The organism is Hyphomonas atlantica corrig. (assembly GCF_000682715.1).
In the GTDB taxonomy this organism is placed as follows: domain Bacteria; phylum Pseudomonadota; class Alphaproteobacteria; order Caulobacterales; family Hyphomonadaceae; genus Hyphomonas; species Hyphomonas atlantica.
The window spans coordinates 55,319-112,989 of record NZ_AWFH01000012.1 but is presented as its reverse complement, the minus strand read 5'-3'; the positions used below and the strand labels follow the sequence as shown (position 1 = coordinate 112,989).

47 protein-coding genes and 1 tRNA gene (2 of these 48 running past the window's edge) are annotated in these 57,671 nt (G+C 59.2%); 20 read left to right on the top strand and 28 right to left on the bottom strand.

Annotation, left to right across the window (positions count from 1 at the left end):
* From HY36_RS07880 to HY36_RS07865, 4 genes are all read left to right on the top strand, one after another.
* Nucleotides 1-1,063: the 3' portion of a M56 family metallopeptidase gene (locus HY36_RS07880; RefSeq protein WP_035550862.1), read on the top strand. It extends 968 nt beyond the left edge of the window; the window shows 1,063 of its 2,031 coding nt (coding positions 969-2,031); its start codon lies off the left edge, out of view; it ends in the stop codon at nucleotides 1,061-1,063.
* Between the two features lie 153 nt (nucleotides 1,064-1,216).
* Entirely contained in the window at nucleotides 1,217-1,663 is a 447-nt protein-coding gene (locus HY36_RS07875; protein ID WP_035550859.1) for a hypothetical protein, read from the top strand.
* 9 nt (nucleotides 1,664-1,672) lie between these two features.
* Nucleotides 1,673-2,482 (top strand): 3-deoxy-manno-octulosonate cytidylyltransferase, encoded by an 810-nt coding sequence (gene kdsB, locus HY36_RS07870; protein WP_035550856.1) that lies wholly within the window; start codon nucleotides 1,673-1,675, stop codon nucleotides 2,480-2,482.
* Nucleotides 2,483-2,488: 6 nt separating this feature from the next.
* Entirely contained in the window at nucleotides 2,489-3,091 is a 603-nt protein-coding gene (locus HY36_RS07865) for a histidine phosphatase family protein (protein WP_035550853.1), read from the top strand.
* On the opposite strand, the gene HY36_RS17780 is transcribed toward HY36_RS07865, so the two are convergent.
* Together HY36_RS17780 and pepN are read right to left on the bottom strand one after the other, a co-directional pair.
* Entirely contained in the window at nucleotides 3,088-5,472 is a 2,385-nt protein-coding gene (locus tag HY36_RS17780) for a sensor histidine kinase (protein ID WP_206741167.1), read from the bottom strand. The genes HY36_RS07865 and HY36_RS17780 overlap by 4 nt on opposite strands.
* 124 nt (nucleotides 5,473-5,596) lie before the next feature.
* Entirely contained in the window at nucleotides 5,597-8,173 is a 2,577-nt protein-coding gene (gene pepN, locus HY36_RS07855; RefSeq protein WP_035550851.1) for an aminopeptidase N, read from the bottom strand.
* A gap of 100 nt (nucleotides 8,174-8,273) precedes the next feature.
* Between pepN and HY36_RS07850 the strand changes: the two genes are divergently transcribed.
* Nucleotides 8,274-8,666 carry a VanZ family protein gene (locus HY36_RS07850; RefSeq protein WP_051602620.1) on the top strand — a complete coding sequence of 131 codons (393 nt, stop codon included), beginning with the start codon at nucleotides 8,274-8,276 and terminating at the stop codon, nucleotides 8,664-8,666.
* Here HY36_RS07850 and HY36_RS07845 read toward each other — a convergent pair.
* Nucleotides 8,643-9,236, bottom strand: coding sequence for a hypothetical protein (locus HY36_RS07845; protein WP_035550848.1), 594 nt, complete (start codon nucleotides 9,234-9,236; stop codon nucleotides 8,643-8,645). The genes HY36_RS07850 and HY36_RS07845 overlap by 24 nt on opposite strands.
* Before the next feature lie 219 nt (nucleotides 9,237-9,455).
* Here HY36_RS07845 and HY36_RS07840 point away from each other — a divergent pair, with 219 nt between their 5' ends.
* Complete coding sequence (locus HY36_RS07840; protein ID WP_035550845.1) at nucleotides 9,456-10,571, top strand: acyl-CoA dehydrogenase family protein; 1,116 nt, start codon at nucleotides 9,456-9,458, stop codon at nucleotides 10,569-10,571.
* A 13-nt stretch (nucleotides 10,572-10,584) separates the two neighbouring features.
* Nucleotides 10,585-11,790, top strand: a complete 1,206-nt coding sequence (locus tag HY36_RS07835; RefSeq protein ID WP_035550842.1) for an acyl-CoA dehydrogenase family protein — start codon at nucleotides 10,585-10,587, stop codon at nucleotides 11,788-11,790.
* Nucleotide 11,791: 1 nt separating this feature from the next.
* Here the strand turns inward: HY36_RS07835 and HY36_RS07830 are convergent, their stop codons facing one another.
* From HY36_RS07830 to HY36_RS07815, 4 genes are read right to left on the bottom strand one after another with little or no spacing between them, the layout of a single operon-like run.
* Entirely contained in the window at nucleotides 11,792-12,400 is a 609-nt protein-coding gene (locus tag HY36_RS07830; RefSeq protein ID WP_035550838.1) for an ABC-type transport auxiliary lipoprotein family protein, read from the bottom strand.
* Nucleotides 12,401-13,360, bottom strand: coding sequence for an MlaD family protein (locus HY36_RS07825; RefSeq protein WP_035550836.1), 960 nt, complete (start codon nucleotides 13,358-13,360; stop codon nucleotides 12,401-12,403). It abuts the gene before it with no gap.
* A gap of 18 nt (nucleotides 13,361-13,378) precedes the next feature.
* Complete coding sequence (locus HY36_RS07820; RefSeq protein WP_035550833.1) at nucleotides 13,379-14,143, bottom strand: ABC transporter ATP-binding protein; 765 nt, start codon at nucleotides 14,141-14,143, stop codon at nucleotides 13,379-13,381.
* Complete coding sequence (locus tag HY36_RS07815) at nucleotides 14,140-15,264, bottom strand: ABC transporter permease (RefSeq protein ID WP_035550831.1); 1,125 nt, start codon at nucleotides 15,262-15,264, stop codon at nucleotides 14,140-14,142. Before HY36_RS07815 ends, HY36_RS07820 begins: the two co-directional genes overlap by 4 nt.
* Nucleotides 15,265-15,352: 88 nt before the next feature.
* Between HY36_RS07815 and dgcA the strand changes: the two genes are divergently transcribed.
* A complete protein-coding gene (gene dgcA, locus HY36_RS07810; RefSeq protein ID WP_035550829.1) occupies nucleotides 15,353-16,336 on the top strand; it encodes an N-acetyl-D-Glu racemase DgcA in 984 nt (327 codons plus the stop codon).
* Here the strand turns inward: dgcA and HY36_RS07805 are convergent.
* Entirely contained in the window at nucleotides 16,333-17,445 is a 1,113-nt protein-coding gene (locus HY36_RS07805; protein WP_035550826.1) for a hypothetical protein, read from the bottom strand. The genes dgcA and HY36_RS07805 overlap by 4 nt on opposite strands.
* Before the next feature lie 107 nt (nucleotides 17,446-17,552).
* Between HY36_RS07805 and HY36_RS07800 the strand changes: the two genes are divergently transcribed.
* Entirely contained in the window at nucleotides 17,553-17,981 is a 429-nt protein-coding gene (locus tag HY36_RS07800; protein ID WP_035550823.1) for a PaaI family thioesterase, read from the top strand.
* A complete protein-coding gene (locus HY36_RS07795) occupies nucleotides 17,978-18,337 on the top strand; it encodes a DUF423 domain-containing protein (RefSeq protein ID WP_051602619.1) in 360 nt (119 codons plus the stop codon). The genes HY36_RS07800 and HY36_RS07795 overlap by 4 nt, the downstream gene beginning before the upstream one ends.
* Nucleotides 18,338-18,346: 9 nt before the next feature.
* Here HY36_RS07795 and HY36_RS07790 read toward each other — a convergent pair whose 3' ends face one another.
* Nucleotides 18,347-18,961 (bottom strand): hypothetical protein, encoded by a 615-nt coding sequence (locus tag HY36_RS07790; protein WP_155841794.1) that lies wholly within the window; start codon nucleotides 18,959-18,961, stop codon nucleotides 18,347-18,349.
* A 113-nt stretch (nucleotides 18,962-19,074) separates the two neighbouring features.
* On the opposite strand from HY36_RS07790, the gene pip reads away from it, so the two are divergent.
* A complete protein-coding gene (pip, locus tag HY36_RS07785) occupies nucleotides 19,075-20,064 on the top strand; it encodes a prolyl aminopeptidase (protein WP_035550816.1) in 990 nt (329 codons plus the stop codon).
* Nucleotides 20,065-20,369: 305 nt separating this feature from the next.
* Here the strand turns inward: pip and HY36_RS07780 are convergent, their stop codons facing one another.
* The 7 genes from HY36_RS07780 to HY36_RS07750 form a co-directional block, all read right to left on the bottom strand.
* Nucleotides 20,370-21,755: a sodium-dependent transporter gene (locus HY36_RS07780; protein WP_035550813.1), complete on the bottom strand. Its 1,386-nt coding sequence runs from the start codon at nucleotides 21,753-21,755 to the stop codon at nucleotides 20,370-20,372.
* Between the two features lie 78 nt (nucleotides 21,756-21,833).
* Nucleotides 21,834-23,042 (bottom strand): rod shape-determining protein RodA, encoded by a 1,209-nt coding sequence (rodA, locus tag HY36_RS07775; protein ID WP_164473913.1) that lies wholly within the window; start codon nucleotides 23,040-23,042, stop codon nucleotides 21,834-21,836.
* On the bottom strand, nucleotides 23,039-24,979 hold the full coding sequence (mrdA, locus tag HY36_RS07770; protein WP_035550811.1) for a penicillin-binding protein 2: 1,941 nt from the start codon (nucleotides 24,977-24,979) through the stop codon (nucleotides 23,039-23,041). The genes rodA and mrdA overlap by 4 nt, the downstream gene beginning before the upstream one ends.
* Nucleotides 24,976-25,524, bottom strand: coding sequence for a hypothetical protein (locus HY36_RS07765; protein ID WP_035550808.1), 549 nt, complete (start codon nucleotides 25,522-25,524; stop codon nucleotides 24,976-24,978). The genes mrdA and HY36_RS07765 overlap by 4 nt, the downstream gene beginning before the upstream one ends.
* Before the next feature lies 1 nt (nucleotide 25,525).
* Nucleotides 25,526-26,395: a rod shape-determining protein MreC gene (mreC, locus tag HY36_RS17775; protein WP_051602618.1), complete on the bottom strand. Its 870-nt coding sequence runs from the start codon at nucleotides 26,393-26,395 to the stop codon at nucleotides 25,526-25,528.
* Between the two features lie 41 nt (nucleotides 26,396-26,436).
* Nucleotides 26,437-27,477 carry a rod shape-determining protein gene (locus tag HY36_RS07755; RefSeq protein ID WP_035550806.1) on the bottom strand — a complete coding sequence of 347 codons (1,041 nt, stop codon included), beginning with the start codon at nucleotides 27,475-27,477 and terminating at the stop codon, nucleotides 26,437-26,439.
* Between the two features lie 255 nt (nucleotides 27,478-27,732).
* The gene (locus HY36_RS07750) at nucleotides 27,733-29,508 is read right to left on the bottom strand and encodes a hypothetical protein (RefSeq protein ID WP_035550803.1); all 1,776 of its coding nucleotides are present in this window, start codon (nucleotides 29,506-29,508) and stop codon (nucleotides 27,733-27,735) included.
* Nucleotides 29,509-29,594: 86 nt separating this feature from the next.
* On the opposite strand from HY36_RS07750, the gene HY36_RS07745 reads away from it, so the two are divergent.
* On the top strand, nucleotides 29,595-30,620 hold the full coding sequence (locus HY36_RS07745; RefSeq protein WP_051602617.1) for a glycosyltransferase: 1,026 nt from the start codon (nucleotides 29,595-29,597) through the stop codon (nucleotides 30,618-30,620).
* A 96-nt stretch (nucleotides 30,621-30,716) separates the two neighbouring features.
* Here the strand turns inward: HY36_RS07745 and HY36_RS07740 are convergent, their stop codons facing one another.
* Nucleotides 30,717-32,462, bottom strand: a complete 1,746-nt coding sequence (locus HY36_RS07740; RefSeq protein WP_162175967.1) for a sensor histidine kinase — start codon at nucleotides 32,460-32,462, stop codon at nucleotides 30,717-30,719.
* 145 nt (nucleotides 32,463-32,607) lie between these two features.
* Between HY36_RS07740 and HY36_RS07735 the strand changes: the two genes are divergently transcribed.
* Entirely contained in the window at nucleotides 32,608-33,927 is a 1,320-nt protein-coding gene (locus tag HY36_RS07735; RefSeq protein WP_276325156.1) for a flavin monoamine oxidase family protein, read from the top strand.
* Here the strand turns inward: HY36_RS07735 and HY36_RS07730 are convergent.
* The 7 genes from HY36_RS07730 to HY36_RS07700 all read right to left on the bottom strand — a co-directional run bounded on the left by HY36_RS07730 (nucleotide 33,924) and on the right by HY36_RS07700 (nucleotide 45,062).
* The gene (locus tag HY36_RS07730; protein ID WP_035550796.1) at nucleotides 33,924-35,423 is read right to left on the bottom strand and encodes a tryptophan halogenase family protein; all 1,500 of its coding nucleotides are present in this window, start codon (nucleotides 35,421-35,423) and stop codon (nucleotides 33,924-33,926) included. The two genes, HY36_RS07735 and HY36_RS07730, sit on opposite strands and share 4 nt — an antisense overlap.
* Before the next feature lie 25 nt (nucleotides 35,424-35,448).
* Nucleotides 35,449-36,450 (bottom strand): cupin-like domain-containing protein, encoded by a 1,002-nt coding sequence (locus HY36_RS07725; RefSeq protein ID WP_035550792.1) that lies wholly within the window; start codon nucleotides 36,448-36,450, stop codon nucleotides 35,449-35,451.
* Between the two features lie 54 nt (nucleotides 36,451-36,504).
* Nucleotides 36,505-37,236: a SapC family protein gene (locus HY36_RS07720; RefSeq protein WP_035551296.1), complete on the bottom strand. Its 732-nt coding sequence runs from the start codon at nucleotides 37,234-37,236 to the stop codon at nucleotides 36,505-36,507.
* A gap of 166 nt (nucleotides 37,237-37,402) precedes the next feature.
* Complete coding sequence (locus HY36_RS07715; protein ID WP_081806094.1) at nucleotides 37,403-40,495, bottom strand: TonB-dependent receptor; 3,093 nt, start codon at nucleotides 40,493-40,495, stop codon at nucleotides 37,403-37,405.
* A gap of 511 nt (nucleotides 40,496-41,006) precedes the next feature.
* A tRNA-Val gene (locus HY36_RS07710) sits at nucleotides 41,007-41,082 on the bottom strand.
* 90 nt (nucleotides 41,083-41,172) lie between these two features.
* A complete protein-coding gene (gene lon / locus HY36_RS07705) occupies nucleotides 41,173-43,590 on the bottom strand; it encodes an endopeptidase La (protein ID WP_035550789.1) in 2,418 nt (805 codons plus the stop codon).
* A gap of 170 nt (nucleotides 43,591-43,760) precedes the next feature.
* Nucleotides 43,761-45,062, bottom strand: a complete 1,302-nt coding sequence (locus HY36_RS07700) for an NADH:flavin oxidoreductase/NADH oxidase family protein (RefSeq protein WP_035550787.1) — start codon at nucleotides 45,060-45,062, stop codon at nucleotides 43,761-43,763.
* 53 nt (nucleotides 45,063-45,115) lie between these two features.
* Between HY36_RS07700 and parE the strand changes: the two genes are divergently transcribed.
* Both parE and HY36_RS07690 read left to right on the top strand, forming a co-directional pair.
* On the top strand, nucleotides 45,116-47,113 hold the full coding sequence (gene parE, locus HY36_RS07695) for a DNA topoisomerase IV subunit B (protein ID WP_035550785.1): 1,998 nt from the start codon (nucleotides 45,116-45,118) through the stop codon (nucleotides 47,111-47,113).
* A 108-nt stretch (nucleotides 47,114-47,221) separates the two neighbouring features.
* Entirely contained in the window at nucleotides 47,222-48,820 is a 1,599-nt protein-coding gene (locus HY36_RS07690; protein ID WP_035550783.1) for a diguanylate cyclase, read from the top strand.
* Between the two features lie 82 nt (nucleotides 48,821-48,902).
* Here HY36_RS07690 and HY36_RS07685 read toward each other — a convergent pair whose 3' ends face one another.
* The gene (locus tag HY36_RS07685) at nucleotides 48,903-49,532 is read right to left on the bottom strand and encodes a hypothetical protein (RefSeq protein WP_035550780.1); all 630 of its coding nucleotides are present in this window, start codon (nucleotides 49,530-49,532) and stop codon (nucleotides 48,903-48,905) included.
* Nucleotides 49,533-49,604: 72 nt separating this feature from the next.
* Entirely contained in the window at nucleotides 49,605-50,933 is a 1,329-nt protein-coding gene (locus HY36_RS07680; RefSeq protein ID WP_155841792.1) for a hypothetical protein, read from the bottom strand.
* Between the two features lie 219 nt (nucleotides 50,934-51,152).
* On the opposite strand from HY36_RS07680, the gene HY36_RS18350 reads away from it, so the two are divergent.
* Nucleotides 51,153-51,311, top strand: coding sequence for a hypothetical protein (locus HY36_RS18350; protein ID WP_155841790.1), 159 nt, complete (start codon nucleotides 51,153-51,155; stop codon nucleotides 51,309-51,311).
* A 35-nt stretch (nucleotides 51,312-51,346) separates the two neighbouring features.
* Here HY36_RS18350 and HY36_RS07675 read toward each other — a convergent pair whose 3' ends face one another.
* Nucleotides 51,347-51,823 (bottom strand): REP-associated tyrosine transposase, encoded by a 477-nt coding sequence (locus tag HY36_RS07675; protein ID WP_035550776.1) that lies wholly within the window; start codon nucleotides 51,821-51,823, stop codon nucleotides 51,347-51,349.
* Nucleotides 51,824-51,979: 156 nt separating this feature from the next.
* Here HY36_RS07675 and HY36_RS07670 point away from each other — a divergent pair, with 156 nt between their 5' ends.
* Both HY36_RS07670 and HY36_RS07665 read left to right on the top strand, forming a co-directional pair.
* A complete protein-coding gene (locus HY36_RS07670) occupies nucleotides 51,980-53,629 on the top strand; it encodes an NAD+ synthase (protein WP_051602616.1) in 1,650 nt (549 codons plus the stop codon).
* On the top strand, nucleotides 53,622-54,884 hold the full coding sequence (locus HY36_RS07665; RefSeq protein WP_035550771.1) for an MFS transporter: 1,263 nt from the start codon (nucleotides 53,622-53,624) through the stop codon (nucleotides 54,882-54,884). Before HY36_RS07670 ends, HY36_RS07665 begins: the two co-directional genes overlap by 8 nt.
* Here the strand turns inward: HY36_RS07665 and HY36_RS07660 are convergent.
* Complete coding sequence (locus HY36_RS07660; RefSeq protein WP_051602615.1) at nucleotides 54,851-55,678, bottom strand: hypothetical protein; 828 nt, start codon at nucleotides 55,676-55,678, stop codon at nucleotides 54,851-54,853. The genes HY36_RS07665 and HY36_RS07660 overlap by 34 nt on opposite strands.
* A 130-nt stretch (nucleotides 55,679-55,808) precedes the next feature.
* Between HY36_RS07660 and gltX the strand changes: the two genes are divergently transcribed.
* Nucleotides 55,809-57,149, top strand: coding sequence for a glutamate--tRNA ligase (gltX, locus tag HY36_RS07655; RefSeq protein ID WP_035550769.1), 1,341 nt, complete (start codon nucleotides 55,809-55,811; stop codon nucleotides 57,147-57,149).
* A gap of 204 nt (nucleotides 57,150-57,353) precedes the next feature.
* Nucleotides 57,354-57,671: the 5' portion of a hypothetical protein gene (locus HY36_RS07650; RefSeq protein ID WP_035550765.1), read on the top strand. 12 nt of this gene lie beyond the right edge of the window; only the first 318 of its 330 coding nucleotides appear in the window; its start codon is at nucleotides 57,354-57,356; the stop codon falls past the right edge of the window.

Here is a 57,671-nt window from a genome sequence, read left to right as displayed (position 1 = left end):
CCACGCCCTCAAGGAAAGAATGATCCGCATGACCACGCCCAGCCCATCCCGCTCCCGCCGCCTCATGGGCGCTGGAATCTCCGGACTGCTGGGAAGCGCGGCCCTGCTCAGCTCGGGTTTCGTAACCTCCGCCTGCGCGTCTGCGGAAGTCGACAACACGGTCGACATGGCAGAACTCGCTGGCGCACCGATGCCGGACCAACCGCGCGCTGCGCCCACTCCCCCGAAGACTCCGACGCCTGGAGATTTCCGTGAGCTGAAATCTTCCAGCAGCCTTCGCGTGGACAGCGGCACAGTCTATGTCGATGGCGAGCAGGTCGAGGATCGTCAGATCGTGATCATTGGCGAGCCCTTCAATGTGAATGTGAAGAACCCCAACATCGAGCGTGAGATCGAAGTCCTCACAGCAAAAATCGAAGCCGAGACGGCTCAGATCAACAAGCTCGTGGAGTCCATGCCGGTGATCGAACTCGCCTTCGACGGCCTCAACGAACAGTTCAATCGCGAGATGGAACTGGCCGTCAGCTTCACCGAAGAAACCATGCCGAAGACGGAAGAAGAATGGGAAGCGTGGGCCGAGAATGTCGAGAGACAGGCCGAGAAATGGGAGATGCATGCCGAAGCGATGGCGGATCGGGCCGAGGCGCAGGCCGATGCCTGGGAACGCAATCTGGAGCCAAAGATCGCCATGCTCGAAGCCCGCATCGAAATGCATGCTGACGAGCTCGAACGCAAGATCGACCTCGCCTATGGCGATGATTTCGAGGACCAGATCGAAAACACCCATATCGCCCTGACAGATCTGGTGGAGGAATGCCGCACGGCTGATCTCGCAACCGGTGAAACCCGCATCCTTGAGAAAAAGACTGATGATGGCGCGGCGAAGAAGGTGAAGATCGCCTGCGTCAAAGGCGGCAAGGGTGCCCTGACTGCCAAGGCCACGATCAAAACGGTGCTCGACAGCGACAAGCTCGATACCGCGGAGAAAAAGGCCTTCAAGAAGCAGGTTCACTCCAAATCGACCCACACGATCACGATCGAAACCGACCAATCCGACGAATAAGAGATTCCGCATGCGCATTGCACGGAATGCATAGGCGGAAGCCCCCGGCGCAGGTCCCATTGCGCCGGGGTTTTTTCTTGCCGCTGAGCAGGCCGTCTTGCGCCGACAGGCTCCGGGATTAGGGTGCCTGTGGGAACACATCGGAGGACGCCCATGAACCGCCTGATCGCCGCGTTTGCACTTGCCACCTGCCCGCTCGCCGCCTGCGTCACCGCACCAGAACCCTGCACGCAGGAATGGGTGGAATACAAGACAGACCACATCCTGGGCGAATTTGCCTCCGACAATCGCGGTCTGATCAATGATCTGAAGCGTATCACCAATGATGAAGGCGATTTGAACACGTTTGCCACGATGCGCCTGATGTCACGTACTGACGACCTGCAGAATTTTGCTGACAGTTTTCAGAATGTCGTGCTGCCGGAACTGGAACTTGCCCTCGTAGAGTGCGGGCAAAGCGAACAGTTCGCCCCTGCGCTGACAGGCTTCCTGCGCGATGAAGGCGTCGACGAGGAGGCGTTGCAATGGGTCGCGCCAATTATCGGCCTGATGCAACAATTGCGTGAAGATGAGGTGGGCAATTCTTCGCAGGTCATGTAAAGCGCGGCCATGAAAACGCTGATTGTTGTTCCCGCCCGCTATGGCTCCACCCGCTTTCCCGGCAAACCGCTGGTTGAGATTGCCGGTCGCACAATGGTCAGCCGTGTCGCTGCGATGGCATCCCGTGCTGCTGCGAAGCTGGATGACGCAGCCAGCATAGTCGCGACCGATGATACTCGCATCTCCGAACACTGCCGAGAGCTCGGCATTGATGTGGTGATGACAGATCCCAACGTGCCCTCCGGCACTGACCGGGCGTTGGCCGCAGTGGAAGCAATGGGCGTGTCTCCGGAAGTCGTCGTGAATCTACAAGGCGATTCCCCGTTCACGCCGCCCTCCCATGTTGTGGCCGTGGCAAAGGCGGCGGCGCAATCCGGCGCTGATGCGGCAACGCCCTATGTCCGCCTCACCTGGCAGGCCCTTGACGATTTCCGCGCGCACAAGAAGACCACGCCCTTCTCTGGGACAACTCTGGCACACGACACATCCGGCCGCGCCCTCTGGTTTTCAAAGAATTTGATTCCAGCGATCCGCAAGGAAGCCGCGCTACGGGAAGCTGGCCCCATGTCTCCCGTATGTCGTCATATTGGTCTTTATGCGTACCGTCTGGATGCGCTGCGGAGATATGTGAAACTGCCGGAGGGTCACTATGAAACTCTGGAGGGTCTTGAGCAGTTGCGGTTTTTGGAAAACGGCATGAGCATTCAATGTGTCGAAGTGGAGCCGGATGCCATCGCCATACCGGGCATTGATGCGCCAGAAGACGTTGCACTGGCAGAACGCCTGATCGCGCAGCATGGCGATCCGCTAGAGGATTAATCGTTTATGGCCCGGCTTATCATCGTTCGGCATGGCAACACATTCGACAAGGGCGATACTGTCACCCGTGTTGGTGGGCGGACGGATCTCCCGCTGTCCTCCTCCGGATTGGCACAGGCGGACGCGCTGGCCGCGCAGTTCAACGCCACTCACTTTGTCGCGGCGTTCTGCTCCCCCCTTGCCCGTACACGCCAGACGGCACGCGCGATAATTGGCATGCGCACCAATTCCCCTGCCCTGATCGTCCTGCCTTTCCTGACAGAAGTTGACTACGGCCCGGACGAAAACCAGCCAGAAGACAAAGTGCTCGCCCGCATTGGTGAGACCGCGCTTGAAGCCTGGGAACGCGATGCGACGCCGCCTGATGGCTGGCTCGTCGGTGGTGATGCGCTGCGCGATGGATGGCGCGGACTGCTCGCGCGCGCAGCAGAACTCGGCGCAGACGACACCGCCCTGATTGTCACATCCAACGGCATTGCGCGTTTTCTGCCGGATGTCGTAGACGCCCAGCCGGAGCAGCTGGACCGAAAACTGAAAACCGGCGCGTGGGGCAGTGTCGAAATCACGCCCGCCGGATCACGCATCACAGAATGGAATTGCCGCCCCTAGGCGACGTCGCGCGCCTTGGCCTCGTCAACCAATTCTCGCGCGCCGGTAATCGGCAGGGTGAAGGCAACTGTCGTGCCCTCGCCTTCGATGGATGACATGATCATCCGTCCACCATGCATTTCAGCAAAAGACTTGGTCAGCGCCAGGCCGAGCCCGGTGCCTTCATAGTTCCGGTCCTTGGTGCCGGAAACTTGTTCAAACGGCGTTGCCAGACGGGGCAGGTCTTCCGCTGGGATGCCGATGCCGGTATCCGTGACGCCGACATAGATTTCCGGCCCCCGCTGTTCGACAGTTACGGTGATCTTGCCGCCCGCATCCGTAAACTTGATGGCATTGGAAACAAGGTTCAGCACCATCTGGCGAATGGCGCGGTGGTCTGCATCGATCTCCGGCAGGTTCGGCTGTGAGTCGAGCTTCATCTCTATTTGCTTGTCCTCGGCCTTGCGGCGGATCATGCGCACCGCGGCATCGACCGGGTCCACCGGGTCGATCGGCTGCGGATCAATCGTCATCTTGCCCGCTTCAATCTTGGCCATGTCGAGGATGTCATTGATCATGTCCAGGAGATGCTGTCCGGATGTCAGGATATCCTGCGCATACCCCTTGTAGCGCTCATCCCCCATCGGGCCATACAGCTCGTTCGAGAGGATCTCGGAGAAGCCGTTGATCGCATTCAAGGGCGTGCGCAGCTCGTGACTCATATTGGCCAGGAAGGCTGATTTTGTGTGTGCGGCATGCTCGGCCTTGGCCTTTTCCTCGGAATACTTCCGGGAAAGCTCCCGCTCGCGCCCCTCTGAGCGTTTCAGCTCCAGCGCAGTCTTCTGCATCTGCGCCTTCTGCTTTTTCAATTCGGCTTCGTTGCGCACATTTTCCGTCACGTCCACGCCGACAGACAGCAGGCCACCATCCAGCGTAGGGCGCTCGACCAGTTTGATCCACCGGTCCGAATTCAGCTCCAGCACGACGGCGCGCTCATCTTCTTTAGACGGATGCTCAGCCCGCAAGGCCCCCGCCCGCGCGATGGCGACCGTATGGTGCGCCATGCCGGGCCGCAATGTTTCTTCCAGTTGGAAATCCGAGGCAAACGCCCGGTTCCAGTACAACAACCGCTTGCGATTGTCCCACAGTGCGAACGGCCCGTTGAAGCCCTCAATCGCCGTGCGCAACCGGCGTTCGGCAGCCTTGACGCGATCTTCTGCCTGTTTGCGCTCAGTGATATCCAGCAGCACGCCGCCATAGACATTGGCACCGGTCTGCGCATTGGTGGTGACGCTTCCGCGCAACTCCATCCAGCGAGGCGGCTGGAAACTGGTCACGAAGCTAGTCTGCACCCAGCCATCCTTGTAGCCAACGCGGAAGGCCTCCTGTACGCGCGCCTGGTGCTCCGGATGTACCTGTTGAAGCAATTCGTCGACGGTGATCACGCCATCCCCGAACATGCCCATCAGTTCAGACGCCGCGTCGCTGAGATAGACCGCGCTGGAATCGTCTGACCATTCCCAATACCCTGCGCGCACGCCCAGCATGACCGGACTCATGAACCGGTCGGCTTCCGCTTCATTTGCGCGCTCGACCAGCGATGCATCTGCCGAGTCCGAGAGACGATTCATCAGGCCCAGAATGACCAGCATCGGCGCGGCAAGCAACAGGCCAAAGATCAGTAACTGGATCAAATCATCCAGCGTAAACAAGGGCATCGTCCGACTGGAACATACCATCAATCCGCTATTGGAGACCGGGGCACATCCTGTCGCGGCGCGGTCCAGCATCGTCAGCGCGCGAAACCCGGTCGCTGGGCGCATGCCGGACAAGCCGGGCACCATCGTACCGGCGCTGAACTGGCCATCCGTTACAAATATCCCATCGCGCCCACTGCTGGCAGGCAGCCATGTGCCCACCGGCGCCATTGCCAGAATGATCTCCCCGTCGGGAGAGTTCGTGGCCACAATCAGGTCTCCCTGACGCGACAGGCCGATCCCGTGGCCGTTCGCCAGCATGGTTTCAGCCACCGGCACAGCGGCGGCCAGTCGGCTGTCGGCGGGGGCCCGTCGTGCATCCTGAAGCGTAGCCACCACATCCACGCCCGGCGTCGCCGATGCAACAGTCGTTCGGGACGCGCCCGTATCCTCGATCAGGCGCATCGCCATTTCTGCCGTGCCCGCATGACCGACCAGGCGCGCAGCGACCGTGCTGGCCTTGGCCTCCAGCGCGGCCAGCAAGCCCTCATCGGCGGTCTGGCGCTCATCCCAGGCCTTCAGGCCCAGCGCACCGGCTAACAGGAGAATGATGGCGACAACGGTCCATTTCAGGCGACGTCGGTCAGGCTCCGCGACTCCTTTTGTCGCGGCGTCCGTATCACCAGGGATGACCGAGTGGGACACCATGTTCTGTGCGCGCCAATTTATCTTAAACCCAAGACTAAACTCAGCTTCTCGGGCGTAATTGTTGCGCAATTCTTAACAAAGAGAAAGAATTCGTTAACCCAAAGCCGGGGTGATTCTGTCCCTAGCCAAGCGCGCGTGAAACGATGTCGGCAGAATTCTTTGACAAATCAGCAGCTTGCAGCCGGCGCAGGCAGGCCTCTGCCTCCGCTTTGGCCTTTGGTTCCAGGCTCCGCCATTGTTCGAATGCGGTCAGAAGCCGAGCGCCAAGCGCGGGGTTCACCTTGTCAGCTTTCAGGATGATATCCTCGACCACACGATAGCCGGAACCATCCGGGGCATGGAAACCGGCCAAATTCTGCATCGCGAAAGCCGCTGCGACTGAGCGTACGCGGTTCGGATTACGCAAATCGAAGGCGGAATGCGCCGCGAGTTTCTCGATGGTGGCCGCATCGCCTGTCCCGGCCTGCACGCCGAACCATTTGTCCATGACGAGCGGATTGGACGTCCATTCTGCTTCAAAGTCCGCCAGCGCCGTCTCGCGAGCCTCGCCGTCAAGACCGGCCAGCCCGCGCAGCGCGGCCAGTTTCTCGGTCATGTTGGTCGCGGCCTTGTAGAGCGACAGGAGACGGTCGCCTGCCTCATCCGCGCCAGACGCCGCCAACAGACCAATCAGCGCCGTGCGGAGGGCGCGTTCGCCTGCTTGCTCTGCCCCCGGATCATAGGCTTGCGTCGATGATTCACCCAACACGCTGTCGGCGAACTGCCTCAGCTTGCCATAGAGCGCTGCTTGAAGCTTCTTGCGCGCCGCATCCAGCGCGACAGGGTCAGCGGGCTGGCGCTCAAGGAACAATTCATTCACATCCGGCAAGCGCGCCAGCAGCGCAGCAAAGGCCGGATCATCCGATGCCCCGGTGACAGCCGCAGCAATCGCATCGACCAGCGCATCGTCTGGCTCGGCCTGCGAACCTTCGGACAAAGCAAGGATTTCCTGTTTGGCGAGCGCCTGCACGGCGTCCCACTGGTTGAACGGGTCCGTCTCCAGACGGATCATTGCCAGTTGCGTTTCACGGTCCAGATTGCGCTTCAGGCGGATCGGCGCTGTGAAGTCCCGATTGATGGATACCAGCGGACGCTCCGATCCTTCGGGAAGGTCGAAGGTCAGCGTCAGTTCTTCATCTTCGAACAGCGTAATCCACTCGGCCATGTTCCCTTCATCATCAATCAGGGCCATTTCCATAGGGATGAGCATGGGTTTCTTGTTGGTCTGGCCCGGCGTTGCCGGCACGCGCTGTTTCAGCGTCACGGCCACTTCGCGGGTTTCCGGGTTCCAGGATTCCTCCACGCTTACTTCAGGTGTTCCGGCCTGCGAATACCAGAGGCGGAACTGGGTGAAATCATCGCCGCTGACCTCTTCGAAGCAGGCATAGAAATCTTCGATCGTGACCGCCTGTCCGTCATGGCGGTCAAAATAAAGGTCCATGCCCTTGCGATAGGTTTCCTCGCCCAGGATCCGGCGCAGCATACCGATGACTTCAGCGCCTTTCTCATACACGGTTGCCGTGTAGAGATTGTCGATCGCGCCATAGGTTTCAGGCCGCACGGAATGCGCCAGCGGGCCTGCGTCTTCGGCAAACTGACGGGCGCGCAGACGGATGACATCCTTGATCCGCTGCACCGGACGCGAGCGCATGTCGGCAGAGAAGTTCTGATCACGGAAGACTGTCAGGCCTTCCTTCAGGCACAGCTGGAACCAGTCACGGCAAGTGATCCGGTTACCCGTCCAGTTGTGGAAATATTCGTGGGCGACAATGCTCTCAATGGCTTCGAAATCCGCATCCGTCGCGCTGGCTTCATCGGCCAGCACATAGGCGGAGTTGAAGATGTTCAGACCCTTGTTCTCCATGGCGCCGAAATTGAAATCCCGCACGGCCACGATGTTGAACACGCCAAGATCATATTCCCGGCCATAGGTCTCCTCATCCCACTTCATCGAGCGCTTGAGGCTGTCCATGGCCCAGGCAGCACGGTCCGCATCGCCCTTGTCGACATGGACGGCGAGGTCGATCACCTTGCCGCTCATCGTGGTGAACTGGTCGCGATAGACATCATAATCCCCCGCGCAGAGCGCAAAGAGATAGGCAGGCTTCTTGTGCGGATCATCCCACACCGCGAAGTGGCGTCCATCATCCACATCACCCGTTTCGCCCGGCGTCCCGTTCGACAGGAGGATGGGGTAGGTTTCCTTGTCCGCCGTCATCCGTACCGTGAAGCGGCTCATCACATCTGGCCGGTCCGGATAGAAGGTGATGCGACGAAACCCGATGGCTTCGCATTGCGTGCAGAAGCGACCACCGGACATGTAAAGGCCCGAAAGGGCCGTGTTCTTCGATGGCGCAATCTCGACTTCCGTCACCAGTGTGAAGGCATTCGGCACGTCCTGAAGGGTCAGCCCGCTTTCGGTCAGCTCATAGGCGCTCTCCGGCAGAGGCGCGCCATCAATTGCGATGGATTTCAGCTCCAGCGCTTCCCCGTCCAGTTCCAGTGCGGCGTCCGCGGCACCCGTGCGCCGGATCTTGAGGTCCGCCCGCACCAGAGTCGCGTCCGGGTGAAGGTCAAACCTGAGGTCCACCTGTTCGATTTCGAACGGATAGGCGGTGTAATCGGACAATTGGACGGCAACGGGGGCTTCAGTGCGCATGTTTTCTCCGGCAAACAGAATTCCAGTCTTCCAGTTAGGGATTTGCACTGGCAACGTCGAGGGCCAGCGCCCAGTAGCTTGCAGAAAGCCGGATTTATATATGACGCCCCTGCTCACCCATCCCGCCCTGCGGATACTCGCTGCGATGGCGGCGCTGATCATCGCGGCGACAATCTGCTACCTGTCACTCATCCCAGCCACCGAGGCCCCTGCCCCCCAATTTTCAGACAAGATCAAACACTTCGTCGCGTATGCCGCCCTCGCCGCCCCGCTGGGCGTTGCATTCGGAATTGGCAAAGCGCGCGTGCTGGCCGGTTTCGCAATCGCGGCGACCTACGGCATGACGATGGAAATTGCGCAGATGATGGGCGATGCAGGCCGAGAGGGATCCTGGCTCGACATTGCAGCCAATGTGGCGGGCGCGATCATCGGCCTCGCAATCGTCACGCTCTTGCGGGGGGATTGGCGCCTATTCGGCGGCGACCGTCGCTGAATGCTTTACGTCTTCCTCGTCCAGCTCATAGACAAATCGCAGGATGGAGGCGCAACGCTGCGCGACAGTTTTCAACTCTGGAGGAAACGCGTCAGGGGACTCTTCATATTGGTCCGCCACTTGCCGCGCCGTCTGCAACAGGTCCGGCGTGCAGGCAATCATGCGCGCCTGATGTTCGATGCGCTGCGGGTCGCGGTCATACTCACTGCCTGACACACGCCAGCCGCTCAGGTCTTCCTCATCGGTGATAACAACCGGAAACGTTCCGACTTCGCTGAGGTCCGGCCCGCCAATGCGCGCGCGCCATTTCGCCTTGCGCCGCACGATATGCCAGTGCTCCAGCATGATCTCGTCATTCTCGGGACGGTGCGGGCGCGTTTCAGTCGGTGACGTGTCGTCAGCCGACAGTTCATGCGCCTGAAAGCTGCGCCCCAATCCGCACTCATAGGTAACGCGCAGGGGCTCGTCCACGTCCTTCACCCAATGGGGAATGACTTGCTCGATCAACGCCCAGGTTCCTACGGGCTTTACGAAGACGCGCTGCGCCTTGTGAAATACGGCCTTGGCCATCAACAGCTCCCGATCTCAACGCCGGTAAATGCCATCCGGGTCTTTCAGGGCCGTGAAGCGGAACGATCAAATTTCACGCAACCCGCATTTTTCCCAATCCAAAGTGGATTCAGGCGTTTCCGTTGGGTGACGGGTTTCCGCGCACGTAAAGCGCGCTATTTTCTCGGTCATTGGAGAAAATAGAGTGGCCCAACGGCCAGCAAGGGGAGCGCAAGCGACATGAACTTCGACTTTTCCGAAGACCAGAAATTCCTCGGCAATGAAGCCCGGAAATTCCTGGAATCCGAATGCCCGATGACGGCTGTCCGTCTGGTCCTGAACGATGATGATGTCAGCCACAATGCCGACGTCTGGAAAAAAGTCGTCGAAATGGGCTGGCTCGGCACCGCCATTCCGGAAGAACATGGCGGCCTTGGCCTCGGCCTGCTGGAAGTCTGCGTACTGGCAGAAGAGATGGGCCGCGTCCTCGCGCCGGTGCCGTGGGCGTCGACCGTCTACTTCTTCACCGAAGCGCTGAAGATCGCTGGCTCGTCCGAACAACAGGCAGATGTCCTGCCCCGCATCGTCAGCGGTGACGTCGTCGGCTGCTACGCCGCCAGCGAAGGCCCCGGCAATCCGACTGCGGCCAATCTGAAAACCACATTCGACGGTTCCACCCTCTCCGGCACGAAAGTGCCTGTCACCGATGGCGATGTGGCAACACATGCCGTCGTGCTGGCCAAGGAAGGCTCCGGCGCAAGCCTCGTCCTCGTGGACCTGACCGGTGAAGGCGTTACCCGCAAGACGCTTCAGACGCTGGACCCGACCCGCAGCCATGCCGAGATCGTCTTCGACAAGGCCCCGGCCACACGCCTCGGAAACGCTGGCGACGGCGAAATGCTGAACGACCAGATTCTGGATCACGCCGCTGTGCTGCTCGCCTTCGAACAGCTGGGCGGAGCATCCCGCGCGCTGGAAATGGCGACGGACTATGCAAAAGAGCGCTACGCGTTTGGCCGTCCGATTGGTGGCAACCAGGCTATCAAGCACAAGCTGGCCGAAATGTATGTGAAGAACGAAGTGGCCCGCTCCAACTGTTTCTACGGTGCATGGGCGGTCTCCACCGGCGCAGCGGAACTGCCGGAAGCGGCTGCTGCGGCCCGTATCGCGGCCTGCGAAGCCTTCTGGTTTGCTTCCAAGGAAAACATCCAGACTCATGGCGGCATGGGCTTCACATGGGAGGTGGACTGCCACCTCTTCTATCGCCGCGCCAAGCTGCTGGCCGTTCAGGCCGGCGCCCCGAAAGTGTGGAAAGAGAAACTCGTCCGCACCCTCGAAAACAAGAACGCCGCATAAGGAGGAAACAGACATGGACTTCAACGATACCAAAGAAGAAGCCGAATTCCGCGCCGAAGCACGCGCTTTCCTCGGCAAACACCTTGACCCAAAAGGCGACAAGCCCCTGCGCCAGCGCGTCGATGGCTCTGAATTCATGCGCCGCGCCAAGGAATGGCAGAAAACGAAGGCTGAGAACGGCTACGCCCAGATCACATGGCCAAAGGAGATCGGCGGCCGTGGTGGCACACCGATGCAGCAGGTCATCTGGAACCAGGAAGAAGGCAAGTTCGACGCGCCAACCGGCCCGTTCACCATCGGCCTTGGCATGTGCATCCCGACCGTCATTGCCTTCGGGTCTGACGAGCACAAGAAACGCTATGTCGGCAAGGCGCTGAAAGGCGAGGAAATCTGGTGCCAGCTCTTCTCGGAACCGTCCGCAGGGTCTGACGTCGCAGGCCTGAAGACCCGCGCCGTGAAAGATGGCGACGAATGGGTCATCAACGGCCAGAAGGTCTGGACCTCCGGCGCGCATTATTCCGACTACGGCATCCTGCTGACCCGGACCGATCCGAGCGTGCCAAAGCACAAGGGCCTGACCATGTTCATCGTGGACATGAAGCAGGCTGGCGTTGAAGTGCGCCCGATCCACCAGGCATCTGGCGGCCGTGAGTTCAACGAAGTCTACTTCACCGACGTCCGTATCAAGGATTCCGATCGCCTCGGCGATGTCGGCCAAGGCTGGAAAGTGGCCATCGTCACGCTGATGAACGAACGCCTCGCCGTGGGCGGATCGCCGGGCCCGGACTGGGCGGAGATCATGGCCTACGCCAAAGAGGCCGGCACCATGTCGGATCAGGCCTTCCGCGAGAAGCTGGCGGATTGGTATGTCGCAGCGCAAGGCTACAAGCTGACCAAGTTCCGTACACAGACGGCCCTATCGCGCGGCCAGACACCGGGACCGGAAAACTCGATCGGTAAGATCATCACGGCCAACCATCTTCAGGATATCTGCAACTCGGCCATCGAGATGCAGGACCATTACGGCATCCTGACGGATTCAGACCGGATGCCAGCCGACGCCATCTTCCAGCAGAGCTTCATGTGGGCCCCTGGCCTGCGCATTGCTGGCGGTACGGACGAGATCCTGAAGAACATCATCGCCGAACGCGTTCTTGGACTGCCTCAGGATGTCCGGGTCGACAAGGACCTGCCGTTCGACCAGATGAAGAGCGGCTAGCTCAGCTTTCGGGTTCGGCCGCGTGGGCGTTGATGTACTGGCTGACAAAGCCGGCAACTTCGTCCACGCAGGCCCGCCCGGCCCCTGCCAGCGCCTTGGCGCGGTCTGCATTGGAATCGCCATCGGCCTGCTGCGTGGTTGAAATAATCGTCTGATCCAGAACATCCCGCGATGCCCCTTCGAGAAGGGTCGCACGTACCCGGCACCGCCCCGTCGTTCCGGACAGGGTGAAATCGGTCACCTGCCACGCCAGTTCATATTCTGCGAGTGCGCCCGTCTCCGGCACAATTGCCTTGCCCGATCCATTCCCTTCCAGCGCATCCAGCATTGCCATCTGGATCAGGCGCGTGGAGGAATCGGTCCACTCCACATTCGGCACCAGCCTCAGCGCACCGGAGGAATCCTCCGCTGCAATGGCCCGTCCGGCGACAAGGCGCGACGCTTCCGGTTCGCGAACGACGATGGATGCTTCAAGATCATACACCGTCTCAACGGCGGCAAACCGGTACAACCCTTGCGGCACCTTCGGTTCCGGCAAGACGGAGACACAGGCAGCCAGGCCAAAGGCAGCAACGCCCGTTGCGAGGCAGGTAGCAAGCTTACGGATCATCTATCGGCTCTCCTCATACGGGGCCGGGTCACCGACCACGAAGCCCTGTGGGTTCTGTTCAAGTTCACGCGCCACCCGGTCCAGCCGCGCGATCAACACGCGCAGATCACGGCTGGCCAGACGAGCATCCTGAAGCGCGTCCGTCGCCGGGCCTTCAATCGCATCGGCCGCGGCTGAGATGGCGCGATTGCTCTCTTCTACGGCTGTATTCGCGTTCTCCGTGACGTTTCTCAGATCAGCGATCAGCGCATTGGCTTCACCGCCAAACTGAGTGATCTGCGCGTCTGCATTGGAACTGAAAGATCCGAAGGAGGCCGAGGCCTCTTCAAACCGTTGCGCCGCAGCGGACACATCTCGCAACGTGGTCGTCGCCTGCGCCATCGTGCCATCCGTGGCGGCAAGCTGGCCACTGAGTCGCTCGATATTGGTCAGCGTCTTGGAAAGGGATTCGATATTCTCATCGGTCAGCACCAGATTGACCCGCTCAATCGTGCGCGTCGCCTTGCCCAGCACTTCGGCGCCACCGGCAAAGATCTCATCCAGTTGGGTGCGTTCTGCCTTGATCACAGGAACGGGCTGTCCGGGCCGCGCACGCAGGGAGGCCGCGTTCGGTGTGCCTGCCGTGATCTGAACAAAGGTAATGCCCGTGATACCCGCCAACTGAATCGAGGCGGTGGAGTCCACCTTAACCGGCGTTTCGGAATCGACGCGGATGCGGGCGCGAACCTTTGACGGATCCCCCCGATCAATCCGCACCCAGGACACTTCACCCACCTTGATGCCGATATAGCGGACGGACGCCCCCTGCTCCAAAGACACCGGGCCTTCGAAGACGATGTCATAGGCTTCGAAATCCTGACGGAATTGCGACTGGCCCAGCCACAATGTGAAGACTGCAACCGCCATCGTCGCAATGATCACGAACGCACCGATCAGCGCATAATTTGCACGTGTTTCCATTGTCTCCGGGCTCCTCTTCTAGTGTCCCGCAGCGGCCCGCCCACGCGGACCTCCGAAATATTCCTGGACCCAGGGATGATCAAAGGCCCTCAACTCATCAATTGTTCCGACCGCCAGCACGCGTTTCTCGCCAAGCACGGCAATCCGGTCACACGTCGCATGCAGCGTATCCACATCATGCGTCACAAGGAAGACTGTCAGGCCCAGTGCGCGCTGAAGATCGCGGATCAGGGCATCGAAATTGGCCGCCGTGATCGGGTCGAGCCCGGCTGTCGGCTCGTCCAGGAACAAGAGCTCCGGATCCAGCGCCAGCGCGCGGGCCAGTGCGGCCCGCTTGCGCATGCCGCCGGACAAATCCGACGGGAATTTGGGCCCCGCATCGGCATGCAGCCCGGCCATCAGAATCTTCATGTCGGCCAGCTCTCGGCAAAGTTGCGGCGATAGCTCCGTATGCTCTTTCATCGGCACCATGACGTTTTCACGCACGGTGAGGTTCGAGAACAGCGCGCCATCCTGGAACATGACCCCCCAGCTACGCTCGACCGCGGCGCGTTCTTCGGCGTCCAGCGTCTCCAGACGTTTGCCAAACACTTCAATGCTGCCCGCTGCCGGTTCCTTGAGGCCGGTAATCGCCCGCAGCAGAACGGACTTGCCGCAGCCGGACGGGCCGATAATGCCGATGATTTCGCCTCGCCGGATATCAAGGTCCAGATGCTCATGAACAACATGGCTGCCATAGGCTGTCTTGAGGTCGCGTATGCGGATGATGAAATCATCGGTCATATGCCCATCTCCATGTAGAAGATGGCAAACAATGCATCGATCACGATGATCGAGAATATGGCCTGCACCACTGATGTTGTCGTCTTGCTGCCCAGCGACTGGACTGACCCGCCAACGTTCAGGCCTTGCCGACAAGCGATCAGTGCCACGACAAAGCCAAACACCGGTGCCTTGGACATACCCACCCAGAACTGGTCCAGCGGAACATTGGATTGCAACCGATCCAGAAACAGGGCCGGGTTGATGTCCAGCGCCATCCAGCCCACCATCACGCCGCCCGCAATTCCCGCAATCGTGCCAACAAATGCCAGCACCGGCGTTGCAACCACCATCGCCAGAATTCGCGGCGCGACCAGAACGTCCATCGGTTTCAGGCCGAGTGTCTGCATCGCGTCGATTTCCTGACGCATCTTCATCGTGCCGATCTGCGCCGTGAAGGAGGAATTGGTTCGCCCCGCCAACACAATCCCGGTCATCATGACGCCCAGCTCTCGCAACATGGCGAAGCCGATCAGTTCGACGACGAAGACTTCAGATCCGAGGTCGCGCAAAGTCGTCGCGCCGATAAAGGCGACCACCATGCCGACAAAAAACGACAGGAAGGCGATGATCGGCATCGCATCGAGACCGGCCTCTTCAAGGACAGACACAATCGACGTCCAGCGCAGTTTCCAAGGCGTCAGCACCAGACGGAACGTCGTCACCAGCGTCTCGCCCAGAAAAGCGAGCATGTCCCGCGACTCGGACAGCATGTTCATGAAGCCGCGACCGGTGCGTTCCAGCATGTCGACCAATCCGCCATGCGCTGGGCGTTTGGGCTCGTCCACATCGGTGACCGCGTGAACCTGACCGATCAGGTTTTCGGCGTTCCGATGGTCTCCCACAATATCTGCAGGCGCGTCTGACAATTGGCGCAATGTGCGGTCAATGACGAACGCTCCGGCCGTATCCAGTTGGCCCAGACCGGATACGTCCAGTGTCACACCCGCCCCGCTTTCCAGAGCGCGCAAATCCTCATCCACGATCTGAACCGTGCGCACCGTCCAGTCGCCCGAGACGCGGAGCACAGTCTGTTCGTCGCTGGTTTCCAGCGCGAATTCGGGGGTGTTAGGGTTTGCCATGCAATACTTTTATACCTGCCCACCCTATCCAAACATGCTTAAGACCTGAAAAGCAGGATTGTTCAAATTTCATCTATCAGGACCATACATGGCCAAGCGGACCCTTGAAATCACTGATTTTTCTTCGCCCCTGAAGCGCGCGTTTACCATTTCGCGCGGTGCGAAGACCAGCGCGGAGACCATTCTGGTAACCATACGCCAGGATGGCGCTGTTGGCCGTGGGGAGTGCGTGCCCTATCCGCGCTATAGCGAAACCCAGCCAGGTGTCCGCGCCGCGATTGGGGAGATGCGTGCGCAAATCGAAGACGGGCTGAGCCGGGATGCCCTTCAGGACGCGATGCCAGCTGGCGCCGCACGGTGCGCCGTGGACTGCGCGTTGTGGGACCTCGAAGCGAAGCTCACCGGCACACCTGTCTGGCAGCTGGCAGGCCTGCCTGAACCCGGGCCGGTCGAAACTGCCGTGACGGTCAGTCTCGACACCGCTGAAGCGATGGGAGAGGCCGCCAAATCCACGCCGAGCAAGCTCCTGAAACTGAAGCTCGGCGGCGCGGAGGATCTTGACCGGATCGAAGCGGTTCACGCCGTCCGCCCGGATGCGCGCCTGATCGTGGATGGCAATGAGGGCCTGCTGGTGGACCAGTTCCCCGGCATCATGAAGCGCGCGGCAGAGCTGGGCGTCGTTCTGGTCGAGCAGCCCTTCCCCGCTGGCAAGGACGAGGCCTTGCTGCGTCGGCCCGGCGCGGTATCGGTGTGCGCAGACGAAAGCGCGCACACAAGCGCAGAGATACAGGACCTTGCCCGTCGCTATGATGCGGTCAACGTAAAGCTCGACAAGACCGGAGGCCTGACTGAAGCGATCCGCATGGTGCAGGCTGCCCGGGCAAGCGGCATGAATGTCATGATTGGCTGCATGGTCGCAGGCTCCATCTCCATGGCGCCTGCTGTCTTGCTGGCTGGCCTTGCGGATGCCACCGACCTCGACGGACCACTCTGGCTCGCCGAGGATGTGGTAGACGGCCTGACCTATACGGATGGAATGATCAGCCCACCGAAGCCCGAACTCTGGGGCTAGGCCGCGCCGTCCAGAATATCCTTGAAGCCGCTTGGCGCATGCGGGCCCATGAACAATTGCTCGAATGCGCCGATCCCTTCGGAGGACAACCCGTTCGGGCATTCATGCCTTGCGCGGGCAATGGCCTGAATGTGCAGATTCTCTGGCTGCTGCCACGCCAGCTTTTCCGGTTCGTAGTCTTCGCGCAATACGGATAATTGATCGCCCTGATACGAGCCATGCTTGCGCTCCGGATGGCCATAGCCAATGCCCTTCATCAGGAAGGTACCAAACGGCTCGAAGCTCACCGTATGCGCGCCGCCCTGACCGTCTTCAAGGTGCAGCTTCGCAGATTTCATCCGCCGCGTTCCGGACGTGTACTGGATATCCATATGCGGCTTGTCGAGATGGATCAGATCGCCCTGCCCTGCGCCATCCATCGCCAGCACGGCGCGCGTGTTCCACGCCTCACCCGCCTCATCATGGTTCACATGATAGAACATGGACAGGTTCGGGAAATTGGTAGGCGTCCAGATCCAGTAGAATTGTGGCGGCAGCGGCGGGATCAGCGGCTGTGTATCCTGCGCCCCGATCGGACGTACGCCCCAGCTGCGGTCACGCGTTCCCGTCCAGCTGCCCGGTGAGACATCGATCTCTGTGCCATCAATGCGCAGCTTGCCAGCCCAGCGGCCGTTCTGCGTCATGCGCGTCACATCCATCAGCATGCGCGGCCCCTGGCGGCGCGTGAAGCGCGGCTCCTCGATCGGGAAGGCCCGCCCCTCGAAGACAAGGTCCAGCGCAATGCCTTCGGTTTCCTCAACCTTCAGCCGTATGCGCTTCAGCGGTTCGACCACTTCTACTGAAAAGCCGCCAACAAAGGTATTCATCCGCTCCATGTTCAGCGGACGGGAAAAGAAGACCGAATGTTGCTTACCGCCCCTCAGAACTGACACGGCAGCGTCGATGATGTTCAGGTGCGGATAGATGCCCATCGCCGCGGCGAAGAACGTCTCGCCATCGGGAGAATAGCCATTGAAGAAATAGCGGTCGTAGAAATTCCGGTCGGAGCCTGAAAAGGCCACAGGTTCCGGTGTCTGGTGAATCGGATACTCATCTCCGGCTGTCAGCATGTCGTTTCCTTCCTTCGCGTCACCACTTGGCGGGCAACGTCCCGCAGCTAGGGTGAACGACACACACAGACGGTTCAAGCCGTGACGCAAAGGGAGCCCAAAAAATCATGACCAAGATGACGGCAGACGAAGCCAACACATTCCTGCGCGGCGCATTCGCGACGAAAGACAATCGAACGGAAGTCACGCTGATGGAAGATGGCCGCGCCGTGATGCGCCTCGTGGCGGATGAATCGAATTTGCGCCCCGGCGGCTATATTTCCGGACCGACGCAGATGTCGCTGGTCGACTCCGCCGCCTATATGGCCGTGATGACGAAGACGGGCCATGAGCCCATGACCGTGACCAGCAATCTCAGCATCAACTTCCTGCGACCTTGTATCGGGGATGTGGTCGTCGCGGATGCGCGTATATTGAAGATCGGTCAGGCTTTGGCCGTCATGGAAGTGGATGTAAGGATCGAAGGCGCAGACAAGCCGTCAAGTCATGCGGTTGTGACCTATGCGATCCCGAGAGAACCGAGTGGAATGGCATGAATGCATTGGGACTGATCGCCGGCCTTCTGGGATTTGCAGCCGTGGCGCTGGGCGCCTTTGGTGCGCATGGGCTGGAAGGTGTTCTGAGGGCTGAAGGCACTGACTGGTGGCACACGGCAACGCTCTATGCCCTGCCGCATTCTGTCGCCGCGCTGGTCATTTCCCTGCACGGCAACACCGGCCTGCTGCGCAAGGCGGGCTGGGCGTTTGCGATTGGGACGATCATCTTTGCCGGAACGCTCTACGCGATGGCGTTGGGCGCGCCGCGCTGGTTCGGGGCGATCACCCCGATTGGCGGCGTTGGATTGCTGGTGGGATGGGCCCTCTGCGCCTTCGGCGCTCGAAAGGCAGCCTAGAGACGCGACTTAAGAAGTCGAACGGCTAAGCGAGGCGTATTTATCCGCGAGACCATCTGCCGTATCGCGGGCGTCGTCGATCGTGTCTGCGAACGATTTGAGCTCCCGGTCAACTGGCGCGATATCCATGTCCATGTCGGACCGGGACGTGACATCGCCAAGGGCACCCTGGAAGTTGCGATAGGCCATCTGTGCGCGCACCAGGGCCCGCTCATAGCTCATCACATCGGCGCGGGTGGCAGAATCCTGCCCGCCGGTTTCGAGCACATCGCGGGCTTCACGGCTGACATCTGCCAGACCGGTACGAGCGGCCTGAGCGTCCGATACGATGCGTGCCAGCACCAGCGAGGGTGCATCTGATTTCGCGCCAATGCGGAAAGCATAGTCGCGGGTTTCGTCATCAGATTTTCCGTTGATCAGCGTGGACGCAAAACCAGCCAAGCCGCCGGTTGCTTCAATCCAGCCCTTCTTGACGGCATCGGTGCAATATTCAGCAGAAACTTTACGCAGGGCAGACTGGGATTGCGTGAGACTGGTTTCAACCGAAGTCTCACCGGATACCATCGAAACGGTTGCGCATCCTGCCAGAAGGCATAGGGATGCACCCAGAACTATACTACGCATTTGACAGCCACCTGCACACCTGATTGGGACCACACCTGCAATAATGTTTACGGTTGCCACTGGCACAAGTCCAGTAACACCGCACAATATGACTGAGAATAAGTGAAAACTGCATGAACAGACGCTCCAACCGCCGCATTTTGTATCCGAGACTGGAATCCAGACGCTCTGGAAGGCTGCGAGTCAGCGAAATTCACGAAATTTACTGGGAAGAATCGGGGAATCCGAACGGGATTCCTGTCATTGCCGTACATGGAGGCCCCGGAGGCGGCTCAAGCCCAGAAATGAGGCGCTTTTTCGATCCGGGCAAATATCGCATCATTTTGTTCGATCAGCGCGGCTGTGGGCGCTCCACCCCGCACTCTGAATTGCGGGAAAACACGACCTGGGACCTGATCGATGACATGGAGTCGATTCGGGACGCCCTCGGCGTCGACAGATGGCTGGTGTTTGGCGGCTCATGGGGCTCCACCCTGTCGCTGGCCTATGGCGTGACCCATCCGGATCGCACGCTCGGCCTCGTCCTGCGCGGCATCTTTCTCGTCTCGAAAGCCGAGATCCAGTGGTTCTACCAATCCGGCGCCAGCCGTCTGTTTCCGGATGCCTATGACCGCTACATCAAGCCGATCCCGGAGGACGAGCGCGACGACCTTCTGATGGCCTTCCACAAGCGCCTGATCGGCGACGACAAGCAGGCACGCATCGACGCCGCCCGCGCCTGGTCGCGCTGGGAAGGCGAAACCCTGTCCATCAAGGGGCCAACGACAACCCCTGCCCGGTTCAATGAAGATGATTTCGTCGACGCTTTCGCCCGGATCGAATGCCACTATTTTGTCAATCGCGGCTTCTTCGCGTCGGACAATTGGCTGCTGGAAGAAGCCAAAACCAAGCTGAAGGATGTGCCCGGTGTGATCGTGCACGGCCGGTATGATGTGGTGACACCACTCTCCACCGCTTGGGCGCTTTCAAAGGCCTGGCCTAAAGCCGACATCCACATCATTCCGGATGCAGGTCACTCCTCCATGGAGCCCGGCATTGTCGACAAGCTGATCCAGGCAACGGACGATTTTGCCATCCAGTATGCAGACCTGATCAAGGCGTAACACAAAAGGCCGGACAGGCCGCGCCTTCCGGTTTTACGAAGAGTGTGACGGGCGGAAGAGACAGAGGCCGCGTCAGGTTTTGGTATTGGGGAAGTTCAGGTTGCGACCCTGCACCTTCCGCCGCCGGGAGAACGCATCGCCTCGTTCGCCCCACCGGAACAGGAAAGCCAGAAAGTCCGGTGACAGGAACCATCCTGCCGCAGAATTCCGCGCGCCGGATTGGCGGGCTGTTTCTACCTGTCCCCATATAAGAAAAGGGGGCGCATAGACGCCCCCTTCTCCGCAGGTCTTGTGTGTGCTGTTGCCTAGATCACGCCAAGCTTGGTCAGTGTGCCAAGCACGAGGATGAAGGCCAGCGCAGGTGGCACAACCCAGCGGCACATGAAGCGCCAGAGATTCATGATCGTCCCTTCGCCAAGCTCACTGGTCAGCATCTCGCGGCTGAGGATCCAGCCCGCGAACACCGCCAGCAACAAGGCGCAGAGCGGCAGCATGATGTTGCCGGTGATGATGTCAGCAAAGTCGATGAAGTCTGATGAGAAGACATAGCCCATGCCGATCATGAACAGGACGAAGCCAATGCCCATTGCTGCCCCGGGACGGGTGACGCCTTCGCGCTCTTCCAGCCACGCAACGCCCACTTCCATCAATGAGATCGAAGACGTGAAGGCCGCAAACAGGGCCAGCAGGAAGAAGGCTCCGCCAACCCAGACGCCCAGCGCGCCCATCTGGCTGAATGCGATTGGCATCGACACGAAGAACAGGCCCGGTCCGCCGGCCGGGTCCGCCCCGAAGGCAAACACGATCGGGAAGATCGCAAAGCCAGCGATCAGCGCCACCATCGTATCGGCGCTCGCCACAATGGCCGATGAGCGTGGAATGTTGGTATCGCGGCTGAGATAGGCCCCATAGGTGACCATCAGGCAGGAGCCGACGGACAGCGAGAAGAAGGCCTGGCCCACCGCTTCCAGGAAGGTGGCCATGGTGACCTTGCTGAAATCCGGAGTCAGCAGGAAGCTGGCCGCAGCACCGGCATCACCCTCAACGAGCGCAAAGCCGACAATACCGATCAGCAGGATGAAGAAGGCAGGCATCAGGAAAGTGGCCGCTTTTTCAATCCCCCCCTTCACGCCGCGCGCCACGATGAATGTGTTCAGCGCGATAAAGGCCGCAAGCAATGTGCCGATCATGTATTTATTGCTGATCGTCTGGCCGAAATTGGTGGAGGATACATCTGCAAGGCTGACAGTTGTGCCGGTCTCTGCAGTGAGGCGCGCCGCTTCATCTGCAAAGCGTGTGAAAGTGCCGTCGAAGGCCTGGGGAATGAAGGCCAGAACCCAGGCTGAGATCACGATGTAGAAGGTAAGGATAAAGAACGAGCCCAGCGTTCCGATCCAGCCGACAACCTGCCAGTTCTCACTCTTGTTTTCGGCGCGCGCGAGAGAGTGAATGCCCTCAATCGCCGACATGCCGGATTTCCGTCCCACGGCATATTCTGCCATCAGCACGGTAAGGCCGAGGAACAGGACGCAAATCAGATAGATGATGATGAATGCGCCGCCGCCATTTTCACCTGCAGTGAATGGGAAGCGCCAGAAATTGCCCAATCCGACCGATGAGCCGACCGCGGCCATGATAAATCCAAAGCGCGAGCCCCAATGGTCCGTCTTGCGGCCAATTTCTCCTGCCATATGCCCTCTCCCCGGGTCAAAGTTTTGCGCGAACCTATCGACGGCAAAACAAAAATCAACGATTGTTATGTTTTAGAGCTAAAATATTCCGCGCGCCGTCAGCTTTTCATCCCGGTGCATGTGCGCCGCGATGATCAGGCCGAAACACGCCATTGTCGTCAGCATGGCTGTGCCGCCATAAGAGATCAATGGCAAGGGCATTCCCACGACGGGCAAGAGCCCCAATACCATGCCCACATTGAACACGATATAGAATGCGACCGTGGCCACCGCCCCTGCCGACGCCAGCCGCCCGAACCAGCTGACAGACCGCGCTGCACTGTAGAGCGACCATCCCAGCAAGACAGCAAATCCGACCAGCAGGGCCGTCGATCCGAGGAAGCCGAACTCCTCCGCAATCACGGTGAGAATGAAGTCGGTATGCTGTTCAGGCACATAATCCTGTTGCGACTGGATTCCTTGCAGGAAACCGCGGCCATTGAAGCCTCCTGCGCCGATGGCAATCTTGCCCTGCTCGATCTGGTAGCTTTCGCCGAGCGCGTTGGTTGACTCGCCAAACAATTGGGCGAGGAAGGTATCCACCCGTTCACGCTGGTAAGGTGCCAGCACGAACTGGTACACCGGCCAGACGGACGCGACACCGCCGACAATCACGGCCGTAATGATGCGCACCGACAGGCCAGCGAGGAAGATCACGACCCCGCCGGAAGCAACCAGAGCAAGCGTGGTTCCGAAGTCCGGCTGTTTGAAGATCAGGGCCGCAGGCAACAGGATGATCGCCAATGCGCCGAGGTGTACGAGAATGCGCCCTGTCTGGGGCTGCAGTATCATCTGGTAGTATCGCGCGAGCGCCAGCGTTACGGCCAGCTTTGCAAACTCCGAAGGCTGAACGGCCACAGGCCCGACCTGCAACCAGCGCTGCGCACCGCCGCCTGTCACACCCATGAGTTCGACCAGCACAAGCAATACCAGCGTGCCAGCATAGGCCGGAAACGCCAGCCGCATCCACCAGGACAGCGGCAGCATGGCAAGGCCGATCATCATCACGAAACAGATGACCAGGCGCACCAATTGAAGTTTCCAGAGATGCGCCTCGATCGGGTTCGTGTGCGCCGAGGAATAGAGCATCGCAATGCCGGTCAGCGCCATCGCCGCGATGAGGAGGATGAACCCCCAAGGCAGGCGCATAAGCTTTTCGAGCACGCCCTGATTTTCAAAGCTCAGCGATGTCGCCGTTCGTGTTCGCGCTTCGCCTCGCGAGAAACCGGTAAAACCTTCGCGGTTCATGTCGGCTCTCCCTCATCCTTCATCGAGGCCGGCAGGGAAGCACTTTGAGAATAGGTCGGCTTGCGACGGCTATCGGTCTTGAGCGCGAAATGCAGGATATCGCGCGCCACCGGAGCCGCTGTGCGCGAACCGCCCTCCCCGTGCTCGACCACGACAGAGATGGCGTATTTCGGATTATCGGCGGGCGCATAAGCCACGAACAGGGCATGATCGCGCAGCTCGCGCGCAATCTCACTGCCCGAGCGTACGCCGCTGAGGCGCTCTTCGCGGGTGATGCGTCGTACCTGCGCTGTCCCCGTCTTGCCGGCGAGGCGCGGCCCTCCGAGGCCCAGATCGCCAGAGCGATAGGCCGTGCCGCCACCCTCCGACGTCACGCCATACATGCCCGCTTTCATCAGCTTCATGATTTCTGCATCCAGCGGCGCATCCAGCGAATGGTCGTCCGCCGAGTTCGGACCGATGCCGATCATGCGCGGTGTGAAGGGCTTGCCCTCTGATGCGATGCGCGCCGTCATCAAGGCTAGCTGCAGTGGAGTCGTGCCGAGTTGCCCCTGGCCAATTCCGAAATTGAGCGTTTCGCCTTCGTACCAGTTTTCCTTGCGGACGCGCTGTTTCCATTCCCGGTCCGGCACAAGACCGCCCCGTCCGCCGGTCATGCCCAGAACCCAGTCTTCGCCGAAGCCGAATTTGCGGGCGACCTCAGCGATCTTGTCAACGCCGGTGCGGCGGGCAATTTCATAGAAGTAGACATCGCACGACCCCTTGATGGCCGTATGCAGATTGACCGAACCGTGCCCGCCCCGCTTCCAGCAATGCCAGGTGCGGTTACCGAAATGGTAGTAGCTGTTGCAATGCACCCGGTCGGTCGGCTTGATCACGCCCGCCTCCAGTGCGGCCGTCGCAACCACCATCTTGAAGGTGGAGCCCGGCGGATACACGCCGCCATGGGCGCGCGGATAAAGCGGCGAGCGATTATTGTCGCGCAGCTCTGCATAATCCGCAGACGAAATACCGTTTACAAAATCGTTCGGGTCGAAGGCCGGTGTGGATACCATGGCCAGCACGTCGCCGCTTTCCACATCGAGCACCACGGCTGCGCCGCTTTCGCCCTCGAAACGCTCAATCGCCACACGCTGGAGATCGGAATCGATGGTCACGAACAGATCCCGCCCCGGTGTCGGTGCCAACCGCTCATCCGGGATTTCCTCAATCACGCGGCCATGCGCATTGGTGACGAGCTTGCGATAGCCGGGCTTGCCGCGCAACCATTCCTCGGCGAAACGCTCCATACCCTGACGACCCGTGCGCATGTCGGGATGCCGGAACATGGTTTTCAGCGTTTCAGCTTCCTTGTCGCTCATGTCGTCAGTCAGGCGCACAAGATCATCCTGGCTTGCGCGCGCGACATATCCCAGCACATGGGCAAAGTCTCGTCCGCGAGGATAGGAGCGCGTCAGCGCCATCTCGACGTTGACGCCCGGCATCTCCGCAGCATGCACGTTCATCCGTGCAAAGTCTTCATAGGTCAGCTCATGCGCGACCGTGACCGGCACGAAGCCTGCATTGCGGCGACGGCTCATGCGAACTTCATTCGCGATCCGCTCCAGGCGCTGGTCCGGCACCTCGATCAGGGATGCGATGCGTGCCAGTGTCTCTTCGGGATTGTCGGCCTGTTCCGGAATAATGGAGATACGGCCCGCCCGGCGATGCGACGCCAACGGGCGGCCAAAGCGGTCCAGGATTCGCCCCCGTTGCGGCGGGGCGAGTTGCAGCTTGATGTGGTTTGCCTCGGCCTGCGCCTGATAGCGTTCCTGATCCAGGATCTGCAATTGAAACAGACGCCCGATCAAACCGGCCCAGACAAGCCCGCCCGCTGCACCCGCAATGGCGGCGCGACGTGTGAATGCGTGATCGAGATCGGCGGGTTTCTTGCTCATGAGGCTTGCCCCACACTCTCACCGGGCAGGCGGCCCAGATCAAACACTTTGTTCAGCACCGCATAGACCAGCCCCGTCGTCATCAGCGACGCCACCAAAGGCAGCACCCGGACGGCATGGTCTTCCAAGGTTGACGCCATGAGCCAAAGCAACAGGAAGGCGCCCGAGAACAGCAGGATCGGCGAAAGAATGGCGATCAGCGGCTCGTTCATGACGTCGAACATGTCCGCAATCGCCGCGCTGGCGCCATAGGCGAGCAGGTTCAGGATCACGAAGCAGCCAATCGGCGCGTGGAAGGTCACATCCTGCACCAATCCGAAAATGATCAGCAAGATCATCGGGCGCACCGACAGGCCCACCCTGCCCCAGCCTACGGCACCCCAGAGCGCAGCATATGGCCATGCGATTGAAAATCCGAAGAATTCGCGCGGAGTCAGCCCAAGCAGACCAATGGCAGCAATCGCAAACGCCCCGAACAGGAGGCGGGGCGTTGGGCCAGTCTGCGACCACAGGCTTCGATTGGGACGGCTGCTGGAGCGTGACATTCTATTGGCGCGCTCCCTGTGTCGGGCTGGCCGCTGGCTCGACCTCCTCCACCGGAAGCGCCATCGGTTTCACGATCTCCGGCGGCGGGATCATCTGGACGTATCCTCCGTCGCGCTCTGCCATTGAGAATTTCACACGCCAGTCATCCCCGGACTTGCGCACCTCTCCCACCACCAGACCGCGCGGGAATGCTCCGCCCTCGGCTGAAGTCAGAATACGTTCGCCTTCGACGAAGGCGTCTCTTTCCGGCAAATCCGTCAGGCTGCCAAGGCCATCCCGGCCACCATAGAGAATGGCGCGCACACCGCTGACTTCGCCCATCACAGGCACACGGCTGTTGAAGTCCGTGATCAACAGGATACGGGAAGAATATTCGCCAAGCTGGATCACCCTGCCGACAAGGCCGCCTTCATTCAGCGCGACCGCACCCGGCTCAACGCCTTGCGCCCGGCCGGCATTGGCCAGAATTGTCTGCGCGAAGGGCCCGTCATTCTCTGCGGTGACGCGGGCCGTTACGCCGCGCGCGGGCGGCTCTCCCATCAAATTCAGGATCTCTTCATAGGCCTCAAGCCGCTCAGCCATTGAAATGGCGGCAGCCTTGTAGCGCGACAGGTTTCGCACCTCGGCTTCGAGTTCCTTGATGCGGCGCTCGCGCTTGGCCTGACCGGTGACCCAGGCCCAGACATTCATCCCCTCATTGCCGCCAAACTGGTCGCCAACCGTTGTGCGGACAGGATTGAACATGGAACGGATTTGCGGGGCAGATTGCGCAAGAACAAGGGCAGCGGCAGCAAAAATGAACACGCCGAGGATCAGACGCTTGGGAGAGCGTTTCTGACTCTTCGTTGCTGATCGGCCGAGGCGCGCCATTGGCCTGTCCCTTTGCGTGTTACCCCTGTCTGCTCATGATGTCAGACTTCCGGTGAAAGCACCGTACGCATCTTCGTGAAATTCTCGAGCACGTGCCCGCAGCCATTCACAACACATTTCAGCGGATCATCGGCGATCATTACCGGCAACTGAGCCTGCTCGCGGATGACCGTGTCTAGATTGCGCAGCAAGGCGCCACCGCCCGTCAGAACAATGCCGCGATCCACAATGTCGGCGGCCAGTTCAGGCGGCATGGCTTCGAGCGCGATCTTAACAGCATCAATGATGTCCGTCACGGGCTCGCGCAGCGCTTCGGCGATCATGGCTTCGGTGATTTCGGTCTCTTTCGGCACACCATCCAGTGTTCCGCGACCGCGCACGGTCAGCGCCATGCCGGTGCCATTCTCCGGTGGCATGGCCGTGCCGATTTCCTTCTTGATGCGTTCAGCGGACATTTCACCGATCAGGATCTTCTGCTCGCGGCGCAGATAGTTGACGATGGCCTGATCCATCTTGTCGCCGCCGACGCGGACTGAACGCGAATACACAATGCCACCCAGCGACAGCACCGCCACTTCGGACGTGCCGCCCCCAATATCCACGACCATTGAGCCCGCCGGATCATCAATCGGCAGGCCAGCGCCGATTGCTGCGGCCATGGGTTCTTCGATCAACTGCACTTCGCGGGCACCGGCGGCGAGGGCCGACTGGTGAATGGCGCGGCGCTCAACGCTGGTGGCGGAGCTTGGCACGCAGATGATGATGAGGGGAGACACGAACGCCCGGCGGTTGTGAACCTTCCGGATGAAGTGCTTGATCATTTCCTCGGCGACTTCGAAATCAGCAATCACGCCATCGCGCATGGGGCGGATGGCTTCCATGTTCACCGGCGTCTTGCCGAGCATGTTCTTGGCTTGCTCTCCGACCGCATAGACAATCTTGCGGCCGCCCTGAGTCATGTAAGCAACGACTGAGGGCTCATCGAGCTTGACGCCCTGCCCCTTCACATAGACCAGCGTGTTCGCTGTCCCGAGGTCAATGGCCATGTCCGTGGACAGCATGCCGAGGAGGCTACCAATCATGTCGTACCCGAGCTCTTTCTTGAGCGGCCGGACATGAGAATCCGGCGCGCATGTGCAAATTCTATACACAGCCCCATACAACATGTGCCGTTAACGCGCCTTTAATGCAAGAGACACCGAACAGATGAGCGGTACGCAGCGTTCACGCGCCTGCTTTGTGCTGTATTTACTGGAATTTTGGATGACATTCGCCGTCAAGCCTACGGACAAACGGAACGGACCGTACATCAATTATTAACAATGTATGGACGCCGCTTAAGAAAGCTCGTCATCTTCTGAAGACGATTCCGGCTCAGCGCGCACGCGATAAAGTCTCGGTGACGCTTTTTCATCAACGGGAACGAGATAGTCAGGCATGTGTTCGGAGGTCAGCCGCGCCGCGAGTCCGCCTGGTGCGCGTTCGGCAAGCAGTTTGTTTTCGCCATCTGCCTCGCAAAGCACAATGTAATCGATCCCGCCTTCTGACAGCAGAGCCTCGGTTTCACCGGGCGGTGACATCAGGATGTCCAGCGCAAGCGCGATGCCGTCATGATTGCGGTGATAATTGCCCTGCAGCACACTGTGGTCGGTCCGGTTCAGAATACGGGGCGCAAAGTCTGTCGGCGCCAGTATTCGTGCCGTTTCCAGCGCGTTCAACCGCTCGAACAGGCTGTCATCAAGACAGGCTGATTTGTTGCTATCATTGGCCGTGGCCGACTTTGGCGACAGAATCAGGCCCGGAACAGCCCACAAGAAGGGCAAACTAAGCGCCAGCGCGCCAATATAGGCGACGCTGGAAGGATTGCGTGCCTTTCCATCACGGTAAGTGTCTGCAACCCAGAGACTGAGCGGAATGATGGCAAACACATGCCCAAAGCCCGCAAACCGAACCTGATAGACCGACATCAACAATGCCGAAACCAAGAGCGCGGCGAAGAGGAGATTCGCCCGCAGGCGCTTCCCCCGGTACGCGCCGTACAGGCTGAGGCCCAGCGCCAGCAATGCGATGCCCAGCATGAAGCCGATTTTCGCAACCCTGCCGGGACGTTCCGCGAACAGGGGCCGCGCCTCATCAATGCGGTCCAGCCAGAGCGTCTTCACCTCAGGCGACAGATCAGACAGCGGGTTCGACAGGCATTGCGGCCCCACCAGCAGCAGAACAGCAGCGCTTGCCGCGCCAATACATAGCAGCGCCGCCATGCGTACGCCCAATCCCCGCTCAGACGCCAGAAGCGCGGCCAGAACAAGGCCGAGCCCCCCTGCCAGTCCGGCAAGCAGGCTGACGGATGAAAGCGCGTCACAAGCCACGACGGCATAATTCGAAGGTGCCACCGTCGCAAAGAAAGCGAGCTCCAGCCCCGCCGCCAATCCAGCGCCAAACCCCATCGCACCGCGCCGTGCAGCCTCGCCCGAGATCGCCCAATCCAGCGCCACAATTCCGCAGATTATGCCAACAAAAACATAGACTTCGCCTCCAATCGCCACGGACGCGGCAACCGCAAGGCCAGCCAGCGCCAGACGTGTCGGACGCCTGGAAGGGTCAACAGCACAGCCCAATGCCAGGGCCAGCAGGCCAAGTTGAAGATTATGATGATCAATTGCCCCCGGCATGAACCGGTAATGGGTGGAGAAAATGAAGGCGCTTAACAAGAGGCACGCCAGCGCGCCGCCTTTGCCGCCCAGATGCCGCGCGCCTATGTAGAGCCCGGCCAGCAGAAGCAGTACGCTCAAGGGCGGCCAGACCGTATAGGCCCAAACGAGCGCGGTCTCTGATGGCAGGAATATGTTGAACAGGTGGAACAGCAACAGAATCGGCAGATCCACAAGCCGCGACCAGTGCATGGCGGTGCCGCCCTCCGGTCCCATTCGGTATTGCTGGAGGTCAAACCAGGCCTGTCCATTCAACAGATCCTGTATCTGAACGAGTCGCATTATGTCGTCGCCATCCGGTCCGATGCCGCCGAATTTCGCCTGAACAACACTGCTCAGTATCAGGCAGGCAGGCACCAAAAGGAACAACAGAACAAGTCTGGCGTCGAACCGAAACGTCATGTGCTCCCTCCGCGGCTGCGCTCCCGAAAGGCAAACTTAACCTGTGGGAGTATAGGAAACGCTAAAGAGGGAGGCGCGAGAGACTGATGACCGATACTGATCTGCCCCGCCTGAACATCGCTGTGCTCCTGCCCTGTTACAATGAAGGCAAATCTATCGCGTCCGTCGTGATCGGCTTTCGCAAGGCGCTGCCGTCTGCGCGGATTTATGTCTATGACAACAATTCCAGCGACGACACATCCTCGCAAGCCGCATTTGCGGGCGCCACCGTCGTTCCCTCCCGTCGTCAGGGCAAGGGCAATGTGGTTCGTCAGATGTTCGCCGATATTGAAGCGGATGTTTACATCATGGCCGATGGCGATGGCACATACGATCCGTCCGCTGCGCCGCGCATGATCGACACACTTCTGGCCGATCGTGCCGACATGGTCGTCGGCACACGACGGAACGTGACCGAAGACGCTGGCCGGAACGGTCACGCTTTCGGCAATCGTCTTTTCAACAAGATCTATCGCGCCCTGTTCGGCAGCGAGTTCACGGACATTTTCTCCGGTTATCGCGCCTTCACGCGTCGTTTTGCGAAAAGCTTCCCCGCCTCTTCCCCAGGATTCGAGATCGAGACAGAAATGTCGGTCCATGCGTCCAGCCTGCGGCTGCCGGTCTCGGAGATCGAGTTCGATTATGGCCGGCGCGTCGAGGGATCCGAAAGCAAGCTCTCAACCTTTCGTGACGGATTCCGCATTCTCCGCATGATGGGCATGCTGATGAAGGAAACAAAGCCCTTCGTTTTCTTCAGTGCCGTTTCGGCGGTCTTGTTCGGCACGGCGACACTGCTCAGCCTGCCAATTCTCGTCGAATATTTTGAGACAGGCCTTGTCAGCCGCATGCCGACCTGGATGCTGGCCATGACGCTCACGCTCGGCGCGATGATGTCATTCACAGCAGGGGTTATTCTGGACTCGCTGGCCCGGTCACGCATTGAGCAAAAGCGGATCCATTATCTTTCCATTGCCCCCGCCAGAGGCGAAGGCGGCATTGGGGGACGCATGCAGCGAACAGAGGATGACCCGGCAACCTATCTTCAGGACCTGTCTCGCAAGACCGGCACTTGAGTCTTTCATGTTTCAGAAAGTGAGCAGAAGGTCCACGCAGATTTGAGACGCTGAGCGCCGCAATCTCCCATGCTCAACCTAAACACTGCTTACGAATTAGCCCATATTCTGGCGCAGCTCGGCGGCACTGACCTCTGCTGCATCAGGCGATGTCTCGGCGTCGTCTTTCGGAGCGCGGCGAACCAGCGTTTCCGGAATAGTGATGAAGGCTGTCGTGCCGCGACCAGGTTCAGACCGCAGCTTGATCCGCAGACCCTGCGCATCCGCCAGGCGGCGCGCAACACTGAGGCCGAGACCGACACCTGCCGTATGGTCAAACTTCTGGTGAGCCGGACGGGAATGGAAGAACGGTTCGAACGCCTTTTCCAGAACGTCCTGGGTCATCCCCCTGCCCCGGTCACGTACCATGACAACAAGGCCCACACCGGAGACCATGCCAGCCTTCACGACAATCGGCGTAGATGAGCCGGACTCCAGCGCGTTTTTGATCACATTGCGCAGGATGATCTCAAAGCTGTTCTCATCCATGTCGGCTGACAAATTGTTTGGAACACTGACTTTCAGTCGATCTGCAAATCGGGAATTGTCAACATCAGACAGCTTGCGGACGACATTCTGAATGGATTGCGTCACGGACACTTCAGATGCATGGGCGAGATAGTCCTCACGCTCCATCCGGGTGTAGTTGATGATCCCGTCGAGAGTGGATGACAGGATCACAGCCTGCTCGCCGATCTTGTCAGCGTAGGAGCTGACCTCTTCTTCGCTACACGGAATGTTTGACGAAGACCCGATCACACCCGCACAAGCAGAGATGACGTCCAGAGGCACTTTCAGCTCGGCGCTCATGGAACCCAGGAAACGCGTCTTGGCTTCGTTCGCCGCTTCCGCTTCATTTCGGGCATGTTCGATTTCCGAACGGGCCTCTTCGATGCGTGTCACATCTGCGTACACGACAACGGTGCCGACATTCGGAATGTGTTGAACGGATTTCTGCCAGTACATGCCTTCGCGGCGGATCGGCTTTTCAACCGGCTCCAGGGAATCTTCGCTGGAACTGAAGACCTTCTTGTGAAGCTGGTTCTCGACAATGACATCACCATCCTCGTCGAAGATGGCAAACGCCTGATGGCTGGCCTCGAGTGCTCCGATGAGCAGGTCGCGGGATTCCTCAGCCTTGAGCGTGGCATCAATATCCGACTGATAGACCATGTAACTGGATCGGGCCCCGAGATAGAGCGCGATCATGAATACGATCATCATCAGGCAGATGGTGACGCCGGTAACCGACTGGGCATAGGTGCTGTAGGCAGCGCTGGAGGCGAAGGCAGCGAGGGCGTAGCGCAGCACGATCCGCGGAACCCGCGTCAACATGCTTGCCATGCCGGCAGCCATAGGCGTGATCATGAGGCCGCCCATGATCATGGCGGCATTTTCATCAGGGCCGACAAAGAAGGGCAGAGAGCCCCAGGCCATACCGAACAGGATGGCAAGGAATTCGGAACGACGCAGGTATTTTCCGCTTACCTGTTTCGGCGCTGAGCGCCCGCGCTTCAACAAGAAGTCCACGACCAGCAAAAGCGCCAGGCCCAAATTCAGCGCAACCCAGATATCGATATTGGTATCAGGAACCCAGCGGCGCACCAGAAAACTGGCGCCAACTGTATTCACGAGCATAATCAAGGCCATGACGAGCACATGGCGAGAGAAATCAAGGTGCTGCTGCAATAGAATCAGCCGGTCAACCGCCGTGCCCCGAGGCAGCGTGTTGCCAGTCACATAGGACAGAAATGATTTTTTCTGCTTCGCCATGACACCGCTATACATGGGCGAAGTGAACATTCCGCTCGCGAGTCGGTGCGGTATTGCAAGACTGTGGAAACTTGTCGTTAACGGGAGGATTAACCACAATAGGTTACACAGAATGGTTGCATAGTCGGTCTTGGATTCTGTAGCGTGCGTTCCAGTAGAAGAGAGTGCCGCGCCTGTGTCCCGCCCAAAATCGCCTTTGAGGATTGCTGTCATTGGTGCCGGTCCGGGCGGATTGAGCACAGCCCATTTCATTCAACAGGCCGGACACGAAGCGGTAGTCTTTGAGGCTGAAGATCGGCTCGGCGGCAAGTCCTTCTCTGTTGTGCGCGGCGATGCCATGAACGAGATGGGCACCTGCTACACCACGCGCTCCCACAAGCTTGTGAAGAAATGGATGAAGCAGGTTGGCATCACGCTGACCCGGCTCGGCGAAGCGCGATATGACGGCGTCAAGGTGGTCGATTACGTCAAACAGGGGGACGGGCCGCCCCTCGCCTTCCAGGCGTTGAAATTCATTCGGGCCGCCGGTCGCCTGCGCCGGGACATCCGAAATCGCCCGGATGACCCGGATGTGCGCGCCGAAGCCTCAATGACGACGGCCGAATGGGTCAAGCGGCTTGGCCTGCCGAAGATCGACCTTGCCTCGCATCGCATCCAGACAACCCAAGGCTATGGCTTCACGGATGAGGCGACGATCGGGCAGACCGTACAATGGTGCGATCTCAACTATCTGCTGTCCGGCGTCCTGAATGACATGCACATGCCGGATCAGGGCTGGACCGAGTTCTGGACCCGGTTTGCCGAGGACAAGGATGTGCGTCTCGGCAGCCCGGTCACCCATCTCGACCGATCCGGGCCAAAGCCCATCGTGACCGCCGGCGGCAAAAGCGAAGCATTCGATGCCGTAGTCTCTACAGTGCCGATGCAGAATTTCGTGAAGTTCTGCGCCGCAACGCGCGACGAGATGTTTATCTGCGAAGGCATTGAGTGGCAGAACTATACGACAACGCTGCTCACATCGCCGGATTGGTTCGATGGGTACATGATCATCGGGTACTCAGAGGCGAGCATGGATTCCAGCCGCAAGGGCGCCATCCTCGGAGGGCGACGGGAAGGCGAGAGCGAAGAACTTGGCGGGCGGCTCTATGTGACCGGGCAGTTCTCAACCGGGCTGACCCCGGCAGAACTGCGCGAGATCCTGGAGGCGGACGCGCAGAAACATGGTTTCACGATCGAAAGCGTTATCCAGCAGAAAGTCTGGCAATATTTCCCGCAATACAAGGCCGAGGCCGTGCGCGACGGCCTATTCGGCGCACTACGGCGGGTTCAGGGCAACAAGCGTACCTGGTTCAGCGGGTCCAGCTTTTCCCACGAGCTGGTCTGCAGCATTGTCGAGCAGTCCCAGGGCATGGTGCGGGACATGCTGACAGAATTGTCCAAGGCTCCGCAAGAATCCGAAGCCCTGCCCCAAACGGCTGACAAGGAGACTGCCTAGGCGGTCTCGGTTTCCGGCGCCGCGCAATAGGTGTCGATGAAATCCTGATGCTTGGGCAATTTGGAAACCGCCTGCGCGATGCTGGCCTTTAATCCGCCCAGCGCGCGGGTCAGTTGATCGTCGGTCATCATATGCCCCATATGGTGGTACCCCTTCGGCTTCAGGCGCTGGCCCATCATGACCTGTAGCCAGGAATCCACACGGAACAAATCATCCGACGCCTGATAGACGAGTCCATTCTCCCGGAACAGGGCAATGCGCTGGGACAGTGTGTCCGGTACAGGCATATCGCGGCGCGCGCGCCAGAAATCAGAATCGTCGCGCTCGGTCAGCTTGTAGTGCAGGACGATGAAATCCCGGATCTTCTCCAGTTCACGCTCTGCCTGCTCATTATAATGGTTGGCGATGGCTTCGCTGATCCCGGAAAACGGGAATTGCTGCACTAGTCGCGTCGCGCCAATCTGGATCAGATGGATGCTGGTCGATTCAAGCGGCTCCACAAATCCACTCGACAGGCCAAGGGCAACACAATTCTTGTTCCACACCTTGCGGCGGCGGCCGGTCTTGTACCGGATCAGGCGCGGCTCAGTGAGCGGCTCCCCGTCGACATTGTTCAGAAGGAATTCCTGAGCCTCGTCCGGCTGCATGTTCTCGCTGCAGAAGACGAGCCCGTTTCCGACACGATGCTGAAGCGGAATGCGCCACTGCCAGCCCGCATGGTGCGCGATGGCGCGCGTATAGGGAATGGCCGGACCGACCGAGCGCGTCTGAACCGCCAGCGCACTGTCCGTCGGCAGCCAATGCGTCCAGTCTTCATAGCCGGTCTTCAAAGTCTGTTCGATCAGCAGGCCACGAAAGCCGGTGCAATCGATGAAGAGGTCACCCTCTATCCGCTCACCTGACTGAAGCTTCAGCGCAGTGATGAACCCGCTTTCACCATCCTGCTCGACCGTGTCGATCAAACCCTCAACGCGCTTTACACCCTTGGCTTCGCTGAATGTGCGCAGGAATTTCGCATACAGGCTCGCATCCAGATGATAGGCGAAATTGATGTTGGCCTTTTCAGACGTATAGAAACGATCCTCTTCGGCAGCCTGCAATTCAAAGCAATAAGCGTCGAGCGCATCGCCAATGCCGCGCTCCTGCGCATACATCCAGATATTGTAGAACTCGCCCATCCAGCTCGGCTTGCCGACCTGGCCGAAGGAGTGGATGTAGCGATCCCCGACGCCGCCCCAATTCTCAAACGCAATGCCCAGCTTGAAGGTCGCCTTGGTGGCGCGCATGAACTCTCGCTCATCTATTCCCAGCAGATGATGGAAGGTTCGGTGGGTGGGGATGGTCGCCTCTCCCACACCCACCGTGCCGATGGCGTCTGATTCCACCAATGTAATGTCGAGCAAAGGCCCCAGCATGCGGGACAATGCGGCGGCGGCGATCCAGCCAGCCGTACCTCCCCCAGCGATAACGACTCTTTTTACCTGTTGCGTACTCACATGAACCTCCGGCCTCTTTATGGCGCTAACGGTTGAGTTTGTTCAGAAGCATCGCGCGCAGGCGACGGGCTCTTACTTCGTCCATCGGGGCCAGATTGCCCTGCGCGGCTTCCGGCAAATGTTCAGCGGGGCGATCAGACGGCCCGAAAATGTAGTAATCAAACAGCGCCTTCCAGGCCTGCTTCTCAGGGTCGGGACGATCCCGCAGGCTCAGCATGGCGTGCAAAAGCGTATTCTGCGGCGTGTCCACGAAACTTGGCGATGTGTTCCACCAATAATTGATCATGGCCGTGAAGTCGCCAAAACCCTCGACATTGTGCCACCAGAGGGCCGGATAAAAGAGGACATCTCCCGGCTCCAGCTCTGCGACTTGCCCGGCCGCCATGGCCTGACGAAACCGGGGGTAGCGATCAAGATCCGGCTCGCGGAAGTCGACCATGCTGACGACCTGCCCACCGGGCGTCGGCTCCAGCGGGCCCGGATACAAATTCGCGACCTGATCCGGGGGAAACAGGGTGAATGTCCGCTTGCCAACCATGCAGCAGGCAAGATTGTGCGACATGTCATAGTGCGCCGAGGCGATCGTGTGATTGCCCATCCATATGCTGACCAGCGGCGCGTGCGAATCAAACATTGCGTCATTCAGGACAAGATCATTCTCATCTCTGAGGCCCGGAAAGAAAATACCGAGATCGGTTGAGCCGACATAGGCAGATGCGCCCGTACGTTTGGCCATCGCCTCGCGAATGTGTGTGAAGAATTCGTCCAGCGGCACACGCCCCCGCTCGAAATTGAAACCATCAACCGCGTCAGTATAGAAATATCGCCCGCCTTCCCCCGGTGCGCAGCGATACTCGACAATCGGGCGCCCCTGATAGAAGCGCGCAATATAGTCCATCGCGGCGTCTGGCGACTTCAACCCGTGCTGCACCAGGGGCCAGTCGCGCGCCACGTCCTTGAGGATGACCGGTTCCTGATCCCGCATCAATTGCGCATACGGAATGGCGTCTGGCGCGACGCCTTCCATTACTTTTGTCTTGCGGGGAATGTCCAGTGCGGACACGCGGCTCCTCCTGGTCGATCAGCCTGCGGCAGATCGTTTGGCGTTCTTCATGTTGATCAAACGGTTCACATTGCTCAGCGATGCCAGCACCAGATATGCCGCGCGCAGAAAGCCACCCTTGTGCAGCCGCTCCAGCATCTCGCCCTCCAGCGCAGCGAGACGCTCTTCGCTCAGCGTGAACAGATCCGGCACCTTGTATTCAGTATGGTCGTCGAGCTTCAGATCCAGCGAGACTGGCTCTATCAGACCCGCCTGATCAAATGCCTCGAACATCGGTTTGGTCATTTCGTCCCCGATGGCAATCACGCGCAGGACCTGGCTGACATGTTGCAGATACGGCGCATTGCCGCCCTGTGCCAGAAAAAGCGGCTCGCCCTCCGTCTTGCTGACACGCGGATTGTCCAGATCGACATGGATCACCGGCTCGCGGCGGACTTTCCCATCGACATTCTGGTCCTGAAAGCCGATCAGAAACGGGCCGCGCTGCAGCAGTGCCGGAACATAATTCGCATTCCAGCGGTCGCCGGCCAGAAACAGATTTTCGCCCTTGTCGAGCCCCATGAGGACGACACAGAAATAATTGCCGGCTTCATCCTTGCGGAAAAAGATGGGGTAGTCGCGCTGAAGCTCCGAAAACTCGGTGGGGTAAACCGCCACCTGATTCACACTGTCGCCAAACTCGGCGCCGCGGCGCGTGACGATTTTCAGATCCGCATGATCGATATTATTCAGAAGTGCCGTGTTGGCCATGAACCGCCCTTGAATGCTGCGTGCGGTCGACGCCTCGCCTGGTTCGGGCCCGCACTTTTCCTGCATGATGAAACAATCCCCTGCCCCGGACAAGCGGGGGCAAAAAAGGCCGCTGCAAGCAGCGGCCTTTCCTGAAGGTTTCACGTCTTGTCCAAATCGTTTCCGATTAGAACTTGTAGCGCACGCCGAGCTGGTAGCGCGGTGACAGCTCATAGACATAGTAGACCTGTTCCGGCACGCGGTGATAAATCCGCTGGTCTTCGCCGGTCAGGTTGATGCCTTCGAAGGACACAGCCAGCTGCTCATTGATGTCGTAGCTGATGTTCAGGTCATACTGCCCGAAGTCTTCAACATAGATACCGGACCGATCACCACCGGCATTCGATTCGTTCAGGAACGTATCGCGCCAATTATAGGCCAGACGAGCGGAGAAGCCGTACTTCTCGTAGATCGCCGTAAGGTTTGCCGTGTCGGACAGACCCAGCAGAGCGAACTGCTCTTCGTACGGGTTGGAGCCTGGGTCCAGTCCAACATCACCGTTGACCATGGTGTAATTGGCTTGAACGCCGAAGCCGGTTTCACCGAAGAAGTGCTGCCAGGCGATCTCGATACCGTCGATATTGCCTTCATTGTTGTTGATGAGCTGCGAGATCGCGAAGACCAGTTCAGGATCATTTGCGTCGGACACAACGTCATAGGCACCGAGGATACGGTCAACTTCGCTTTGCGGAAGCGCACCGCCAACCAGGAGCCCTTCGAACTCGGTACGAGCGGCAGCAACGTCACCACCATTCGCGTCGATCAGGGCAACCAGCGAGAACAGGTTTGCTTCGGATTGGTCGATGCCAAGATCCGCGATGATGTCGAGAGCATCGCCGGAGCGCGTACCTGCTTCACCGGAGGCCGGGTCGCGAAGGTCGAACAGGTTTCCGTCATAGGACGAGTTACCAATGAAGTTCTTCACCTTCTTGTCGAAGTAACCAACCGACAGATAGCTCGCATCATCATAGTACCATTCGAGCGAGATATCGAAGTTGTTGGACTCCAGCGGTGCCAATTCCGGGTTGTTCAGCTTCGCTGTAACCTGACCACCAAGTGCGGATGGACGGTTTGGCGCGTTCACTTCAGTGGATGCGAACAGGTTGGTGTAGGCTGTCCGGCCAATGGTTGTGCTGAACGACGTCCGTGCAACGATATTGTCCGTCACGTCGACCTGGAAGTCGAAGTTCGGGAGCAAATGATCGTAGGAACCGGATCCGCTGAGGCTGCTTGAATCGCTGGTCAGGATTTGGAAGTCGTTATCCGCTGTCCAGAGCACGTCCACAGGACGCGATTGGTCTGCCACGGACTCAACCTCGGTCTCCTCATAACGGATACCGGCATTCATACGGGCCGGGCGACCGAAGAATTCGCTCTCCATCTGGAACTGAGCGTAGAGGGACTTGATTTCCTCTGTGACCGTGTCGAGCGACTCGGTGGTGGAAAGAGTTCCACCTGGATAGGCAGCCGCCAGAAGCGGGAACAGTTTCGCTGCATCGCCTTTGAACGCAATATCACCCTGACCAACTTTCACGTCATCGAAGACGCAGGACAGGCAGTACTGTTCCATGACACCTGGGGCAAATTGCTCAACGTCGCCAGGGTTGGAAATACCCCAGGAACCGAGGTCCTGCTGGGTCGTGAAGGTCCAGCGATCCATCGTGCTATCACGGTAGTTACCACCAACCGTCAGGCTGCTGTTGTCGAATTCCCAGACATAGCGCAGGTCAATTTCGTCGACCTCGTGTTGCATGTTCGCGGAGTTGCTCCGCTGAACCTGCGTACCAAGATCACCTACGTCCAGAACGCCATTGCCGTTTCCGCGCACGGAATCGTCAATTGTGTAGGACTGGATTGGCGAACCGCTACGGTAATCAACAGAGTGCTGAAGGATAACGGGCGCACCCATCGACACGAAGGTTGTCGCGTGGCCCAGCGGGTTGTTGCCACCGGATTCAGATTTCGAGCTGTGCGCGTCAAAGATCAGCGTGCCACGATCAGAGAGTTCCCACTCAGCATTGAAGCCGAAGGAGTTCAGCTCGTCCTTGACCGCACGATTGGTTTGCTCAAAGCCGATGTCCTTGGAACCATTGTTGTTTTCCTGAAGGAACACAGCGCTGGCAACCGGGCCATCATTGTCAAAAATGATCTGATCGAACGGCGTGGCGAACCAGTTTGTCTGCTCGTAACGAAGCTCTTCTGCTTCCGTTTTCGCAAAGGTGTAATCACCCGTCAGTGTCAGATTGTCGATCGGACGGAATTGCAGGACCAGTTGGCCGTTGATCCGCTCACGGGAAATTTCCGAGAGGTCGTAGCGGCTGTCCTGAGGAATGGCGTAGAGCTGGCCATCCTTTGGCGCGTTGGTGATCTGCGTGGATCCGTCACCCCGGACATAGCCGGAATCTTCAAACGATCCGTCAACTGCCGGGTCGAAGACCAACCAGTCATTGACCTGTTGGGATGGCGCGGCGGAATCGCGCTTGGAGTAAGAACCAAAGACGCCGATACCAAACCGATCAGAATCGTCGGTCCAGCTTGCGAGGCCGGAAAGCTCTGGCGTGAAATCATCACCAGATTCAACACTCGTATCGTTGATTGCCTTGGCCGAGAAAGAAGCGTTCAGACCTGGATCGTCAAATGGCGTCCGTGTCTTGATGTTGACGGTCGCGCCGAGGCCACCTGATGGCAGAACGGCCTGACCCGTCTTGTAGACTTCCAGTCCGTTGACGCCTTCGGAGGCGAGGTTCGAGAAGTCGAACGCGCGATCACCACCGGAGCCATAGTTGCCGCGCGCACCGATCGCGCGAACCTTGGCGGTTGGCATGGTGCGGCCGTTCAGGGTGACCAGGTTGAAGCCTGGGCCGAAACCACGAACGGTGATCTCAGACCCTTCACCGTTTACGCGGTTGATGGACACGCCGGTGATGCGCTGAAGCGATTCAGCCAGGTTCGTGTCCGGGAATTTGCCGATGTCTTCGGCAGAAATGGCGTCAACGACACCATTCGAGTCGCGCTTGATATCCATGGCGCGCTCGAGCGATCCGCGGATCCCCTGCACGACCACAACATCTTGCGTAAGGGTCTCTTCAGCCGCCTCTTGAGCGTGCGCTGCCATTGGCATGGCCGACAGAAGAGACACCGCGGACGCGCCGCACAGCAGCGTACCCCATTTTACTTTCCGTGCAGAAGCTGCACGGAGCTTGTCCGTGGAAACAGTCATTACAATCCTCCCTGAGACAGGCGACTCAAAATCAGGTGCCAGTCTTCAATGCTTGTCTCGGCCAGGCAGAATACGACGGCATTCCGGCCTACCCGAGAGCCAATCCATCACCAAATGTTTGCGCTATCAAGTGGGCATCATTGAAAAAACGTAATTTTTAAATTGACCCATTTGCGCAATGAAACCGTTTTCACCCTGATTTTTACTCGATTTTACCTGTGTTTATCGGGACTTGGAGCAATTCGGCGCGCAGAAACCTGTGAGCTTTGAAAACTTTTCACAAACCGCAATTTGAAAAAATAATGACAAGGTTGGCATTTTCGCCACACTTTCTCGGCGCGAAGTGGAAACGTCTCACCAGAATCGCAGACCAAATTCCACGTCTCGGCGACGCCAGACGCACCGGATTCCAGTTTGCAGGCCAGGTCAAATCGAATGCCCGCTCAATCGACACACGAGCCTGTTCTTTGCGATTAGTCGCCTTCAGGAACGTAGATCATCAAGGGGAAAATGGTGGGCGGTAACGGGCTCGAACCGCTGACCCTCTCGGTGTAAACGAGATGCTCTACCAACTGAGCTAACCGCCCCAATCCCGCTCCAATGCACGGCCTTGAGAAAAAAAGCAAGACGGCCATTCAGTGTTTGAACGGCCGCCTGCAATTTGTGGGATACTTGCCTTAGTGCGGACGCGCCGGATCGGTCGCCTGAACGCCACTCTGGCCAGCCAGGGAAGCCTGCAGGGCCGCCTCATCCGCTTCCGACCATTCAATCGGCGACAGTGGACGTGTCAGGGCAATCTCCAGCACTTCATTGATGTCCGACACGGGCACGATCTTCAGGCCGGTCTTCACATTCTCCGGAATGTCTTCGAGATCTTTCTCGTTCTCTTCCGGGATCAGAACCGTCTTGATGCCACCGCGAAGCGCTGCAAGCAGCTTCTCCTTCAGGCCGCCAATCGGCAGAACGCGTCCGCGCAGGGACACTTCGCCGGTCATGGCAACTTCCCGGTCCACCGGGTTTCCGGTGAGCAAGGAGACGATGGCCGTGGTCATGGCGATACCGGCGGATGGACCATCCTTTGGCGTTGCGCCATCCGGCACGTGGACGTGGATGTCCGTCGTATTGAACACGGTCGGCTTGATGCCCAGCATCACAGAGCGTGAGCGCACGAGCGAGCTGGCCGCCTGGATCGACTCTTTCATGACGTCGCGGAGGTTACCCGTGACCTTCATGTTGCCGCGTCCCGGCATCTTCACGGCTTCGATGGTGAGCAGGTCGCCGCCGGTTTCTGTCCAGGCAAGACCCGTGACAGCGCCCAGCTGATCCGTCTCGTCGGCAAGGCCATAACGGAATTTCCGCACGCCAGCGAATTCGGCGAGATTGTCAGACGTGACCGTGAGGGTTTCGCCTTCCTTGTCCGCCAGGTTCCGAACGGCTTTGCGAGCCAGACGCGCGATTTCCCGCTTCAGGCTGCGCACACCGGCCTCTCGCGTGTAGTAGCGAACGAGGTCGCGAATTGCCGCCTCTTCAACCACCCACTCCCCTTCCTTCAGGCCGTGATCTTCACGAACCTGCGGGATGAGGTGACGCTTGGTGATCTCCACCTTTTCGTCTTCCGTGTAGCCGGCGATGCGGATGATCTCCATCCGGTCCAGAAGCGGCTGAGGCATGTTGAGCGAGTTCGCCGTCGTCACGAACATCACGTCTGAAAGGTCGTAATCGACTTCCAGATAATGGTCGTTGAACGTGGAGTTCTGCTCAGGGTCCAGCACTTCCAGCAGGGCAGATGCCGGATCACCGCGATGGTCCATGCCCATTTTGTCGATCTCGTCGAGCAGGAAGAGCGGATTGCCCGTCTTCGTCTTCTTCAGAGACTGGATGATCCGTCCCGGCATAGAGCCGATATAGGTCCGGCGGTGGCCGCGAATCTCGCTTTCATCCCGCACGCCACCAAGCGACACGCGCACGAAGTCGCGCCCTGTTGCTTCTGCGATGGAGCGGCCGAGCGAGGTCTTGCCAACACCGGGAGGGCCAACGAGGCAGAGGATCGGACCCTTCATCTTGCCAGTACGCTTTTGCACGGCGAGATATTCCAGGATCCGCTCTTTCACCTTGTCGAGACCATAATGGTCATCATCGAGCTGTTGCTCGGCCTTGCCCAGATTGGTCTGGATATCCTTGCGCGTGCCCCAAGGCAGGGCGAGGAGCCATTCGAGATAGTTCCGCACGACCGTGGATTCCGCCGACATTGGCGACATCTGGCGCAGCTTCTTGATCTCGGCTTCAGCCTTGGTGCGAGCCTCTTCAGACAGGGGTGCGTCGGCAATCTTCTGGTCGAGTTCGGCCAGCTCATCGCGCTCGCCGCCGTCTCCGCCTTGCTCACCCAGCTCGCGCTGGATCGCCTTCATCTGCTCATTCAGGTAATATTCGCGCTGGGTCTTCTCCATCTGCCGCTTCACGCGGTTTTTGATCTTCCGCTCCATTTGCAGCATGCCCATTTCGCCTTCCATGAGGGCGAAGACCTTCTCAAGACGATCTTTCGCCTCTGGAAGTTCGAGCAATTCCTGCTTCTCGGAGAGTTTGACAGACAGGTTTGACGCGACTGCATCAGCAAGACGTCCCGGCTCTGTCAGAGCAGCAATCGTGGTGACAGATTCCGGCGGGATCTTGCGGTTCAGTTTGACGTAATTCTCAAACTGCTCCTGCACCGCACGCATCAGCGCCTGCACGTCGCCATCGGCGCCGTCAGCTTCTTCCAGCGTTTCAATCTCGGCTTCGAAATACTCGCCGCGATCGAATAGTTGATTCAGGCGCGCACGAGTCTTGCCCTCAACGAGCACTTTCACTGTGCCGTCGGGCAATTTCAGCAATTGCAGAATCGTCGCGATCGTTCCGACCGAATGCACGTCATCGGCGTCCGGGTCGTCAATCGCAGCATCTCGCTGGGCAACCAGCATGATTTCATTGTCGGCCTCTTCGATCATTTCGAGAGCCCGAACAGACTTGTCTCGCCCCACAAAGAGGGGGGCGACCATGTCTGGGAACACGACGATGTCCCGAAGCGGCAACACCGGAAGGTTTTTTATGCCTGGCATATACAATGCCTCCTTCTTCAAATTGAGCCCCGGCTGGCGGCAGCTCGAATAAACCCTCTCATACCATGATGGCAGGAGTCGGGCATTGTACCAGATGTGGCGTTCGCGCCCTTGAGGTTCAAGCGTCGCAATGCGCAGGAAACCCTCTCAATTGTGGAAAGCCTGTGCAATCAGGGGGTTGCAGCCTTTCGGGCGGATTCCGTACGCTTTTCATTCTTCTGATTTGCCAGGAAGGCCGTGAACAAACCGAGCTTTGGCTTGGGCGCGTCTCCCGCACCGAGTCGACGCAATTGTTCATAGTACCAGCCAATTGCGCCAAACCCGTTCAACATCTTGACGAACTTGATGGGAGATGTTGGCGAAAGAATTCCCGGCCCAAGGCGCAGCTGGTTTTCCCAACGATCTGTCTCGCTGATCTCTCCCGACAGCAGTTTTCTCGGCGTATCCGTATCTACGCATAGCGGACGACCGATCCCGATCAGGTCCGCCTCCCCTTCTGCAAGCGCAGAATTCATCGCCTCTGTCGTGCGGAATCCGCCCGTCACCATCAGCGGTAACCGGCTGCGCTCCTGAACAGCTTTCGCATACTTCAGGAAGTAGGCTTCACGCTTTCGCGTCGACTCGCTGATACCTTGTTCGAAAACCGGCTCCAGTCCTTCAGTATCCATCATGCGCGGCTGCTCGTAATTGCCCCCCGAAATCTCGACGAAATCCACGCCCAGATCGTTCAGAATGTCGATCACGGCCAGGCAGTCTTCAAAGCTGAAGCCACCTTTCTGGAAATCGGCTGAGTTCAGCTTCACCGAGACCGAGAAGCCGGGTCCGCCGACGATTCGCGCTTCTTCCACGCATTGAACCAGCAATCGCGCCCGATTCTCCAGGGGGCCGCCATATTCGTCCTGTCTCTGGTTTGCGAGCGGCGACAGGAAGGAAGAGAGCAGATAGCCATGCGCCGCGTGAACCTGAATGCCATCAAAGCCAGTCTTCTTCGCCACATTGGCCGCATTGCCGAAACCCTCAATGACGCCGCGAATCTCTTCGCTCGTCATGGCTCGCGGCTGACCGAACTGGCCGCCAGGCAGGCCAAGCGGCACCGGGCTCGGCGCTGCCGGACGCCGATTGATCAGTTTCGGAGTCTGGCGGCCAGCATGACTGACCTGCATGATCATCGCTGCACCGTGGGATTTGCCCGCCTCGGCCCAACGGGAAAACATATCCATCTCTTCATTTGACGGCTTGCCATCAATGACCACATTCCCGGCACGTTCGAGATGATTGCGGTCAATCTGGACGTTTCCGGTGATCATTCCGCCTATCCGACCTTCCGCCCAGCGGCGATACAATGTCAGATGAGCTTCAGTTACCCGGTTGCGAGGATCTGCGAGTCCCTCTGTCATGGCCGCTTTCACAAGCCGATTGGGGAATGTAAGCCCACTCTCCAGGGTTAACGCGGTATTAATCGAGGCCGTCATTGTATGTGCTCCCATATCGACTTTGAGTCGCCCGCCCTTATCGGAGACATCATATGGCAGCCGCCAAGCAAGCAAAGCTGTTTGATCAAATGAGTACAGAAAGTACCGGCTATTCCGCCAAGGATATCGAGGTCCTCGAAGGCCTCGAACCTGTCCGCAAACGTCCGGGCATGTATATCGGCGGCACGGATGAGCGCGCCTATCACCATTTGTTCGCCGAAGTGCTGGACAATTCCATGGACGAGGCCGTCGCCGGCCATGCAAGCCGGATCGAGATCAAGCTCGACGCCGAAGGCTTCATCACCGTCACTGACAATGGACGGGGCATTCCGGTGGATCCACACCCGAAATTTCCGAAAAAGTCCGCGCTGGAAGTGATCATGACGACACTCCACGCGGGTGGTAAATTCTCTGACAAGGCGTATGAAACCGCAGGCGGCCTGCACGGGGTGGGTATTTCCGTGGTGAACGCGCTGTCCGAACTGGTCGAGGTTGAAGTTGCCCGCGACAAGGTTCTGTACCGGCAGACATTCTCTCGCGGCATTCCGCAGGACAAGCTGAAAAAGGTCGGCACCGCTCCGAACCGTCGTGGCACCGCGGTGAAGTTCAAGCCGGACTTCCAGATATTCGGCGAAAAAATGCGTTTCCGCCCGGCCCGCCTGTTCCAGATGGCCCGCTCGAAAGCCTATCTCTATCGCGGCGTCGAAGTTCGCTGGAGCTGTGATCCGGCTTTGCTGCCCGAGGACTCCAAAGTTCCGGCCGAGGCCACCCTCTCCTATCCGAACGGATTGGCTGATCAACTGGACGAAGTCTTCAAGGACAAGGCCACGATCACCGATGCGGCCTTCACCGGTCTTGTAGACCAGGGCGGCGAAGGCAAGGTCGAATGGGCAATTGCCTGGACGCGCGCCGGTTTCGGCGAATCTGACGGTTTTTCACGATCCTACTGTAATACTATTCCGACCCCGGATGGCGGAACGCATGAAGCGGGTTTCCGCGCAGCGATCACCAAAGGCCTGCGCAATTTCGGTGAGCTGACGGGAAACAAGAAGGCGTCCGAGATTACCGCCGAGGACATTATGGGCCATTCTGGCCTGCTCCTTTCGGTCTTCATCAAGGGGCCGGAATTTGTCGGCCAAACCAAGGACAAGCTCTCGACCACAGCGGCCTTCCGCCTTGTCGAAAACTCTGTGCGCGACCGGTTTGATCACTGGCTGGCCGGCAGCCCGAAAGAAGCCGACAAGCTGCTGAGCTGGGCGGTTGAGCGTGCCGAGGAACGCCAGCGCCGCCGCAAGCAAAAAGAGATCTCACGCAAGTCCGCGACCAAGAAACTCCGCCTGCCAGGCAAGCTGGCCGATTGTTCCGACAAGGGACCAGAAGGCACGGAACTCTTCCTCGTCGAGGGGGATTCCGCTGGCGGCTCTGCGAAGCAAGCACGCGACCGGAAATCCCAGGCCATCCTGCCTCTGCGCGGAAAAATCCTGAATGTCGAAAGCGCCTCGCTCGACAAGATGATGAACAATCAGGAGATCAACGACCTCTCCCTCGCGCTCGGCACCCAACTGGGCAAGAAATTCGACATGGATGACCTGCGCTATGACCGCATCATCATCATGACCGATGCGGACGTCGACGGCGCGCATATTGCCAGCCTGCTTATCACTTTCTTCTACCGGATGACTCCGGGCCTGATCGAAAGTGGGCGTTTGTTCCTTGCGATGCCTCCGCTCTACAAGCTCTCCAACAAAGGCACGATCGTCTACGCGATGGATGATGCCGACCGGGCGCAAAAAATGAAGGAAAACTTCAAGCCCAATCAAAAAGTCGACATGACGCGCTTCAAGGGTTTGGGAGAGATGAATCCCGGTCAGTTGAAAGAGACCACGATGAACCCGGCGACGCGGACGCTGGCCCGGGTGACTCTGGAAGCGATCGACGATGTGGAGGTTCCGGCCGAGGAACTGATCAACACGCTGATGGGCAAGAAAGCCGAATTGCGGTTTCGCTTCATTCAGGAAAATGCCGCGTTCGTGGAAGAGCTGGATATCTAGCAAGTCCGGCATCCAGCCCACCAAAAGTAAACGAAATCTACCCATCGGGAATGAAATTCTCCCGATGGTAGCACCTGATTTTAACCTTACCCTGCGATATGGGTCACCATGTTTCTTGGTGTCCGCACCCTTCGTCGATTGAACGACCTGAGCAGCCCTCAAGACCTGAAGGCGCTGTGGAGGCGGTATATTATTGCCTTGGCGCTGATCTTCGGCCTGCTGATGACCAGCCATATCGTTTCCCGCGAGGCGCTTCATCAGGGCGCGCAGGATGCGTCCACTATCAATATGAGCGGTCGCCAGCGGATGTTGCTGCAGCGAATTGCTCACATTGCGGACGATTATTCCGAAACGTACGACCTGGAAGACCGGAACGAGCTTCAGACCAATGCGCGCCTGTTTGAAGAATCGCATGCGAAGCTCATCTCCCGCAGTCAGTCTGCGAAACTCGCGCATAATCTTTACACGGGGGGAAGCGAACCGCTCAACCAACAGATTCAGGCCATGCTCTTGCATGTCGATCGCCTGCTGGATGAGCCGGAAAATGGGGCGGGTCACGCAAAAGCGGTCCAGCAGATGGCGGATGGCGTTCTGGCGCGGCGGCTGAATGATGCTGTCAGCACCTGGGAAACTGTTTCTGATCGCCGGAGAGCCACTTTGACTCAGATTCAGGATCTCTCCCTGATGGCCGGAGTCCTGATGCTGTTCGCGGAAATCCTGTTGATCTTCTGGCCGTCTCACCAGACCATTTCCCGCGCTTTCGAAAGGCTGCAGGCGGAAAGCGACACATCGGAACAAACTCTGGACCGGTTGTCGAACTTCGCCTCTGTTGCCGCGGATCTCTTCTGGGAAACCGATGCTGCCGGTCACATGATTTATGCGGAAGGCAGCTTCCTGGAGCGGATGAAGGGCGGCCGGGAAACCATTGTCGGATGCGACTATCGCGATATCATCCAGTATTCCGGGGAAAACCTGGAAATCCTTCGCGCGGCATTGCAATCATTCGGCGCCTACAAGGATATCATTGGAACGTTCACGGATATTGACGGCCAGACCTACAAGATGTCCATGTCCGGAAAGCCGCATTATAATGACCGGGGACGGATCATTGGCTATATCGGCACGGCGACGGATGTGACCGAAAAGCAGACCCGGCAGGAAGAAACCGAATTGCTTGCCTCCACCGATCCGTTGACGGGCCTGGCGAATGTGCGGAAATTCCGCGCGGCCATGGACAAGATCCTGGAAGAGGCCACGAGCCGGAACCCGGTTCATGTGCTGGCGCTGGATCTCGACGGCTTCAAGGCGGTCAACGATACGTATGGTCATGGCGCGGGTGACGAGGTTCTCAAAGCCGTTGCCGCGCGGATGCAGTCCACTTTGCGCGAAAGCGATTGGTGCGCGCGCATTGGCGGCGATGAATTCTTCGTCGTCTGCCAGACAGCGCCGTCCAGATTGGCGGCGGAGGGCCTGGCGATGCGGCTGAACCGTCAGTTGGCGGAGCCTTACAGCCTGTCCAGCGGCCATCGCGTGCGGGTCAGCGCCTCTATCGGAATTGCCGCCGCGCCGTTTGACTGCATGAGCACCGAACCGCTGCTGAAGGCCGCCGACATGGCGCTGTACGAATCCAAGGGGCGCGGGCGCAACCAGTATTGCTTCTATGAAGACCTTGGCCCCTTCGTGGTGGACGAGCAGGCCTTCGCCTGACCCCCTTCCCCGCGAACGCCAGCACGAATGGCCGGACACGCGGGGCGCGCGCCGGCAAGACGATCTCCTTATCAGACGAATATCAGGGCGAGCTGTCCCAGCCATCCAGCGCGGCATGGATCTGTGAGGGCAAGAGCGTCGCCAGCGCGCCAAGCTCTGGCGAGAGGCGATAGGCGCTGTCCGCCGGGCCGATCATGGGCCGCGGCTCCCCCGCCGATTTCAGCCGGTAGAGATGCCGCGCCAGGCGTTTCACATGCCCGTCCGGATCCTTGAACACGCGCCGCAGGGCGGCAATCCGCTGGACCAGCCGCGCCGGGCTGACCGGGCCGCCGGGGCGCAGGCGCGCCTGAAGCGTGTCAGGGAATTGCGCGTCCGTGCCAAAGGCCCGTTTCGGAGGCAAAAGCGACAGCCGCCGCACGGCAACGCGGGGAAACTCTGCCAGCTCCACCCCGTCCGGCAGGGCGGGCGCGGCCGCTGGCCGGGGCGCGGCATCCGTTTTCGGGGCAGGCACGTAATTAAGCCGCAAGGCCATGAGGAACAGGATGCGGCGGACAAGGCTTTCCACCTGACGCAGGCGCCCGGAAATCCGCTGCGCCAGCCCCCGCCCGATGTGCGACGGCTCCAGATGCAAATTCCCCAGAGCCGACGCCCCCAGCACCGCCAAAGCCGCCTGCTCCAGCCCACGTTCCAGAATGTTAGCCTGTGCGTTCATGGGGATGGAGTATGGAGGGGGAATTTATCAGACGGATTGGGATGTTAAGAGGAAGACCCAGATGTGCTGTATTCACCTCTGCATTTTGATTACGCAGTCCCCTTTGTGAAAGACGGTGATTGGACCGTCTTCTGAGATTTTCAAAGCTACCCCAAACCGCGACGCAGCTACCGCAGCTTGTGTTCTACCACCTCCGGTCACGCTAGATTCACCGGGCCCAGACAAATCTATAATATCACCGGCGCTCAACACGACGCCGTCTTTGTTAATTGTGGTCAATCCGTCAGAGGTAAGAATACCTAAAATCTCATTACTCTCCATTGCCTGTGTCACCGTTTTGCCTTTCGAGAGTTCTTTCAGGGCTGCAGAGAAGTCTGTTCCCCCAATGCTTCCTGCAGACCTCGGTAATGCGCAATCACTATCGACAACGAGGAGCAGCGCACCAAAACGCATGTCACTGATCGCAAACAGTAGACTGACTATTTTTGTAGCCAGCGGCACTTCCAATCCAAATTCAATGAGGAAATCGACGATGATGTCAGTGTCGCAGACAGACCAAAATAAGTTCTTCCACCTAAGCTGAAGGCCGTTCCGACTCTGTACCGTTACAGTCCCCTGATTGTTACTTATAGCGACAAAAGTACGACCAGCTTCCAGCTCGAAAACACTTCTAAGGTGGCTGAATACAGCCCTATCATAAACGGTGTAGGACATTGGAGACCGAATCCGAAGTACACCAATTATTTTACGAGAGTTATCGACGACATAAAACGCATTCTTGCCATCGACATACCGATAAGTGGGCGGAGAAGAGAAAAAGTCTACATCGAACGTTCCTTCGTAATCCACTCCTTCCAAATCGTAGAGGGTTTTGTCTAGCTTTTTAACGAAGATAGTGGGTTCGGACGTGAAAACTATGCCCGACGTACAGGGACTTCCTTCATATCTTTGTAGCGATAAACTTTGAACTTCAGATAGGATGAGTTGCGGAGTCCAAAAGTTCGAGGCAGCTCTTCCCCGCAAGTATCGTGCTACCAAGATATTTCCGAAAGCGCTAAAGCTCGCCATTCGAGAAGATGACTGAGCAGCGCGATTTTCATGTTCCGCGAACAGGCCTCGTTGCGTTTTGTCGAAAGCATCAAGAACCTTCGTTTCCTTACTGCCAAGAGGAATACCACGTCGTGTGAGCTCAAACCAAAACACTGCTCCGTTTTTGATGCGTTGCCAAAGTAGAACTCTTCCATCCCTTCGTAGCGTTCCGAAATTTACTCCGTTTTGCAGTTTTAGCTCGGGATTTCGTTCCAAAAACTCAAACTCTGAACATGATGAATGAGACACTTCAGAACCTGGATACAATTTCTCCAGCGTCCTGACGGTGCCTGATACTCTCGGATCACTCATACCATTCCTTCGTAAGGTCATCGCGCCTAGGTGAAACTACATTCTATCCTAAAATGCACAACGATCCACACTAATCTCTCGCGTGGTTCTTTTGCTAATTAAAACGAAATATCAATCTGTGACGTTAGGTGGGTATCGCTTGGCTCAACCCACCCTACGGCGATACGGGGCTTTATCATTGCACCTGACCTTCCCATCACAGCCCTCTAAATGCTCCATATGAGCAAAATGCTGAGAATCCTGGTCGCGCAGTTGAACCCGGTGGTGGGGGATATTGGGGGCAATCTGGAGCTGGCGCGGGGCGCGCTGGCTGAGGGGGGAGCTGGTGGTGGGTATCGCTTTGCTTGGACCCACCCTACGGGGTTGCGGTCTTCGTAGGGTGGGTTGAGCAGCGCGATACCCACCATGCCGGGCTAGCCAGTCGTGACGCCGTTGCCTCCCTGCCGGTGCCAGGTCGAGAAAGGCCAATGATCCGGGGACGTCGCATATCCGTGCTTCACGGGATTGTTGTGCACATAGTCCACATGCGCGATGAGGTCGGCCTCGTCGCGAATCATGTGTTCCCAATATCGGCGCTGCCATACGCGGCGCTCACCCTTCCGGCCGGTTGACTTTTCTGCCTCCGGCAGGCGGCGGGTGAAACCGCTCTTGAACAGGCGCAAGCGCGCCGGATAATTCGCATCCCCTTCCGGCAGGGCGAGCACGAGATGCATATGGTCTGGCAGTACGACCGCCGCCAGCGTGTCGACCGGCCAGGCCCGGCGCATATCGCTCCAGCTTTCGCGGAGCGCACCAATATGACGGACAAGCAGATCGCTGCGCCTATCCTGGAGGTTCAGCGTGAAGAAGTATGTCGCCCCGGGGACGAAGACGCGGCGATAGTCTGCCATGGCAAGAGGATTGAGCGATCTCTCCTTGGTTGCAAGGGGATTCGCCTCGAGGCGGCCGTCACGATTGGGTGGTGGGTATCGCTTCGCTCAACCCACCCTACGGGCATCCGGCGCTTGCCGATTGCTAATCCCTTCGCAGCCCTCTAAATGCTCCATATGAGCAAAAAGCTGAGAATCTTGGTCGCGCAGTTGAACCCGGTGGTGGGGGATATTGGGGGCAATCTGGAGCTGGCACGGGGCGCGCTGGCCGAGGGGAAAGCGGCGGGCGCCGATCTGGTCGTGCTGTCGGAATTGTTCATCCTGGGCTATCCGGCCGAGGATCTGGTGCTGAAGCCCGCGGCGGTGGAGGATTCCATGCAGGCGGTGCGCGATCTGGCCGCTGAAACAGACGGCGCGCCGGACATCATCATCGGGTCGCCCTGGGCCGAAGATGGCAAGCGCTACAATTCCGCCGTCTGGCTGTCTGGCGGGGCCATCAAGGGCCGCTATGACAAGCGCGAACTGCCCAATTATGGCGTGTTCGACGAAAAGCGCATCTTCGATGCCGGCGACGAAAACCTGCCCGTGTTCGAGTTTCAGGGCGTGAAGATCGGCGTCGCGATCTGTGAGGACATCTGGTATCCGCGCGTGCCCAGCCTGTTGCATGATGCCGGGGCAGAGATGCTGATTGTGCCGAATGGCTCGCCCTGGCGGCGGACCGTGCAGGTGGAGCGGCACACGACGTTTTCGGCCTGGCGCAAGACTGGCGTGCCCTATCTGTTCGTCAACCAGGTGGGCGGGCAGGACGAGCTGGTCTTTGACGGCAGCTCCTACGCCGTGGACCATGACGGGACAGAGCACCAATTGCTCGGCGATTTCGTGACCGGCACGGCGCTGGTGGAATATGATCCGGCCACGCACCGCTTCGCCAGCGAGGCGAAGGCGGAGCTGACCGAGGGCTGGCATGCCGAATACCGCGCGGCGGTGATGGCGCTGGGCGATTATGTCAACAAGAACCGCTTTCCCGGCGTCGTGCTGGGCATGTCGGGCGGGATCGACTCGGCCCTGACGGCGGCGATTGCGGTGGACGCGCTGGGGCCGGAACGGGTCTGGTGTGTGATGATGCCGTCGAAATATACGTCCTCGGACAGTCTGGAAGACGCCAAGGCCTGCGCAGAGGCGCTGGGCGTGACATATGACAGCATCAATATTGCCCCCGGCGTCGGCGCGCTGGACGAGATGCTGGGCGAACAGTTTGCCGGCACCCAGCCGGACACGACGGAAGAGAACATCCAGTCCCGCCTGCGCGCGGTGACGCTGATGGCGCTGTCGAACAAGTTCGGCCATATGGTGGTAACCACGGGCAACAAGTCTGAAATGGCGGTGGGCTATGCCACGCTCTATGGCGACATGTGCGGCGGCTACAATGCGCTGAAGGATTTCTACAAGACCGAAGTGTTCGAGCTGGCCAAGTGGCGCAACACGATGGTGCCGCGCGGCGCGCTGGGCCCCGGCGGCGAAGTGATCCCGGAGCGGATCATCACCAAGCCACCAAGCGCCGAACTGCGCGAAGACCAGCGCGATGATGACTCCCTGCCCCCTTATGACGTGCTGGATGACATTTTGCGCGGCCTGGTGGACGCGGAAGAGCCGATCGAGGCCATCCTCGCCCGCGGGCATGACCGGGCCGTGGTGAAACGGATCGAGCATCTGCTCTACATCGCGGAGTACAAGCGCCGTCAGGCCCCGCCCGGCGTGAAGGTCGGCGGCAAGAATTTCGGCCGCGACCGGCGCTATCCGATCACGAACCGGTTCCGGGATGACTAGGTTTCTCATCGGGAATTTCCGCTGGCTGCTGGCCGGGTTCCTGATGACGATGGGGTCTGCCTTCGGGCAAACCTATTTTGTGTCGCTCTCCAATTCTGCGCTGATCGAGCGGTTCGGCTTCAGCCACGGCTCACTGGGCCTTGTCTATGCGCTGGCCACCACGTCCAGCGCGCTGATCCTGCTGGAATTCGGCAAGATCGTGGACCGCGTGCGGGCGCGCACGGCGGCGATGATTACCGTTGCCGGACTGTCGCTGGCCTGCCTCGTCATGGCGGGGGTGCAGGGCCCGGTCATGCTGTTTGCGGCCTATTTGCTGCTGCGCCTGTTCGGCCAGGGCATGATGGGCCATGTGGCGATGACGGCGACCGGGCGGTGGTTTGAAGCGCGGCGCGGCATGGCGGTCAGCATTGTGTCTCTGGGCCATGCGGCGGGCATTGCCATCGTTCCGGCGGCGGCGGTGGCGCTGATTGCCCTGACCGGCGACCGGCTGGCCTGGACCCTGTCAGCCGCCGCGCTGGCGCTTGGCCTTGGCCCGGTGCTGTGGGGCCTGCTGGCGAAGGACCGCATGCCGGAAGGCCAGGCAACAGATCTGACAGAGACAGAAAGTACGCGCCCTGCCCCGGCCAAACAAAGCTGGCGGCGACGGGAGGTCCTGCGCGCGCCGGTTTTCTGGGTGTTGATCCTGTGCGCGGTGAACCCGGCGGCCATGATGACAGCGCTATTCTTCCATCAACTGCACCTGACCGATGTGAAGGGGTGGAGCGCAGGCCTGTTCGCTGCCACCTTTACCGCCTTTGCGCTGGCCCGGATCGTTGCCAGCCTGTTTGCAGGCGGACTGATCGACAGATTCAGCGCCCGCGCCATGATGGCCGTCTATCAGCTGCCGATGGCCGCGGGCCTCGCGCTGCTCTGGCCGGTGGACGCTGTGTGGGTGATTCCCGTGGCAATGGTGCTGATCGGGCTGACCGCAGGAACGGATTCCGCCCTTGCCGGCACGCTGATGCCGGAATTGTTCGGACTTCGATATCTGGGAGAGGTTCGCGCGCTGACCTTCGCCGCCATCGTGCTCGCCTCTGCGCTTTCCCCTTTGGTAACAGGATACCTGATTGACGCCGGCATCGCGTTTCCAGTCCAGCTGGCAGGCATGGCCGCGATCTCTGTCAGCGCAAGCATCATCCTGCTGGCCCTGCGAGGTCGGTTGAATGCCATCGCGATGGACGTTTACTCCAGAACGCCGGGCTCCAGCCCCTCATAGGCAAGGCGGTTGGCCTCGGCCTCGGCGCGAACCTGCTCAACGTCTTCAGGCGCAATGTCCCATGACTCGCCGTAGGCCAGCATGGGCGATGGCACCACCCCGTCGAGCTCTATCATCGCCGCATAGAGCAGCCAGGGCTGGCTGCCATCTGCGCAGGTGACACGCACCCACTGGTCTTCGACCGTGGGCATTGAACCGATATCGCTGACATCGCGCAACTCGGCCTCGTTGATCCCGTACTCGACGCCTTCAAACGACAAGACGGTGAACCCCTCGCCCAGATAGCGCAGGAAAGTCAGCTGGTCGCCCGCAGTCAGTTCAAGCTTGCGAATTTCACCATCGGAAATGTATTCCACACTGGCATTCTGGTTGAGCGTTACCGGGAATGTCTTGGTCGCGACGAAGAAGCGAAGGTCGTCGCCCTCCACGCGCTCAGTGTTCCAGAGCTGGTAATTGGCGAATTGCGGCAGAGTGCAGCTGGCATCAGCCTCGCGATCGCCATTCGGTACGGTCCAGGCGGGCGCGCTGATACCTGCATCCAGAACGGCAAATCCGGCTGGATACTCCCCCGGCCAGCCTGCACTGACATACCAGGTGGAATCGTATCCTGACAGCGTCTGGTAATCGACATCATCGGCCGGCAGCGGCGCAGGCTCTTCTTCCAGCGCGCTGCTCAGTTCTGATGATTCCGACGGCGCAGGTGCGGCGACAGGCGCCTCTGCTGGCGCGGCCTCACGCTCCTGTCCGCAGGCCGCAAGCAGGCCCGCTGCGATAAGAATACAGCCCAGTCTCATCTAGCTCTCCTCGACGGCGACTCAGTTGCCCCTCGCACAATAGCACGCACATTAGCAAGAATGTGGCATCCCTCCCTTGGCTTTTTGCGCAATTTGATGTCGAAAGCACGCTTCAAAACAGGTTTTTTCCATGACTGCACCGATTGTTCGCTTTGCACCCTCCCCCACTGGCCGCTTGCACGTTGGCAATGTGCGCACGGCGCTGATCAACTGGCTGTTCGCCAAGGGGCAGCAGGGAAAGTTCATTCTGCGCATTGATGACACCGATACAGAACGCTCGACACAGGAATATGAGGACGGCATCCGCACCGACCTTGCCTGGCTGGGCCTGACCTGGGACGACAGCTTCAGCCAGTCTGACCGGTTCGCCGAATATGACGCCGCCGCAGACAAGTTGCGCGAGATGGGCCTGCTCTATCCCTGCTACGAGACGGCAGACGAACTGGACCGCAAGCGCAAGATCGCGCTGTCGCGTGGACGCCCACCCGTCTATGACCGCGCGGCTCTGGCTCTGAGCGATGATGACAAGGCAAAGCTGGAAGCCGAGGGCCGCAGCCCGCACTGGCGCTTCAAACTCTCCGGCGAGCGGATCGAGTGGAATGATCTGGTGCGCGGCCCGCAAAGCATCGACACATCCAGCCTGTCTGACCCGATCCTGATCCGCGAAGATGGCTCTTATCTCTATACGCTGCCCTCAGTCGTCGATGATATCGAGGCGAAGATTACCCATGTCGTCCGCGGCGAAGACCATGTGACGAATTCCGGCGCTCAGATCGAGATCTTCAAGGCGCTGGGTGGCACGGCGCCAGACATGGCGCACACTCCCCTCCTCATTGGCGCGGATGGCCAGGGCCTGTCGAAGCGACTCGGCTCCCTCTCAATGGGGGAACTGCGCGCGCAGGGCTATGAGCCGATGGCCGTGTGCTCTCTGCTGGCCAAGATCGGCACGTCCGACAATGTCGAAGCGCGCGAAAGCCTGGACCAGCTGGTCGCAGAATTCGATTTCGGCAAGATTGGCCGCGCACCCGCCCGCTTCGACGAAGCAGAGCTGTTGTCGCTGAACGCGGCGATTCTGCATGGCCTGCCGTTTGAGGCTGTGAAAGACCGCCTCGCCGCGGTGGACCCGCGCGCGGCGGACGAGACCTTCTGGAGCGTGGTGCGCGAGAATTGCTCTCTTCTGCCCGAAGTGGCGGGCTGGGTAGAGACTGTGTTCGGCGACGTGACCTCACTGGTCGATGCGGAAGACAAGGACTTCATTGCGACCGCCGCGAAACTGTTGCCCGAAGGCGAATTGACGGGCGACAGCTGGAGCGCGTGGGCCAACGCCGTAAAAGCCGAAACCGGCCGCAAGGGTCGCGGCCTGTTCATGCCGCTGCGCAAGGCGCTGACCGGCCAGGAACATGGCCCTGACATGAGCGCGCTGTTGCCGTTAATCGGACGGGAGCGTGCAATGGCGCGGCTGCAGAGCTAGTCGTTTTCTATGGCGAACTCATCGTGAACAAAGCGAATAGCGGGAGACTTTCAACACGAGAGTCCTGATTCCATTCTGATTTTGAAATTTTAGAACAAAATCGGAACTTTTTCCTTTCCAAAAAGTGAATATTCTGCTTATGTTCTCACATCGCCGGTCAGGCGGAGAACAGGTTCAGCACACAGTTTGATAAGGGGTTTCGGCATGTCGGGTTTGGTGATCAAGGGATGTGAGTACGATCCAATCGAGTCGCGCGATGTCGTTTATGGCGACGGGTTCCGGATGGATCTGGAACAGGCGATTGCCCTGGTATCGACTGGCGTCGAATTCCGCGCCGCAGACCGCGACGGTTCGGCTGTCCCGGTGTCTATCGCCCGTAATGAGTATGACGAACTGATCCTGAAGACCGAGCCGACCGCCTATGCGGCCAACCCGCTCGGCGAGATCAGCGCGCCACCCATCGTCCACCGCCGCTATCGCGCAGAAGCGCAAGCCCCGGTCCGCATTCATTCCGGTTACGCT

Bases quoted from the DNA above. Each gene is read 5' to 3' on its own strand.
- HY36_RS07875 (WP_035550859.1), top strand. From the start codon at position 1,217: ATGAACCGCCTGATCGCCGCGTTTGCACTTGCCACCTGCCCGCTCGCC.
- kdsB (WP_035550856.1), top strand. From the start codon at position 1,673: ATGAAAACGCTGATTGTTGTTCCCGCCCGCTATGGCTCCACCCGCTTT.
- HY36_RS07865 (WP_035550853.1), top strand. From the start codon at position 2,489: ATGGCCCGGCTTATCATCGTTCGGCATGGCAACACATTCGACAAGGGC.
- pepN (WP_035550851.1), bottom strand. From the start codon at position 8,173: ATGCGCACTGAAGCCCCCGTTGCCGTCCAATTGTCCGATTACACCGCC.
- HY36_RS07850 (WP_051602620.1), top strand. From the start codon at position 8,274: ATGACGCCCCTGCTCACCCATCCCGCCCTGCGGATACTCGCTGCGATG.
- HY36_RS07845 (WP_035550848.1), bottom strand. From the start codon at position 9,236: ATGGCCAAGGCCGTATTTCACAAGGCGCAGCGCGTCTTCGTAAAGCCC.
- HY36_RS07840 (WP_035550845.1), top strand. From the start codon at position 9,456: ATGAACTTCGACTTTTCCGAAGACCAGAAATTCCTCGGCAATGAAGCC.
- HY36_RS07835 (WP_035550842.1), top strand. From the start codon at position 10,585: ATGGACTTCAACGATACCAAAGAAGAAGCCGAATTCCGCGCCGAAGCA.
- HY36_RS07830 (WP_035550838.1), bottom strand. From the start codon at position 12,400: ATGATCCGTAAGCTTGCTACCTGCCTCGCAACGGGCGTTGCTGCCTTT.
- HY36_RS07825 (WP_035550836.1), bottom strand. From the start codon at position 13,360: ATGGAAACACGTGCAAATTATGCGCTGATCGGTGCGTTCGTGATCATT.
- HY36_RS07820 (WP_035550833.1), bottom strand. From the start codon at position 14,143: ATGACCGATGATTTCATCATCCGCATACGCGACCTCAAGACAGCCTAT.
- HY36_RS07815 (WP_035550831.1), bottom strand. From the start codon at position 15,264: ATGGCAAACCCTAACACCCCCGAATTCGCGCTGGAAACCAGCGACGAA.
- dgcA (WP_035550829.1), top strand. From the start codon at position 15,353: ATGGCCAAGCGGACCCTTGAAATCACTGATTTTTCTTCGCCCCTGAAG.
- HY36_RS07805 (WP_035550826.1), bottom strand. From the start codon at position 17,445: ATGCTGACAGCCGGAGATGAGTATCCGATTCACCAGACACCGGAACCT.
- HY36_RS07800 (WP_035550823.1), top strand. From the start codon at position 17,553: ATGACCAAGATGACGGCAGACGAAGCCAACACATTCCTGCGCGGCGCA.
- HY36_RS07795 (WP_051602619.1), top strand. From the start codon at position 17,978: ATGAATGCATTGGGACTGATCGCCGGCCTTCTGGGATTTGCAGCCGTG.
- HY36_RS07790 (WP_155841794.1), bottom strand. From the start codon at position 18,961: ATGCGTAGTATAGTTCTGGGTGCATCCCTATGCCTTCTGGCAGGATGC.
- pip (WP_035550816.1), top strand. From the start codon at position 19,075: ATGAACAGACGCTCCAACCGCCGCATTTTGTATCCGAGACTGGAATCC.
- HY36_RS07780 (WP_035550813.1), bottom strand. From the start codon at position 21,755: ATGGCAGGAGAAATTGGCCGCAAGACGGACCATTGGGGCTCGCGCTTT.
- rodA (WP_164473913.1), bottom strand. From the start codon at position 23,042: ATGAACCGCGAAGGTTTTACCGGTTTCTCGCGAGGCGAAGCGCGAACA.
- mrdA (WP_035550811.1), bottom strand. From the start codon at position 24,979: ATGAGCAAGAAACCCGCCGATCTCGATCACGCATTCACACGTCGCGCC.
- HY36_RS07765 (WP_035550808.1), bottom strand. From the start codon at position 25,524: ATGTCACGCTCCAGCAGCCGTCCCAATCGAAGCCTGTGGTCGCAGACT.
- mreC (WP_051602618.1), bottom strand. From the start codon at position 26,395: ATGGCGCGCCTCGGCCGATCAGCAACGAAGAGTCAGAAACGCTCTCCC.
- HY36_RS07755 (WP_035550806.1), bottom strand. From the start codon at position 27,477: ATGATTGGTAGCCTCCTCGGCATGCTGTCCACGGACATGGCCATTGAC.
- HY36_RS07750 (WP_035550803.1), bottom strand. From the start codon at position 29,508: ATGACGTTTCGGTTCGACGCCAGACTTGTTCTGTTGTTCCTTTTGGTG.
- HY36_RS07745 (WP_051602617.1), top strand. From the start codon at position 29,595: ATGACCGATACTGATCTGCCCCGCCTGAACATCGCTGTGCTCCTGCCC.
- HY36_RS07740 (WP_162175967.1), bottom strand. From the start codon at position 32,462: ATGTTCACTTCGCCCATGTATAGCGGTGTCATGGCGAAGCAGAAAAAA.
- HY36_RS07725 (WP_035550792.1), bottom strand. From the start codon at position 36,450: ATGGAAGGCGTCGCGCCAGACGCCATTCCGTATGCGCAATTGATGCGG.
- HY36_RS07720 (WP_035551296.1), bottom strand. From the start codon at position 37,236: ATGGCCAACACGGCACTTCTGAATAATATCGATCATGCGGATCTGAAA.
- HY36_RS07715 (WP_081806094.1), bottom strand. From the start codon at position 40,495: ATGACTGTTTCCACGGACAAGCTCCGTGCAGCTTCTGCACGGAAAGTA.
- lon (WP_035550789.1), bottom strand. From the start codon at position 43,590: ATGCCAGGCATAAAAAACCTTCCGGTGTTGCCGCTTCGGGACATCGTC.
- HY36_RS07700 (WP_035550787.1), bottom strand. From the start codon at position 45,062: ATGACGGCCTCGATTAATACCGCGTTAACCCTGGAGAGTGGGCTTACA.
- parE (WP_035550785.1), top strand. From the start codon at position 45,116: ATGGCAGCCGCCAAGCAAGCAAAGCTGTTTGATCAAATGAGTACAGAA.
- HY36_RS07690 (WP_035550783.1), top strand. From the start codon at position 47,222: ATGTTTCTTGGTGTCCGCACCCTTCGTCGATTGAACGACCTGAGCAGC.
- HY36_RS07685 (WP_035550780.1), bottom strand. From the start codon at position 49,532: ATGAACGCACAGGCTAACATTCTGGAACGTGGGCTGGAGCAGGCGGCT.
- HY36_RS07680 (WP_155841792.1), bottom strand. From the start codon at position 50,933: ATGAGTGATCCGAGAGTATCAGGCACCGTCAGGACGCTGGAGAAATTG.
- HY36_RS18350 (WP_155841790.1), top strand. From the start codon at position 51,153: ATGAGCAAAATGCTGAGAATCCTGGTCGCGCAGTTGAACCCGGTGGTG.
- HY36_RS07675 (WP_035550776.1), bottom strand. From the start codon at position 51,823: ATGGCAGACTATCGCCGCGTCTTCGTCCCCGGGGCGACATACTTCTTC.
- HY36_RS07670 (WP_051602616.1), top strand. From the start codon at position 51,980: ATGAGCAAAAAGCTGAGAATCTTGGTCGCGCAGTTGAACCCGGTGGTG.
- HY36_RS07665 (WP_035550771.1), top strand. From the start codon at position 53,622: ATGACTAGGTTTCTCATCGGGAATTTCCGCTGGCTGCTGGCCGGGTTC.
- HY36_RS07660 (WP_051602615.1), bottom strand. From the start codon at position 55,678: ATGAGACTGGGCTGTATTCTTATCGCAGCGGGCCTGCTTGCGGCCTGC.
- gltX (WP_035550769.1), top strand. From the start codon at position 55,809: ATGACTGCACCGATTGTTCGCTTTGCACCCTCCCCCACTGGCCGCTTG.